Here is a 56,450-nt window from a genome sequence, read left to right as displayed (position 1 = left end):
AAGTCGAGTCCGGCCAGCTCCAAACGGGACCCGTCCCTCAGCTCCCGCACGTCGTCGGGCTCCCCGATCGTCAGCTCGCCCATGAGCGGCATCCCGATGGAGCGGCCGAGCGCCTTCTCGGGGTCGCTCATCATGTACCGGTCATCGGGGTGGATCCACGCGGGGACGTCGTGCGCGCCGCAGACCGGCACGACCGAGGCGACGTGGTCGATGTGGCCGTGCGTGAGGATGACGGCGACGGGCTTGAGCCGATGCTTCCTGAGCGCTTCCTCGACTCCCTCGGTGGCCTGATGCCCCGGGTCGATGATCACGCACTCCTCGCCCGCGGCGGGGGCTACCAGGTAGCAGTTGGTGCCCCAGGCCCCGGCGGGAAACCCGGCAATGAGCACGATCGTCCTTCGTTCGTCGTCCGGTGGAGGTGGCGGTGCCGTCCGGTGGAGCCGGCAGCGTGGACTGCGGCGGATCAGAGCCTACCGGCGCTGCCGTTTCCACAGCCAACCCGTATACCGTACGGGGCCAGCCCAGACGTACCGAGACGTACGACGAGACGCACGAGGAGTCCCCCGGTGGTCAGCCAGGAACAGCGGCGCAAGCAGCTCGCGCGGGAGAAGTTCTTGCGGCAGCAGGAGCGGCGGGAGGCCGCTCAGCGCCGCCGGCGGATGCGCAACGCGGTGATCGCGGGTGCGCTCGCGGTGGTCGTGGCGGGCGGAGCGGTCTCGTACGCCGCCGGCGCCTTCGACGACGGCGGCTCGACGAAGGACGACGCGGCGCCCGAGGCGACGCCGAGCAAGCCCGAGGACCCCTGCCGGAAGGCGGCACCGGGCAAGGTCAAGCCGATGAGCTTCAAGAAGGAGCCGGCGCTCACCGTCGACAAGTCGGCTTCGTACGCGATGAAGCTGAGCACCACGTGCGGCGACATCGGCATCGACCTGGACGCGGCCAAGGCCCCGCGCACCGTCAACTCGTTCGACTTCCTGGTCGGCAAGGGCTACCTGGACCACACCACGTGCCACCGGCTCACCGCGGGCAACGTCAACGTCTTGCAGTGCGGCGACCCCAAGGGCACCGGCGAGGGCGACCCCGGGTACTCCCTTCCGGACGAGAACCTCAAGGACGAGCGGCTGCGCGGCGGCGTCTACCCCGCGGGCACGGTCGCCATGGCCAACCGGTACAACGCGCAGAAGAAGCAGGGCCGTGACACCGGCGGCAGCCAGTTCTTCCTCGTCTACCAGGACAGCAAGCTGCCGCCCGACTACACGCCGTTCGGAACGGTCTCCGACGACGGCATGAAGGTGCTGAAGAAGATCGCCGCCGCGGGTGAGAGCAGTGGGCAGGGCGACGGCACCCCGAACGCGACGGTCGTCATCGACAAGGCCACCGTCCGCAGGTCCTGACCGCCCGCGGGTGAAGTTCGCCCGCGCTGGATGCGGACAGCATCCCCGCCGGTCGCCTATGTTGGCGGTGACGAAACTGTGGACGATGCCGGGGGCCCGTGGCCCTGCGCAGGCATCATGTGGAGGAGGCGCTGTGAGCAGCGACCCGTGGGGCCGCGTCGACGAGACGGGGACCGTGTACGTGCGTACGGCCGACGGCGAGCGAGTGGTCGGTTCGTGGCAGGCAGGATCTCCGGACGAGGCCCTGGCCTATTTCGAGCGCAAGTACGACGGTCTGGTCGTCGAGATCGGACTTCTCGAGCGCCGGGTGAAGACGACCGATCTGTCGGCGAAGGACGCGACGACCGCCATCGACCACCTGCGCCAGCAGGTCGACGAGGCGCACGCCGTCGGCGACCTCGACGCCCTCGGCAAGCGGCTGGACAAGCTGGTGGAGACCGTCGAGGCGCGCCGTGAGGAGCGCAAGGCCCAGAAGGCCAAGCAGTCGGACGAGGCACGGCACTCCAAGGAGGCCCTGGTCGCCGAGGCCGAGGAGCTGGCGCAGAGCGAGCAGTGGCGTGCGGCCGGCGAGCGGCTGCGGGCCCTGGTGGACACCTGGAAGGGCCTGCCGCGCCTGGACCGGAAGTCCGACGACGAGCTCTGGCACCGCTTCTCGCACGCCCGCTCGGCGTTCTCCAAGCGCCGCAAGGCCCACTTCGCCTCGCTCGACGCGCAGCGCGAGGACGCCCGCAAGGCCAAGGAGAAGCTGGTCGCCGAGGCCGAGGGGCTCTCGGGCTCGACGGACTGGGGCCCCACGGCCGCGCGGTACCGCGAGCTGATGTCCGACTGGAAGGCCGCGGGCCGTGCCCAGCGCGAGCACGAGGACGACCTGTGGAACCGCTTCCGCGGTGCCCAGGACGTCTTCTTCGCCGCCCGCAGCGCGGTGTTCGCGGAGCGCGACGCCGAGCAGTCGGAGAACCTGAAGCTGAAGGAGGAGCTGGCCGAGGAGGCCGAGAAGCTCGTCCCGGTGACGGATCTGAAGGCGGCCCGCGCGGCCTTCAGGACCCTCAACGAGCGCTGGGAGGCCATCGGTCACGTCCCGCGTGACGCCCGCCCGAAGGTCGAGGGCCGGATGCACGCGGTGGAGCGGGCGCTCCAGGAGTCCGAGGAGGCCGAGTGGCGCCGGACGAACCCGGAGGCACGGGCTCGCGCCGAGGGCCTCACGGGCCAGCTCCAGGCCGCCGTCGACAAGCTCCGGGGCCAGATCGAGGCGGCGCGCGCCGCGGGCAACAACTCCAAGGCGGACAAGCTCCAGAGGGAGCTCGACGGCCGTCAGGCGCTTCTGGACCAGGCTCTCAAGGGCCTGCACGAGTTCGGCGGCTAGCAGCCGACAGGGCCACCTGCTGAGGGGCTTGCGTACGGTGCGTACGCAAGCCCCTCAGTTCGTGCGGTGCGGGCCACGCCGGCTCCGGCTCCGCGGGTGGGTCAGGGCCGTCGCGCCGACGTCACCCGGTACACGTCGTACACGCCCTCCACTCCCCTGACCGCCTTGAGCACGTGCCCCAGGTGCTTGGGGTCGCCCATCTCGAAGGTGAAGCGGGAGGTGGCGACGCGGTCGCGGGAGGTCTGCACGGCCGCCGAGAGGATGTTCACGTGCTGGTCCGAGAGGATGCGCGTGACGTCCGACAGGAGCCGCGAGCGGTCGAGGGCCTCCACCTGTATGGCGACGAGGAACACCGAGGACTGCGTGGGCGCCCACTCCACCTCGAGGATGCGCTCGGGCTCACGGGACAGCGAGTCCACGTTCACACAGTCGCTGCGGTGCACCGACACACCGCTGCCGCGCGTGACGAAGCCGATGATGGGGTCGCCGGGCACCGGCGTACAGCAGCGTGCGAGCTTGACCCACACGTCCTCCACGCCCTTGACGACGACTCCGGGGTCGGCGCTCGAACGGCGCTTGGAGCGGCTGCGCGAGGGCGGTGTGCTCTCGGCGATGTCCTCGTTGGCGGCCTCCTCGCCGCCGAGCGCCTGGACGAGCTTCTGCACGACGGACTGCGCGGTGACGTGGCCCTCGCCGATCGCCGCGTACAGCGAGGAGATGTCGGGGTAGCGCATCTCGTGGGCGAGGGTGACGAGGGAGTCGCCGGTGAGGATGCGCTGGATCGGCAGGTTCTGCTTGCGCATGGCGCGCGCGATGGCGTCCTTGCCCTGCTCGATGGCCTCCTCGCGGCGCTCCTTGGAGAACCAGGCACGGATCTTGTTGCGCGCCCGCGGCGACTTGACGAAGCCGAGCCAGTCGCGGGAGGGACCCGCGCCCGCGGCCTTGGAGGTGAAGACCTCCACGAGATCGCCGTTGTCCAGGGTCGATTCGAGCGGTACGAGCCTGCCGTTGACCCGGGCCCCTATGGTGCGGTGGCCGACCTCGGTGTGCACCGCGTACGAGAAGTCGACCGGGGTCGCGCCCGCGGGCAGTGCGATGACGTCGCCCTTGGGGGTGAAGACGAAGACCTCGTTGCGCGACAGGTCGAAGCGCAGCGACTCCAGGAACTCGCTGGGGTCCTCGGTCTCCTTCTGCCAGTCGAGGAGCTGGCGCAGCCACGCCATGTCGTTGAGGTGGTCGTCCTTGCCACCGGACTTCCTCGGCACGTCGGTGCGCACCTTGGAGGCGCCGGCGACGGCCTCCTGCTTGTACTTCCAGTGCGCGGCGATGCCGTACTCGGCGCGGCGGTGCATGTCGAACGTGCGGATCTGCAATTCGACGGGCTTGCCGTTGGGGCCGATGACCGTCGTGTGGAGCGACTGGTACATGTTGAACTTCGGCATCGCGATGTAGTCCTTGAACCGGCCGGGGACCGGGTTCCAGCGCGCGTGGACGGTGCCGAGGGCCGCGTAGCAGTCGCGGACGGTGTCCACGAGGACGCGGATGCCCACCAGGTCGTAGATCTCCGCGAAGTCACGGCCGCGGACGATCATCTTCTGGTAGACGCTGTAGTAGTGCTTCGGCCGTCCCGTGACGGTGGCCTTGATGCGGGCGGCGCGCAGGTCGGCCTGGACCTCGTCGGTCACTATGGCCAGATACTCGTCGCGCTTGGGCGCGCGCTCGGCGACGAGCCGCACGATCTCGTCGTACATCTTGGGGTAGAGGATCGCGAAGGCGAGGTCCTCCAGCTCCCACTTGATGGTGTTCATGCCCAGGCGGTGCGCCAGCGGAGCGTAGATCTCCAGGGTCTCGCGGGCCTTCTTCTCCTGCTTCTCGCGCTTGAGGTAGCGCATCGTGCGCATGTTGTGCAGGCGGTCGGCGAGCTTGATGACCAGGACGCGGGGGTCCTTGGCCATGGCGACGACCATCTTGCGCACGGTCTCGGCCTGCGCGGCCTCGCCGAACTTGACCTTGTCCAGCTTGGTGACGCCGTCGACGAGCAGGGCCACCTGGTCACCGAAGTCGCGGCGCAGGGTGTCCAGGCCGTACTCGGTGTCCTCGACGGTGTCGTGGAGGAGGCCCGCCATCAGGGTCGCGGGGTCCATGCCGAGCTCGGCGAGGATCGTGGTCACGGCGAGCGGGTGCGTGATGTACGGGTCGCCGCTCTTGCGCTTCTGGCCGCGGTGCCAGCGCTCGGCGACCTGGTAGGCCCGCTCGATCTGGCGGAGGGTGGCGGTCTCGATCTTCGCGTCGTTGCTGCGCACTATGCGGAGCAGCGGCTCCAGGACCGGGTTGTACGGGTTGGAGCGCTGGACGCCGAGGCGGGCGAGGCGGGCCCGTACCCGGTTCGATGAGCCGGAGCGCTCCGGCTTGCCGGTGGCGGGTGGCTTCGCGGGAGTCGCGCGCACCGGAGGGGTCTGGCGGACCGGCGGCGCCGGGTGGGCCGGTGGCGTGGTCCTGGCGGGACCGGCGGGCGGTGCGGCCCGGGTCGCCTCCGCGGGGGGTGCGGCCGGGCCCTGCGCGGACGGCCGGGGCTCGGTTCCGGGCGCGGGGCGGGGCTCCTCGGTCGACCGCGCCGCCTGCTCGCCCTGCGCGGACGTCCCGCCGGGCGCGCCCGGCGCCTTCTCCGCGGGCGCGGGGGCGGGCGCCGCGGCCCGCTCGGCCTGCTGGGCGGACTTGGCGGTGGCAAGTGGCTGGGACTCGTCTGGCAAGAGCGCTCCCTGTGCGCGATCGGGTCCTCGGTCAGGCCCCGAAGTGTCCATGGTATCGATCCTGGGTCGATGGCTCGCCCTCGGCCGGTGGGACGCCTCCGTACTGGAGAAACACCGGAGGCGGGTGCCGGATTCCGCCGGACCCGCCTCCGCGTGCTGCCGGGGGGCGGGGCGCCGCCCGCGCGACGCCCCTCCCGTCCCACCGTCCCGTGTGCTTGTCAGACCGTGAGCAGCGCCTCCAGAGGGGCACCGTCCAGGGCGGGAACCAGCCGCTGTCTGCCGCCGAGGAAGCCGAGCTCCATCAGTACGGCGACACCGGCCACCTCGGCCCCGGCGCGGCGGATCAGCCGCAGCGAGGCCTCCGCGGTGCCGCCGGTGGCCAGGACGTCGTCGATGACCATGACACGGTCACCGGCGGCCAGGTCCTCGGCGTGCACCTCGATCTCGGCGCTGCCGTACTCCAGGTCGTAGGCCTGGCTGAGGGTCGCTCCGGGGAGCTTGCCCGCCTTGCGTACGGGGATGAAGCCGAGCCCGGCGCGCACGGCGACCGGGGCCGCCAGGATGAAGCCCCGCGCCTCCAGACCGACGACCTTCGTGGCCCCCGAGCGCACGCTGATCCCCGCGAGCGCCTCGGTCAGCGCCGTGAACGCCACCGGGTCCGCGAGCAGCGGCGTGATGTCCTTGAACATCACACCGGGCTCGGGGTAGTCCGGTACGTCACGGATGCGGCTGCGCAGGAGCGCGCTGGGGTCGGCGAGCTCGGTCATCGGCGCTTCCCCGACGGGCGGCCGCGGCCGCGGTTACGGGTGGGCTGGGAACGCGGACCCGAGCGGGGTCCGACCACGGCGGGCGCCGCGTCCCCGGACTCCTCGTCCAGGCCGTCGTCGCCCGCGAACTCCGGGGTCTCGGCGGACTCGCCCTTGGCGGCGGCCGCCCTGCGCTTGGCGAGCACCCGCTTCTTGAGCGCCTTCATCTGCGGCTCGGTCTCCTTGAAATCGGCGACCAGCGGGGTCGCGATGAAGATCGAGGAGTACGCGCCCGCGGCGAGGCCGACGAACAGCGAGAGCGAGATGTCGTTCAGCATGCCCGCGCCGAGGAAGCCGCCGCCGATGAACAGCAGCCCCGCGACCGGCAACAGCGCCACGACCGTGGTGTTGATGGACCGCACCAGGGTGCTGTTGATCGAGCGGTTGGCGACCTCGCTGTAGGTGAAGCGGGTCTGCTTGGCGAGGTCCTTCGACTGCTCCTTGAGGCTGTCGAAGACCACGACCGTGTCGTACAGCGAATAGCCGAGGATGGTCAGCAGACCGATCACCGTGCCCGGTGTGACCTCGAAGCCGACCAGGGCGTACACACCCACGGTGATGGTGATGTCGTGGATGAGGGCGATCAGGGCCGCGAGCGCCATCCGCCACTCGAAGGCGATCGCCAGATAGATCACCACCAGGACCATGAAGATCGCCAGGCCCTGCCAGGCCTTGTTGGCGATCTGCTCACCCCAGCTCGGACCCACCAGGTCGGCGTTGATGTCGTCGGCCTTTATGTCGAGCTCCTTGGCGAGCTCGGCCTTGATGCGGTCGGACTTGGCGGTGTCCACGCCGGCGATCTGGATGCGCAGGGTGTCGTTGCCGAGCTTCTGCACGATCGCGTCGTGCCCGGAGGCCTCCTCGGCGATCTCGTCGGCCTTGGAGACGGACACGCTGGTCTTCGGCGTGTTGAAGACGGCGCCGCCCTCGAACTCGATGCCCATGTTCAGGCCGCGCACCGCCAGGCCGACGATGGCCGTGATGGTGATCAGGATCGAGATGCCGTACCAGATCTTGCGCTTGCCGACGAAGTCGTAGCCGACCTCGCCGCGGTAGAGCTTGGCGCCGAGATCTCCCAGTTTCGACATCTCACGCCTCCTTCGGGGTGGTCGAGTCGACGGGGAGGGTCGGTCCGCTGGGGCGCGATCGGCGCAGCGGCGGCTTGGCGCCGAGACGCTTCGGGTCGAGGCCGGACCACTTGCCGCCGCCCGCGAAGAACTTCTTGCGAGCCATGATCGTCATCAGTGGCTTGGTGAAGAAGAACACCACCACGACGTCGAGGAGCGTCGTCAGACCGAGCGTGAACGCGAAGCCCTGGACCTTGCCGACCGTGACGATGAACAGCACCGCGGCGGCGAGGAACGACACGAAGTCGGAGACCAGGATGGTGCGCCGCGCCCGCGGCCAGGCGCGCTCGACGGCGGGCCGCAGCGTACGGCCCTCGCGGACCTCGTCCCTTATGCGCTCGAAGTAGACGATGAACGAGTCGGCGGTGATACCGATGGCGACGATGGCGCCACAGACCGCGGGCAGGTTCAGCGCGAACTTAATCGTCGGGCCGAGCAGCGTCATGATCGTGTACGTCAGCGCCGCGGAGACGAAGAGGGAGGCGATGGCGATGAGCGCGAGACCGCGGTAGTACGCCACCAGGTAGATGATGACGAGCGCGAGGCCGATGGCACCGGCGATCATGCCGGCCCGCAGCTGCTCGCCGCCCAGGGCCGCGCTGACCGTGGTGACGCTCTGCTCCTTGAAGGTCAGCGGGAGCGCGCCGTACGACAGGATGTTGGCCAGGTCCTTGGCCTCGTCCTGGGAGAAGCTGCCGGAGATCTCGGCGTCGCCGGTGGTCAGCGCCTGGCTGACGTACGGGGCGGAGACGACCTCGCCGTCCATGACGATGCCGAACTCGTTCTGCGGCGGCTGCTTGCTGGCGAGCTTGCCGGTGATGTCCGCGAACTGCTTCGTGCCCGTCTTGGAGAAGTTCATCGTGACCTTCCAGCCAGCGGCACCCTGGGTGTCGTAGACGGCCTTGGCGTCATCGACCTCCTTGCCGTTGACCTCGGAGGGTCCGAGGATGAACTTGTCCCAGCCGTTCTTGTTCTCACCGCAGGCCACGACCGGGTCGGAGGGCTTGACGCCCTCCTTGACCTTCGCGCGGGCCTTCTTGTCGGTGCAGTCGAGCTTGGCGAACTGCTCCTGGAGCTGCGCCGTGGGGTCGCCGGAGGGAGGGGGCGACGGGTCCTTCTTGCCGTCGTCCTTCTTGTCCTTGGCCGGGTCGTCCTTGGCGTCGGGCGTGGGGGTGGCGTCGGCCTTCAGGGCGTCGGTGACGGAGCGGCCCTGGGTCGTCGGCGTCCCACTCGGCGAGGTCGCCTCCTCCTTGGGCTCGTCGCCTGCCTTGGGCTTGTCGCCGTCCTTGGACTTGTCGCCGCCTGACTTGTCCTTGCCGGAGTCCGACGGCTTGGGCGCCGGCTTGTCGGCGGCGCCGGTGCTCGGCTGCTGGGCCAGGACGGGCCGGAAGTAGAGCTGTGCGGTCGTGCCGACCTGCTCACGCGCCTGTTTGGCGTTGGTGCCCTTGGGAATGTTGACGATGATGTTCCGGTCGCCCTGGGTCTGCACCTCGGCTTCGGAGACACCCAGACCGTTGACACGGTTGTTGATGATGTCAACGGCCGTGTTCAGGTTGGTCTGGTTGATCGCGTTCTTCTGGCCCGGCTCGTTCTTCGCCTCGAGCGTGATGCTCGTACCACCGGCGAGGTCGATGCCGAGACGGGGCGTCGTGTGCCCGGAGAGGAACATCCCTCCGGTGAGCGCCACCAGGGCGATCATGATCAGGACCAGGGTGCGGCCCGGTTTCCCCTGGGCGGCCTGCTTGCGGCCCTTCTTGGGTGCTGCCACCTTCTCGTTCTCCCTGTCCAACCGTCCGGCCTCAGGGGTGCCTCCCCATCACCTGCGCTGAGCGGAGGCCTGTGTGGAGGGGACCCGGGCGGGCGGCCATGAAGTTGTGTCGAGACGCGGCGCGAAATCACCTGGGCGGGGGTGGTGGTGCGCGAGCGGGCGCACGCCGGTCCCCCGGCCGTGACTACTTCGCGCCGGACTCGCCGTCGGTCTTCTTCGGCTCTGCGTCGGCGGCCTCGGGGGCCTCGACGGCCGCGTCCTTCTTGCCGAGGTCCTTGCCGAGGTCGATGCGCGAGTCGTCCGAAGAGTCCGGGGCGTCGGCGCGGTGACCGGTCTCGGTGAGGGAGGAGGCGTCGTCCGGGACCACCGGGGCGTCGTCGGGGGCCGACTCGTCCTCCGCACCGTGCACGATGCGGTTGTACTCGTCGTCGTCGAGGACGGCGCCGATGGAGTTCTTCGCGTACACCGCGTGGACGCCGGGGGCCACCTCGAGGAGGACCGCGTCGTCGTGGACCTCCTTGACGGTGGCGTACATGCCTCCGATCGTGCGGATGCCGGTGCCAGGCGTCATGTCACTGCGCATCTGGGCAGCCGCCTGCTGCTTCTTCTTGGCGGACCGGGTCATCAGGAACATGGCCCCGATGAGCACGATGAAGGGGAGGAGGGTCACGATATTCACGGGACGGAGTTTCCTTCGCACGACCGCGTAAGGGGGCGGCCTGATGGATGGGGGTGGGCGGCGCCGCCCACAAGGGCGGCATCGGCGGAGTCTAAGCGAGTCCGCGCCTTACGAACAACGCTCAGCATGGCACCGCAGTTCCTGACGGGGCGACTCCCCGCGCCGCCGCGCGCCACGTCACGACCCGAACAAGTCCTGTTGTCCAGTTCCCGCTCCCTGCCGGGGCGGTGCGAGACCCAGATGGGCCCACGCCGCGGGCGTCGCGACCCGCCCCCTGGGGGTGCGGGCGAGCAGCCCCTCCCTGACGAGGAAGGGCTCGGCGACCTCCTCGACCGTCTCACGCTCCTCCCCCACCGCGACAGCGAGGGTCGAAAGGCCGACGGGCCCGCCGCCGAACAGCTTCAGGAGGGCTTCGAGCACGGCACGGTCCAGGCGGTCGAGCCCCCTGCCGTCGACCTCGTAGACCCTCAGGGCCGCGCCCGCGATCTCGCGGTTGATCACGCCGTCCGCCTTGACCTGCGCGTAGTCGCGCACGCGGCGCAGCAGGCGGTTGGCGATACGGGGCGTGCCGCGGGACCGGCCCGCGATCTCGGCGGCGCCCTCGGCGTCGATGCCCACGTCGAGCAGGAGCGCGGAGCGGTGCACCACGCGTTCCAGCTCGGCCGGTTCGTAGAACTCCATGTGCGCCGTGAAGCCGAAGCGGTCGCGCAGCGGCGGCGGCAGCAGACCCGCGCGCGTGGTGGCGCCGACGAGGGTGAACGGGGGCAGTTCGAGCGGGATGGCGGTGGCGCCGGGGCCCTTGCCGACGATGACGTCGACCCTGAAGTCCTCCATGGCCATGTACAGCATCTCCTCGGCGGGCCGCGACATGCGGTGGATCTCGTCGAGGAAGAGGACCTCGCCCTCCTGGAGGGAGGACAGGATCGCGGCGAGATCACCCGCGTGCTGGATGGCGGGACCGCTGGTGATGCGGATGGGGGCGCCCATCTCGGCGGCGATGATCATCGAGAGGGTGGTCTTGCCGAGGCCGGGGGCGCCGGAGAGCAGCACGTGGTCGGCGGTGGCGCCGCGCGCGCGGGCGGCGCGCAGGACCAGGTCGAGCTGCTCCCTGACCTTCTCCTGGCCGATGAACTCCCCCAGGTCCTTGGGGCGCAGGGCGGCCTCGACCGCTTGGTCCTCGCCGTCGGCGGCGGCGCCCACGAGCCGCTCCGCCTCCTGCCCGCCGGGCCGGTCCGCTCCGGCCCCGCCGAGCCGCTCGGCCGCGTCGGCCGCGGCCTGTCCCGATGCGGCCTCGTCGGTCGTGTCGTCCCAGTTCATGCGGTGTGTGCCTCGCGTCCGTACGGGGGTCTGCGGTCTGTCGTCAGGGAACGCCCTGCCGTGCCGGGGTCGGCGGCGGGCGCTTGTGCCGTGGGGCTCAGCGCGTGCGGTTCAGGGTCTGGAGCGCGGCCTTCAGGAGCTGCCCCACCTGGGGGGTGCCCTCGGCGGCCTCGGCCTGCGGGGTCACTGCGGCGACGGCTTCGTCGGCCTCGCGCGTCGCGTACCCGAGGCCGATCAGGGCGGCGTGCAGCTGGTCGCGCCAGCCCGCGGTGACGGCCGTCCCGATGGCGGGGCCGCCGGTGCCGAGGGGCTCGCCGAGGCGGTCCTTGTACTCGAGGAGGAGCTTCTGGGCGCCCTTCTTGCCGATGCCGGGCACGGCGGTGAGCGCCTTCTCGTCGCCGGTGGCGACCGCGCGGCGCAGGGCGTCCGGGCTGTGCACGGCGAGCATGGCCTGGGCCAGGCGCGGGCCGACGCCGCTCGCGGTCTGGAGCAGCTCGAAGGTCTGGCGCTCGTCGTCGTCCGCGAAGCCGTACAGCGTCAGGCTGTCCTCCCGTACGACCAGGGAGGTGGCGAGCTTGGCCTGCTGGCCGACGCGGAGCGTGGAGAGGGTGTTCGGCGTGCACTGGACGGCCATGCCGACGCCGCCGACCTCGACCACCGCGGTGTCCGGCGCGAGTGCGGCGACGGGGCCGCTGACAAAGGCGATCATGCGGTACGGCCTTTCGATGCGTGCTGGGCCACGGCCTGCTCCAGGCGGTTCTTGGCCACCGCCTGCTGGAGTCGGCTCTGCGCGGGGGCCCGCCAGATGTGGGAGATGGCGAGGGCGAGGGCGTCGGCGGCGTCCGCCGGCTTGGGCGGTGCGTCCAGGCGGAGCAGGCGGGTGACCATCGCGCCGACCTGGGCCTTGTCCGCGCGGCCGCTGCCGGTGACGGCGGCCTTGACCTCGCTCGGGGTGTGCAGGGCGACGGGGATGCCGCGGCGGGACGCGCACAGCATGGCGACGGCGCTCGCCTGGGCGGTGCCCATCACCGTGCGCACGTTGTGCTGGCTGAACACGCGCTCCACCGCGAGGACCTCGGGCCTGTGCTCGTCGAGCCACTGCTCGATGCCCTGCTCGATGGCGACGAGGCGGTGGCCCAGCTCGGCGTCGGCCGGGGTGCGCACGACCCCTACGCCGCGCATGGTCAGGGGGCGTCCCGCGACGCCGTCGACGACCCCCACACCGCACCGGGTCAGCCCCGGGTCGACCCCCAGCACGCGCACGTGACCCCTCCCATCGCCTGTCCGTGCAGGTTATCGGGTCCCTCTGACAACGCGATGGGCCGACGGGGTGTGTCCCGTCGGCCCATGCGCGTCCCCCAGGGGCGCGGGGAGCTGCCCGAGCGACCGCGGGTGGCCCGCGGCGGCGTCGCGGAGGCCCCGCGGAGCGCCTACGCGTCGACCTTGGCCATGACGTCGTCGGACACGTCGAAGTTGGCGAAGACGTTCTGCACGTCGTCGCTGTCCTCCAGGGCGTCGATGAGCTTGAAGATCTTCCGGGCGCCCTCCTCGTCCAGCTCGACCTGCATGGTCGGGACGAAGTTGGCGTCGGCCGAGTCGTAGTCGATGCCGGCCTCCTGGAGCGCGGTGCGCACCGCGACCAGGTCGGTGGCCTCGCTCAGCACCTCGAAGGACTCACCGAGGTCGTTGACCTCTTCGGCACCGGCGTCCAGGACGGCGCCGAGGACGTCGTCCTCACCCAGCTCGCCCTTGGGGACGATCACGACGCCCTTGCGGTGGAAGAGGTAGGACACGGAGCCGGGGTCGGCCATGGAGCCGCCGTTGCGGGTCATCGCGACGCGCACGTCGGAGGCCGCGCGGTTGCGGTTGTCGGTCAGACACTCGATGAGCACCGCGACGCCGTTCGGGCCGTAGCCCTCGTACATGATCGTCTCGTAGTCGGCGCCACCGGCTTCGAGGCCGGCGCCGCGCTTGACCGCGGAGTCGATGTTCTTGTTCGGGACCGAGCTCTTCTTGGCCTTCTGGATGGCGTCGAAGAGCGTCGGGTTGCCCTCGACGTCCGCTCCGCCGGTCCGCGCCGCGACCTCGATGTTCTTGATCAGCTTCGCGAAGAGCTTGCCGCGCTTGGCGTCGATCACGGCCTTCTTGTGCTTCGTCGTAGCCCATTTAGAGTGGCCGGACATCTGCCTGTCTCCTTCGCGTAACCCACCTCAGTACGAACGCCAGAGATCCTACAAGGATCGCGCCGCCTGCTTCGCCCGGACCATGTCCACGAACAGTGCGTGCACCCTGTGGTCCCCCGTCAGCTCGGGGTGGAAGGACGTGGCGAGCACATCGCCCTGGCGTACGGCGACGATGTGCCCCTCGTGCTCGGCGAGCACGTCGACGGCGGCGCCGACCGACTCCACCCAGGGGGCGCGGATGAAGACGCCCTCCACGGGGTCGCCCTCGATGCCCTGGACGTCCACCGTCGACTCGAAGGACTCGTTCTGCCGCCCGAAGGCGTTGCGGCGCACGATCATGTCGATGCCGCCGATCGTCTCCTGCCCCGAGCGGGGGTCGAGGATCTTGTCGGCGAGCAGGATCATGCCCGCGCAGGTGCCGTACACCGGCAGTCCCGCGCGCACGCGCGCGCGAAGCGGTTCGAGCAGGCCGAAGAGCACCGCGAGCTTGGAGATGGTGGTCGACTCGCCGCCCGGTACGACGAGGCCGTCGATCTCGGCGAGCTCCTCGGGGCGCCGCACCGGCCTGGCCACGGCGTCCGCCGCGGCCAGGGCGACGAGGTGCTCCCGCACGTCGCCCTGGAGTGCAAGGACGCCGACCACGGGGGTGTCGTTCACGGGTTACCAGCCGCGGTTCGCGTAGCGCTCGGCCTCGGGCAGGGTGTCGCAGTTGATGCCGACCATGGCCTCGCCCAGGTTGCGGGAGGCGTCCGCGACGATCTTGGGGTCGTCGTAGAAGGTGGTGGCCTTCACGATGGCGGCGGCGCGCTTGGCCGGGTCGCCGGACTTGAAGATGCCGGAGCCCACGAACACGCCCTCGGCGCCGAGCTGGCGCATCAGGGCGGCGTCGGCGGGGGTGGCGACGCCACCGGCGGAGAACAGGACCACGGGCAGCCTGCCGAGCTCGGAGACCTCCTTGACGAGCTCGTAGGGGGCGCGCAGGTCCTTGGCCGCGGCGTACAGCTCGTTGTTGTCGAAGCCGCGCAGCCTGGCGATCTCGTTCTTGATCTGGCGCAGGTGGCGGACGGCCTCGACGACGTTGCCGGTGCCGGCCTCGCCCTTGGAGCGGATCATCGCGGCGCCCTCGGCGATGCGGCGCAGGGCCTCGCCCAGGTTGGTGGCGCCGCAGACGAACGGCGTGGTGAAGGCGAACTTGTCGGAGTGGTTGACCTCGTCGGCCGGGGTCAGGACCTCCGACTCGTCGATGTAGTCGACGCCGAGGGACTGAAGGACCTGGGCCTCCACGAAGTGGCCGATCCGCGACTTGGCCATCACGGGGATGGAGACGGCCTCGATGATGCCCTCGATCATGTCCGGGTCGGACATCCGGGCCACACCGCCGTCCTTGCGGATGTCGGCGGGAACCCGCTCCAGGGCCATGACGGCGACGGCTCCGGCGTCCTCGGCGATCTTCGCCTGCTCCGGCGTCACGACGTCCATGATCACGCCGCCCTTGAGCTGTTCGGCCATGCCGCGCTTCACGCGGGCGGTGCCGACGGCGGTGTCCTCGGCGGTCTTGGGGGTGCTGGGGGGCGTGCTGGACACGGGGTGACCTCACTCGGTGACGAAGGCTGGGGCCGCGGGAACCGGGACCGGGACGAACGGGAGGACATCCCGCGTTCGGCTGCCGTGGTGTTTCCGCAGTACTGAGGAAACGTTCCGGGACCAGGCCACAGCAAGGGCCAATGGTGAGGCTGTGGATCGTTTTGCCGCCGCCCGCTACGTTCCGGGGCGGTCCGCGAGGGCCGCGGGGGCCACGTCGTCCATCTCGAAGGCCATCGGGAACGGCGCGTGTCCTGCGAGCCGGAACCAGCGGACCTTGCGGTGGCGGCGCAGGGCGCGGGCCGCGCGCACGGCGTCGTTGTGGAAGCGGCGGGCCATCGGGACCCGGCGCACCGCCTGGCCCAGTTCGTCGGCGGCCTCTTCGCCGCCCGGGGCCTCCCTGACCGCCTCGACCTGTGCCGTCTCCTCGAAGACGGCACGCAGCGCCTGGCTCAGCTCGCTCTCGGCGACCTCGCGGTGCTCCTCCTCCGCCTGCCGGGCCGCGTGCGCCGCCTCGTACAGGACGATGGACGCGGCCGGGTCGAGCATGCCGGAGGTGGCCAGTTCCTGGGTGACGGAGGCGCGGCGCAGCAGTTGCGCGTCGAGGGCGGCGCGGGCCGCGTCGATGCGGGCGTGCAGGCGGTCCAGGCGGCCCGCGGTCCAGCTCAGGTAGAGGCCGATCGCGAGGAGTGCGGTGGCTGTCCAGATCAACGTGGGGGTCACCCCCGCACCGTATCTGGCGGGGGCGCCTTGGGCGGTTCGGGTCTGTTGGCCCCTGGCCCTGCTGCCCCTCTGGCCCTCGGCCCCTGCCCCCCCCGGGCCTGTGTGCCCCCCCGGGCCTGTGTGCCCCCCTCGACCCGTCGCCCCTCCGGCCCCCTCGGGTCCCGTTTGTCGGCCTTCGGCCTCGTCCTCAATCGCCGGACGGGCTTTTGTCGCCCTCCGGGCTCGTCCTCAAACGCCGGACGGGCTATTGGGTGGCCCTCCGGGCTCGTCGTCGAACGCCCGACAGGTTGTTGGGTGGCTCTCGGGCTCGTCGTCGAACGGTGGACGGGTTTTCGTCGGCCTTCGGCCTCGTCCTCAAACGCCGGACGGGCTGTTGGGTGGCCCTTCGGGCTCGTCGTCGAACGCCCGACAGATTGTTGGGTGGCCCCCCTGGCTCGTCGTCGAACGCCCGACAGATTGTTGGGTGGCTCTCGGGCTCGTCGTCGAACGGTGGACGCTACTGGCGGTCCCGGGCGGCGGGCTGTTGGGGGGCTCGAGCCCGGGTCGGGGGCTATGTCCCGTCGGGTTCCGTCTCAGGTTGTCGTCGGGCTACAGCCTGTCCTTGGCCAGGCCGAAGCGGGCGCGCAGGCCCGTGCGTTCGTCTGCGGCCACCGCTGCCGCGCCGTCGGTCACGGTCTCGTAGACGGAGAGGATGTCCGCGCCCACCGTCGCCCAGTCGAAGCGGCGTACGTGCTTGCTGCCGCGTTCTCGGAGTTCGGTGCGGCGGTCGGGGTCGCTCAGGAGTCGTACGGCCGCCCCGGCCAGGGAGTCCGCGTCCTCGTTGGCGAACAGGTCGCCCGCCGCGCCCTGGTCGAGGACCTGCGCGAAGGCGTCGAGGTCGCTGGCGAGCACGGGAGCGCCCGCGGACATCGCCTCGACCAGGATGATCCCGAAGCTCTCGCCACCGGTGTTCGGGGCGACGTAGACGTCGACGCTGCGCAGCAGCCGCGCCTTGTCCTCGTCGCTGACCATGCCGAGGAACTCCACCCGGGAGCGCAGCTCGGCGGGCAGGGAGGCGACGGCCTCCTCCTCGTCGCCGCGCCCCGCCACCAGGAGTCGGGCCCCGGGCCGCTCCTCGAAGATCCGCGGGAGGGCGCGCATCAGGACGGGCAGGCCCTTGCGGGGCTCGTCGATCCGCCCGATGAAGCCGATCGTCTCCCCCTGCCACTCGGCCTTGGGCTCGGCACGGGCGAAGAAGTCGACGTCGACGCCGTTCGGGATGACCACGGCGTCGCCGCCGAGGTGCTCCACGAGGGTGCGGCGCGCGTACTCGCTGACCGCGATCCGCGCGCTGATCTTCTCCAGGGCGGGCTGGAGGATCGGATACGCCGCGATCATGGCCCGTGAGCGCGGATTGGAGGTGTGGAACGTGGCGACGATCGGCCCCTGCGCCGCCCAGCACGTGAGCAGACCGAGCGACGGCGACGTCGGCTCGTGGATGTGGACCACGTCGAAGGTGCCGTCGTGCAGCCAGCGCCGGACGCGCGCGGCCGAGATGAATCCGAAGTTCAGCCGTGCCACCGAGCCGTTGTACGGAACGGGAACGGCCCGCCCCGCCGACACCACGTACGGCGGCAGGGGGGTCTCGTCGTCGGCCGGGGCGAGTACGGAGACCTCGTGCCCGAGGCGGATGAGGTGCTCCGCCAGATCACGGATGTGGAACTGGACGCCGCCCGGAACGTCCCACGAGTAGGGGCAGACGATGCCTACCTTCACGGTGTCCCCTCGGCCGTCGTCTCCGAGGACGACGATGCGGGCGGCGTCGCCTTCGGAGAGGCGGTCTCCGTAACGGGTGCCTTCGGAGGGGCGGTGTCCGTAACAGGTGCCTTCGGAGAGGCGGTCTCCGTAACAGGTGCCTTCGTAGGAGGCGCCTTCGCGACGGCCGCCCTCGTAGCGCGTGCCTTCGACGGGTCCAGGTCGGCCAGCCACAGGCGCTGGAGCATGTGCCAGTCCTCGGGGTGGTCGGCGATGCCCGTGGCGAAGGCGTCGGCGAGTGCCTGGGTCATGGCGGCCGTCTTCTCCGCGCGCGTTCCCGTCTCCGGCACCTCGACCGGCGGGTGCACGCGACCCCGCATGACCGGCGAATCGTCGTACCAGAGCGTCACGGGCAGCAGCAGCGCACCGGTCTGCTGGGCGAGCGCGGCGGGGCCGGCGGGCATGCTCGCGGTCTCGCCGAAGAACTTCACCTCGACGCCCGACGTCGAAAGATCACGGTCGGCGACCAGGCAGACGAGGCCACCGGCGCGCAGCCGGCGGGCCAGCGTCCCGAAGGCCGAGCCGCCGGTGTGCGGCAGGACCTCCATGCCGAGGCCGCTGCGGTAGGCGACGAAACGGTCGTACAGCGACTCGGGCTTCTGCCGCTCCTGCACGGTCGTGAACGGGATCTCCAGCTTCGTGGTCAGCCACGCCCCCGCCAGGTCCCAGTTGCCCAGGTGCGGGAGCGCGAGGACGACGCCCTTGCCCGCCGCCAGGCCGTCGGTCAGGTAGTGCAGGTCCTGGCCGGAGAAGCCGCCGCGGATGCGGTCCTTGCTCCAGGCCGGGAGCCGGAAGGACTCCATCCAGTACCGCATGTACGAGCGCATGCCCGCCCTGGAGAGCTCGGCCAGGCGCGCGGGGCTCGCGTCGGGCACCACGCGCGCGTAGTTCGCCTCCAGGCGCAGCACACCCTTGCCCCGGCGCTTCCACGCCAGGTCGGCGATGGTGCGGCCGAGGCGCACGGCGGCGGGTTCGGGCAGCTTCTTGAGCGTGCTCCAGGCGACGCCGTACAGCGCGTCCGTGAGCTTGTCCGTGGCGGCGCTCATGAAGCCGTCTCGCTCTGCTGGGGCGCCTCCCGCGCGTCCTCCTGGTCCGCTTCCGCGGACTCCCTGCGCACGGTCACCACCCGCTGGACGAGCGTGACGAGGCTGCCGACGGCGACGATCCACAGCGCGACGGGCAGCAGCACGTCGATGCCGGGCACGCCGAACTTGTGCAGCCCGGCGAAGCCCGCGGCGACCAGCGAGATCACCAGGCGCTCGGCACGCTCCACCAGACCGTTGACGGCCACGGGCAGGCCGATGGCCTCGCCGCGCGCCTTCGTGTACGACACGACCTGACCGCTGGCCAGGCAGAAGAGCGTCACCGCGCACAGCACGTTGTCGTCGCCGCGGCCCGCGTACCAGAGCGCGAAGCCGCCGAAGATCGCGCCGTCGGCCACCCGGTCCAGGGTCGAGTCGAGGAACGCGCCCCACCGGCTCGAGCGGCCGAGCTGGCGCGCCATGTTGCCGTCGACCAGGTCCGAGAACACGAACAGGGTGATGACGACCGTGCCCCAGAAGAACTCTCCCCGGGGATAGAAGACCAGCGCTCCCGCGACCACACCGGCCGTACCGATGAACGTGACCGTGTCGGGGCTGACCCCGCGGCGGATGAGAAACGCGGCGAACGGTGTGAGGACACGCGTGAAGAATGCACGCGCGTACTTGTTCAGCATGGCCTTCCCGAGGGTCGGTGCCCTGGCGGCCCCGTTGGCCACCGGCTGGCCCATCGTAGTCACGCTCGCGACGCCCCGGCTCGCCCCCTCACGATCGCGTACGACGTATGGACGCACCGTGACACGGGTGCAAAGCTCGAAAGCACCGCGGGCGTCGCCGGAGCCGCCCCCGCACGCTCGGGTCCCGTGCGTCCGCGCACAGCCAGCATCCCTGAGGGGGCTGCGCCTCCTCAGCCATGCGCACGACCGGGAGGCCAAGGCATGGGCGACAAGGCGAACGCACACCCCGGAGCCGCCGGCAGGGCAGCGACGGCCGACCACCCCGCGTCCGTACGGAATGTGGTGCTGGTCGGCCACAGCGGATCGGGCAAGACGACACTGGTGGAAGCCCTCGCGCTGACGGCGGGGGCGGTGAACCGGGCGGGCCGGGTGGAGGACGGCACCTCGGTCTCCGACTACGACGACATCGAGCACCGCCGACAACGTTCGGTACAGCTGTCCCTCGTGCCCGTCGAATGGGGTGGCTACAAGATCAATATCCTGGACACCCCGGGATACGCCGACTTCGTCGGTGAGCTGAGGGCCGGTCTGCGCGCCGCGGACGCGGCCCTTTTCGTGGTCTCGGCGGCCGAGGGCGCCGAGGGCATCGGCGGCGCGACCCGCATGGTGTGGGAGGAGTGCGCGGCGGTCGGCATGCCACGGGCCATCGTGATCACGCACCTGGAGACCGCGCGCTCCGACTTCGCGGCGATGACGCGCTCCTGCGCCGAGGCCTTCGGGGCCGACGACCCCGACGCCGTCCTGCCGCTGTACCTGCCGCTGTACGGCGAGCAGGGACCCGACGGGCACGCTCCGGTGACCGGCCTGATCGGGCTGCTCTCGCAGCGGGTCTTCGACTACGCGTCGGGCGAACGCAAGGAGTCCGAACCGGGCCCCGACCAGCTGCCCGTCATCCAGGAGGCGCGCAACCAGCTCATCGAGGGGATCATCGCCGAGAGCGAGGACGAGTCCTTGATGGACCGCTACCTCGACGGCGCGGACATCGACTACGAGACGCTCGTCCAGGATCTGGAGCGCGCCGTCGCGCGCGGCGTCTTCCACCCGGTGCTCGCGGCCGCGCCCGCCGTCGAGGGCGCCCGCCAGGGCATCGGCACCGTGGAGCTGCTCGACCTGATCACGGGCGGCTTCCCGACCCCGCTGGAACACCCCGCCCCGGCCGTCACCACCCCCGAGGGAAAACCCCGCCCCGCCCTCACCTGCGACCCCGACGGCCCCCTGGCCGCGGAGGTCGTGAAGACCGCGTCCGACCCGTACGTGGGCCGCATATCGCTGGTCCGCGTGTTCTCCGGGACCCTGCGCCCGGACGAGACGGTGCACGTCTCCGGGCACGGGCTCGCGGACCGCGGTCACGAGGACCGCGCCCTCCACGAAGCGGACGAGCGCGTGGGCGCCCTGTCCTCGCCCTTCGGCAAACAGCAGCGCACGCTCGGCCGGTGCATCGCCGGCGACCTGGCCTGTGTGGCCAAGCTCAGCCGCGCCGAGACCGGCGACACCCTGTCCGCCAAGGACGACCCGCTCCTGATGGAGCCCTGGGACATGCCCGACCCGCTGCTGCCGCTCGCGATCCAGGCACACAGCAAGGCCGACGAGGACAAGCTGTCGCAGGGGCTCTCCCGGCTGGTGGCCGAGGACCCCACCATGCGGCTCGAACAGAACCAGAGCACCCACCAGGTGGTCCTGTGGTGCCTCGGCGAGGCGCACGCGGACGTCGCCCTGGAGCGGTTGCGCAACCGCTACGGAGTGCAGGTCGACCTGGTGCCCCACAAGGTCTCCCTGCGGGAGACGTTCGCGAACAGGTCGGCGGGCCGCGGCCGCCATGTGAAGCAGTCCGGCGGCCACGGCCAGTTCGCCATCTGCGAGATCGAGGTGGAGCCGCTGCCGGGCGGCAGCGGCATCGAGTTCGTCGACAAGGTCGTGGGCGGCGCCGTGCCGCGGCAGTTCATCCCGTCCGTCGAGAAGGGCGTCCGCGCCCAGGCGGCCAGGGGCGTCGCCGCGGGCTATCCGCTGATCGACGTGCGCGTCACGCTGCTCGACGGCAAGGCGCACTCCGTGGACTCCTCCGACGCCGCGTTCCAGACGGCGGGCGCCCTCGCGCTGCGGGAGGCGGCCGGCGACACCACCATTCATCTGCTGGAACCGGTCGCCGAGGTGCAGGTCCTCGTCGCCGACGAACACGTCGGGCCGGTGATGAGCGACCTCTCGGGGCGGCGCGGCCGGGTCGTCGGCACCGAACAGGCCCCTGGCGGGCGCACGGTGGTGCGGGCCGAGGTCCCCGAGATCGAGATCGGGAGATACGCCGTCGACCTGCGGTCCCTCTCGCAGGGCACCGCCCGCTTCAGCCGGAACTACGCCCGGCACGAGCCGATGCCGCCGCAGCTGTCCCAGAGGATCCGTGAACAGGCGCAGGGCTCCGCGTAGTTGACGCACACGTGACCTGAACCGGCCGGATGCCGCCTGTTCCGCCCCCGTCGGACGGGTGGCATTCGGCGACCCTCTGCCGGATGTCAGTACGCACCTATACGCTGATGACCTGATCAGTGGCCGTGCCCGCCAGGTCGGCAGGTGTGGCGGTCCACGCGGTCGGGAATTTTGGGGACAACGCAGTCGGGAAGAGCCGTGGCGCCGAGCGCGGCGCGGCGATGGGGGCGGCAGGTGGCGGACGACGTATTCGACTTCAGGCCGGGGGCCCAGGTGCCTTTGGCGGGCGCCGCGGGACAGACCGCGGCGACGCAGGCCCTGGCGTCGGCGGCGTATCGCGACGGCGAGGTCGACGACATCCTCAAGGCCAACAGCGACTGGCACAAGTCGGTGGTGAAGCCCGGTCTGTGGTCGCTGTGCAAGCCCAACCTGGGCGAGGCCTTCTCGCGGACCGTGCAGGTGCGGATGCTCGGCGGCGCCCGTCCGGCGCTCATCCAGTCCTTCGGCACCGAACCGCAGGTGGTCGTCGAGCACTGCCTCGCGGCCAATCGGATCCGCAGGCAGCGCGACAGCTGGCTGACGGCGGTCATGGCCCTGTGCGGGCTGCTCTTCCCGCCCGGCCTCCTCGCCTGGCTCCTGGTGTTCACGGTCCGCAGATGGGTCACCAAGCAGAAGGACAAGCGCACCCACGCCATCGCCACGGCGCTGCTCGTGGCCCTCGGCGTGGTGGTGGCCGTCGTGCTCATCAAGCTGCCGTTCGACGGCTTCTGGGCCTGGTATCTGCGCCTGTGCGCCGTCGCGCCCGTGCTCGGCTGGTTCTGGGCCAAGCACGTGGCGGAGGGCACCGCGAGGGATCTGCGGGAGCGCTGGGACAGCCTGCTCGCGGGCGGCGGCATCGGCGCGAAGATCCCCGAGGCGGTCCCCGGCAGCCCGGGCGAGACGGCTGCCGAGCGGCTGCGCCAGGGCCTCGCCCGCCTGTCCGCGGAGCAGCAGTCCAACTCCGTCTTCTACGCCGGACCCAAGGGAATACTGGGCATGGGCACCCGCTGGGGCAGCTGGCAGCTCGCCGAGGAGCTCACCCCGCGGGACGACGACAAGGAGATCAACCCGTTCCGCAGCTGGGACGTGATACGCGCGGTGCACGACCAGCTCCGCATGCTGGAGCGCGGCCCCCTGCACACCGGCGGCTTCCCCAAGCCGTCGATAAAGCACTGGATCGTCACGCCCATCGGCGAGAACGCGGGCTCGGTGTCCCGCCCGTCGGGCACGGACGTCGAGGCCTTCCAGATCAAGGGCCACGAGATACAGCGCATCTGCAACGAGCAGCAGTTCGGCAGCGGCGACCGCCACTACCTGGGCGTGCAGTTCACGCTCTGGGACGGCCAGCTGGTGATCACCATGCTGATCACGGTGACGGTGCTGCACGAGACGCTGCGCATCGAGGTCACCGGTCACGCCCTCGGCCCGGTGCACTCCCTGTTCACCAGCAAGCCCTCGCCCAAGACGAAGACGGTCAGCAAGACCATCAGGTTCTGGGAGACCAAGACCCAGCAGCTGCCGCTCGTCGACGCCCAGGAAGTGGTGCGCCTCGCGGTCCGCGCCCCCTTCACCTGGTATCCGCCGATCCTCGACTATCTGGGCGGCAAGCTGGTCCTGCCCGAGCCGTTCGGTCTGCGGCACGCCTGGGCGGACAAGCCCTGGCGGCACCGCTTCATGGCCGACGACGCGCTGCGCGCGGCCACCCCGGTGCTGCGGGTGGTGCACTCGGCGGCGCTGAAGGTCCTGGAGGAGAACGGCGTCGACACCGACCGCTTCGGCGCCCGCGCCACGTTCCTGAGCGGCGCGGTGCAGGACCCGGCCCCGAAGCAGGCGGATGTGTACAACGCGTAGGAGTCACCGCCGGGCCGGGACGACGGGAGACGACGAGAAGGGCCCGGGCGACGCGGCGCACCGTGTGCGTGCCGCATCGCCCGGACCCTTCCGCCGTTCTCCCGGGCGCGCCCGGGGCGCTAGCCCTTCGGCCAGGCCTCCGCCAGCATCCCGCGGGTGTCCGCGAGCAGTTGCGGCAGCACCTTGGTGTGCCCGACGACCGGCATGAAGTTCGTGTCCCCGCCCCAGCGCGGCACGATGTGCTGGTGCAGATGCGCGGCGATGCCCGCGCCCGCGACGCTGCCCTGGTTCATGCCGATGTTGAAGCCGTGCGCCCCGGACGCGGTGCGCAGGGCCGTCATCGCCTGCTTGGTCAGCTCGCCGAGCTCGGCGGTCTCGGGCCCCGTCAGCTCCGTGTAGTCGGCTACGTGACGGTAGGGGACGACCATGAGGTGCCCGCCGTTGTACGGGTAGAGGTTCAGGACCGCGTACACGTGCTCTCCGCGCGCGATGACGAGCCCGTCCTCGTCCGACTTGGCCGGGATCGAGCAGAAGGGGCAGCCGTCGTCCGCACCCGGACCGCTGGGCTTGTTCTCCCCCTGGATGTACGCCATCCGGTGAGGCGTCCACAGGCGCTGGAACGCGTCCTGAGTGCCCACTCCGATCTGCTGCTCCGGCTCAGTCGTCATGCTGTGCAGCATATGACTTCGCTCGTCCGCAGCGTGCCGCCGGGGCGGGCCCCGGCGGCACTGGGCGCGCGCCCCCGTCAGACCTGGACGCGCTCCTCGACGGCCTTCACGATCTTCGCGATGGCCTCGTCGACGGGGATGCCGTTCTCCTGCGAGCCGTCGCGGTAGCGGAAGGACACGGCGCCGTTCTCCATGTCCTCGTCGCCCGCGATGACCATGAAGGGCACCTTCGCCTTCTGCTGGTTCCTGATCTTCTTCTGCATGCGGTCGGAGGAGGCGTCCACCTCGACCCGCAGCCCCTGAGCGCGCGCCTTCTCGGCGAACTCCCGCAGGTAGGGGATGTGGGCGTCACCGATCGGGATGCCGACCGCCTGCACCGGGGCCAGCCAGGCGGGGAAGGCGCCCGCGTAGTGCTCGAGGAGCACACCGAAGAAGCGCTCGATCGAGCCGAACAGGGCGCGGTGCAGCATCACGGGCTGCCGGCGCGAGCCGTCCGCGGCGGTGTACTCCAGGCCGAACCGCTTCGGCTGGTTGAAGTCGACCTGGAGGGTCGACATCTGCCAGGAGCGGCCGATCGCGTCCTTCGCCTGTACGGAGATCTTCGGGCCGTAGTACGCGGCGCCGCCCGGGTCGGGGACCAGCGGCAGGCCCTGCTTCTCGGCGGCCTCGCGCAGCGCATCGGTGGCCTCGGCCCAGTCCTCGTCGGAGCCGATGAACTTGTCCGACTCGGGGTCGCGGGTGGACAGCTCGAGCTCGAACTCGTTCAGGCCGTAGTCGCGCAGCAGGTCGAGGACGAAGGTGAGGAGCTTGTCCAGCTCGTCCGCCATCTGCTCCTTGGTGCAGTAGATGTGCGAGTCGTCCTGGGTGAAGCCGCGCGAGCGCGTCAGGCCGTGCACGACGCCCGACTTCTCGTACCGGTAGACGGTGCCGAACTCGAAGAGGCGCAGCGGCAGCTCGCGGTAGGAGCGCCCGCGCGACTTGAAGATCAGGTTGTGCATGGGGCAGTTCATGGCCTTGAGGCGGTAGTTCTGCCCGTCGAACTCGATGGGCGGGAACATGCCCTCCGCGTAGTGCGGCAGGTGCCCCGAGGTCTCGAAGAGGTGCTCCTTCGAGATGTGCGGGGTGTTCACGAACTCGTAGCCGGTCTCCTCGTGGCGGCGCCGCGAGTAGTCCTCCATCACCTTGCGGACGACGCCGCCCTTGGGGTGGAAGACGGCGAGGCCGGGGCCGAGCTCCTCGGGGAAGGAGAACAGGTCCAGCTCCGAGCCGAGCTTGCGGTGGTCGCGCTTCTCGGCCTCGGCGAGGAACTCCAGGTGCGCCTTCAGCTCGTCCTTGGACGGCCACGCGGTGCCGTAGACGCGCTGGAGCTGCGGGTTCTTCTCACTGCCCCGCCAGTAGGCGGCGGCGGAGCGCATCAGCTTGAACGCCGGGATGTTCCGGGTGGTGGGCAGGTGCGGGCCGCGGCAGAGGTCCTTCCAGCACAGCTCGCCGGTCTTGGCGTCGAGGTTGTCGTAGATGGTCAGCTCGCCGGCGCCCACCTCGGCGTCCGCGCCGTCGGCGGCGTTCGCGGCGTTGCCCTTGAGGCCGATGAGCTCCAGCTTGTACGGCTCGTCGGCGAGCTCGACGCGGGCGTCGTCGTCGTTGGTGACGCGGCGCGAGAAGCGCTGGCCCCGCTTCTGGATCTCCTGCATCTTCTTCTCGATGCGCTTGAGGTCCTCGGGCGTGAAGGGCTCGGCGACGTCGAAGTCGTAGTAGAAGCCGTCACGGATGGGCGGGCCGATGCCGAGCCTGGCGTCGGGGAACAGCTCCTGCACGGCCTGCGCGAGCACGTGCGCGGTGGAGTGGCGCAGGATGTCGAGACCGTCCGGGGAGGAGATCTCGACGGGCTCGACGACCTCGCCGTCGGCGGGCGCGTACGCCAGGTCCTTCAGCTCGTCGCCCACGCGGGCGGCCACGACGGTGCGCTCGCCGTCGAAGAGCTCGGCGGCCGTAGTGCCCGTCGTCACCACGCGCTCTTCCCGCTCGGAATCGCGTTGGATGATCACACGGACGTCTGACACCGGTCTCTCCTGCCTGAAGGGGGCTGCCCTGCTGGTACGGGGCCTGCGGCAGATCTGCTCCTGCGCGCGCAACGAATCGTACCGAGCCGGGGGCGCCCAGAGCGAAACGGTTGTCCAGGGCGGCGGGCTCAGTCCTCGCCGCACGCCTCCTCGAAGAAGTCCAGGTTCTCCTGGAGCGACTTCGTGAGACGGTCCCGTTCGGCGTCGTCCACCTGGACCGGCACCACGCCGGCGGCCCCCGTGAGCCTGCGGAAGCCGCCCCGGCTCTCGAGGCGGCCGTGCAGCCGGATCGGCAGGCCGACCAGGTGCGCGTGCCCGGCGATGCGGTAGTCCTCCTCGTCCAGGGACATCCGCACGTGCGGGATCTCCGCGCCGGCGAGCACCCGCACCCGCACCGTGCCCCGGCCCCGCGGTCCTGAGCGCCGCATGCGCACCACGGTCCCGGTGATCCGCACCGGCACCGCGGGTTCGGCGCGCAGATAGCGGGCGGCGGCCTCGCGCAGGACGGGCAGGTCGCCGGGCGAGAACTCGACCGGGTCGGCTGCCGCGGCGCACCCCTCGGGGACGCCCGCCGCGGGTGCCCACCGCACGCCGACCCCGGCGCCCTCGGTGCCGCGGACGAGGGCGATGACGGCTTCGACCAGTTCATGGCTGACGCCCGCGCCGACGGCGCCGTCGAAGGCGTCCATGCCGCCGGTGGCCCGCCGGTAGTCGACGGCTTCCCGGGCCGCGTACAGCGCCTGGTGCAGGCGCACGGCCAGCGGCCGTCCGGCGGGTACGGGCAGGTAGGCGGTCAGGCGGCGGCCGTCGGGCGCCGGGCCGACCAGGACGCCCTCCAGTGCGGCCGCGGCGGGGCGGCGGTGCCGCGCGCCGTAGTACCCGGCGCGGGCGTGGGTGGCGAGCGCCCCGGCGAGGAGCAGCCGGCGTGCGGCGCCGCGCAGCTGTTCCTCGGCGGTCCAGGGCGCGGTGCCCGCGGGGCCGCTCGGCACCTCGCGCCACCAGGAGATCTCGTCACTGGGCACGGCGAGGGCGACGAGCACGTCGCGGGCGGACGGCGACGAGCTGCGGGCGAGCGCGGTCAGGGCCTCACCGATCAGGTCCTCGCTGTCGGGGAAGGAGCGGCTCTCCGGCACGAGCAGGCTGGTGCCGCCCGCGCCGGGCCCCGGCGGGGTCCAGCGGGAGTAGTGCCCCGGGGTGCCGCCCCGGCGGTGCCAGCCGTGCCGGGCGAGCAGCGCGCCGAGCACGGCGGGGTCGACCGCCGCGGGGTCGGGCGGGTCCGGCGGGGCGGTCGGGGTGTGGCCGGGGCGGGGGCGCGGACCCGGCCCGGCCGGGCGGTCGGGGTGTGGCCGGGGCCGGGGCGCGGGCTCCTCGATCGGGCGGTGCATCAGGGTCTCCCTCCCGTCCCGACGCGCGTCATGATCTCGCAGAGCGCCCGGTCGTCGAAGATCCGCGTGGTCGGGACACGGATGGTGGTCCTTCGACGGCCCGTCACCGGGTGTCCGGCGAGGTTGGTCCAGTAGCAGCAGTGCCGCAGGTCGAGCCGGTCGTGCCCGGCCCGCAGCCAGTCGTCGCGCGAGCGGGGCACGATCATCACCACGAGGATCTTGTGCACCGACACCGGAGTGCGGGCGAGCTTCACCAGGTGCGCGTTGTCCAGGGTGAAGGAGAAGGCGGGCCCCGCCGGGCGGGGCGGGAGCTGGTAGGTGCACTTGAGCTGCACCTTGATGGTGACTTCGTCGTCGACCGTGTGCCCGGGGGCGCTGTGGCTGACGTGCCAGTCGATGCCGTTGTCCGGGAACGGCTGGGAGAGCGAGCACCCCGCCGCCGCGGCGACGGCGTGCAGATAGCCCACCTGAAGGGTCTCCATACAGGCGGTGGTGGCGAGATTGCCGCGCGGCGGTGCGATCCGCCCGGGCAGCAGCCCGCCCTGTTCGGGCTGCGCGAGCGCCATGTCCCTGAAGCCTTCCGAACCGGACGATCCCGTTCGGGCGGGTCGGCGACCGCGCCCGGTAACTGTGTTGTCTCCGGGCCGGGTTCGGCGCAAACGGCCCGGGTATCACCAGCGTGGGCGGTTACGCAGGCCAACTGCCGACGTGGATCGAGGAGTTGCGTCAGGATGACGTGCTGGTACGAGGGGCCATTGGCCGCATTCGACACGGAGACCACGGGTGTCGACGTCGAGACCGACCGGATCGTGTCGGCCGCCGTCGTCGTGCAGAACGGCGCGGGGGCCCGGCCCCGCGTCACCCGCTGGCTGGTCAATCCGGGCGTTCCCGTGCCCGCGGGCGCCACCGCGATCCACGGGCTCACGCAGGAGCATCTGGAACGGACCGGGCGCTGGCCCGCTCCGGTCATGGAGGAGATCGGCCGCGAGCTGGCCGAGCAGGGCGCGGCGGGACGGCCGCTCGTGGTGATGAACGCGCCGTTCGACCTGACGCTCCTCGACCGGGAGTTGCGCAGGCACCGGGCGTCGTCGCTCGCGCGCTATCTGGAGAGCCATCCGCTGTGCGTCCTCGACCCGCGCGTCCTGGACCGCCAACTCGACCGGTACCGCAAGGGGCGGCGGACCTTGACGGACCTGTGCGCGCACTACGGCGTGGAGTTGTCGGGCGCCCATGACGCGGCGGCCGACGCGCAGGCCGCGCTGGATGTCGTACGGGCGGTGGGGCGCCGTTTCTCCGGCCGTCTCGAGCGGTTGTCCGCGGCCGAGCTGCACACCCTCCAGGCCGTGTGGCACGCGTCCCAGGCGCGCGGTCTCGAGGCCTGGTTCACGCGCAGCGGTTCACCGGAGGCGGTCGACCCGGCGTGGCCGCTGCGCCCCGAACTGCCCGCGGCCGCCTGAGCGTTGCCGCACGGCTGCGGGGAGCGGCGGGCGGGCATGAAAAAACCGGTCCGTCGGAAGGACGGACCGGCATTCTCCGGGTGGGCGATACTGGGTTCGAACCAGTGACCTCTTCGGTGTGAACGAAGCGCTCTCCCACTGAGCTAATCGCCCGGGCGCACGGAGAACACTACAGGTCCCGGCGCCGTTCGTTCAAACCGCTGCGCAGGTACGCGGCGAGGCCGCGCCGGCCCGCCCGCATCATCAGGGCGTGATTGAGCAGGAACAGCGGCCTGCCGGGCACCGCGAGCCGCCGCATCAGGGGCTTGCGCACGTCGACCTCCTGGTCGTACGTCGCCCGGCTGCCGCCGTCGGCGGCGGCGACCGTCCAGCGCGCCCAGCCCTCGAGGTCGCCGGTCATGGAGATCTCCAGGACGCCCCGTCCGGGGTCGCGGTGGCGCTCCGTCGCGGTGATCACGAGGTCGTACGGGAGCAGCGAGCGCAGTCGCGCGGTGCCGTCGTGTCCGCCGAGCGTGGCCACCTCGCGCACCTGTGGCCACCACCGCGCGTAGTCCTCGGCCCGTTCGAGGACGCCGTACACCGCCGCGGGCCCGGCGGGCAGATTCCAGACGCTGCGGAAACGGTAATGACACCAGTCCATGACCCCTAGTGTGCGGCCGGTTCGATATCCGTGCGACAGAACGGACGGGTCGTCAACTCGAAGAAATAGGAACGAGTTATTCCGGAGGGGTTCGTACGGGGTGTGAATTTCCGTGAATGGGCGTCACATACGGCTCCGGGCATGACGGTGGCCCCGGGCCGACACGACTGTGGCCCGGAGACCGTTTCCAGTCTCCGGGCCACAATCCCGGGTGGGCGATACTGGGTTCGAACCAGTGACCTCTTCGGTGTGAACGAAGCGCTCTCCCACTGAGCTAATCGCCCGGGCGCACAGAGAACATTACCCCATGTCAGAGGGTGCCCCCGACCACCCCGACCAGGACGGTCGGCGCTTGGGCCGGAGCGGCGCCGACGGCGCCCGCTCCCCGCGCGCGGCACGTCACTGGTCGTTGATCTTCCACGGCATCTCGATGCCGAACTTCCACAGATAGATGCCGACGAGCGCGGCGACGATCACCAGGCCGATCACCGTGAGGATGATGTTGCGGCGGCGCACCCGTGGGTCGAGAGCGCGCTGTGCCGCCTCCGTGACCTTCCGCTTCGTCCAGCGCAGCACCAGCTGCGCCCAGACGAACTCGGTCGCCCAGATCGCCATGCCACCGAAGATCACGACCCAGCCCGGTCCCGGCAGGGGCAGCATGATGATGCCGGCGACGACCACCGCCAGACCCACGATGAACACGCCGACCTGCCAGCTCAGGTGCAGTGTGCGCCGGGTCTTGATGAACTCCGGCGCCCTGGACCCGAAGGGCTTCTCGGCTTTGACCTGCTCGGCCACGTCGTCGACGGCCGCCGCCACCTTCGACTCGTCACTCCCCGTATTCATGCAGCCAAACCCTACCGGACGGAAACCCGTCACCGGAATGGGCGTACGAAGCAATCGGACAGTCCGCCATACGAGGCCCCTAAAGCCACCCAAAACTCTCAGAGGGGTTTACAACGGCACCGTAGGTGGCATGTCGATTTCGCCGACGTGCGAATCCCCGAGCGCACACTGAGCGAAAGGCCCTGGCGCTTATGAACACCACGGTCAGCTGCGAGCTGCACCTGCGCCTCGTTGTGTCGAGCGAGTCCTCACTGCCTGTACCCGCAGGACTGCGGTATGACACGGCCGATCCCTATGCCGTGCACGCCACCTTCCACACCGGAGCCGAGGAGACCGTCGAGTGGGTATTCGCCCGCGATCTCCTCGCCGAGGGCCTGCACAGGCCCACCGGCACCGGCGACGTCCGCGTCTGGCCGTCCCGCAGCCACGGTCAGGGCGTCGTCTGCATCGCCCTGAGCTCCCCCGAGGGCGAGGCTCTGCTCGAGGCCCCGGCGCGGGCCCTGGAATCGTTCCTGAAGCGTACCGACGCGGCCGTGCCACCCGGCACGGAGCACCGCCACTTCGATCTCGACACGGAGCTCTCGCACATTTTGGCCGAAAGCTAGTCCGGCCACGTCCGGGAGCCGCAGGGCGCCGTCCGACTCGGGGCGACGGCGCGGGTACGCGCGCGAACGAGCAGGAAGCGACACACAACGCCACAACGGCAGGCAACAGGCACCGGCGCCGGTGCCGCGGATTCCCGCGGCACCGGCGCCGTGGCGCGCACGGCACGAGCCGCTAGCATCGGCCAGCATCGGCGGGCGCCCTCCCCCACGCTCTTGATGAGCGGAGGGGGGACCCACTACCCCCAGGCCAGGGAGCGAATCGTGCTGATCACCCACGACACCCGGTGTGCGCTCGACGCCGTGGTCGATCTGGTGAACTCCGCGCCAGACGAAGAGAACGGCGGCAGCGGCGACGGTCTCGCGGACCTGGCGGCGCTGCACGGCTTCGTGCAGCGGCACGCGATCAGCGACGTCGGCGTGCTCTCGGAGAAGGACCTGGCGGCGGTGCACGGCGTCCGCGACCGTTTCGCCGAGGTCTTCGCCGCCGGGGAGCCGCACCGGGCGGTCGCCCTGATCAACGATCTGGTCGCCGCGGCGGGCACCACGCCGCGCCTCACCGACCACGACGGCTACGACTGGCACGTGCACTACTTCGCGCCCGGCGCCTCCGTCGCCGACCACCTCGCCGCCGACTGCGGGATGGCGCTCGCCTTCTTCGTCGTCGCGGGCGAGCAGGAGCGGCTGCGCCGGTGCGAGGCGCCGGACTGCCGCAGGGCCTTCATCGACCTGTCCCGGAACCGCTCCCGCCGCTACTGCGACAGCCGCACCTGCGGGAACCGGCTGCACGTCGCCGCGTACCGGGCCCGCCGCAGGGAGGCGGCGGGCCTGGAAGGCGACGCGCCCGACGCACCCGGGGCGCACGACGCCCTTGAGGCACACGGAACGCACGGGTCCGGAGCCGGAGCCGGAGCCGTGTCAGGAGCCGGAGCCGAAGCCGGAACCGTAGCTAGGCCTAGAGGAGCAGCAGATCGTGCAGTGACGCCATGAGGAGCAGGCTGCCGATCACCGCCAGGAAGATCATCAGCGGTGGTTGCGAGAGCGCGAAGAGGCAGCCCCGCGGTTCGTCGGCGGTCCCGCGCCCGTCGGCGGTGCCTCGGCCGTCGTCGGCGGTGCCCCGGCCGTCGGGCTGGGCGGGATCGCTCTGTGTGGTGGTGTCCAGCATCTCGCGGAGATGATGGCGCAGCGCGGACCCCGCTCTTTACCAACACGCACGGCCCGACGGGCAGTTCGCCGCATTCCGTGACGTCAGCGGGCCCGGCGCGGCGCACCCCCGAGCGGAGTCCGTGGATACGCTCGAACGGGATCCCGGCATGTGGAACGCCGGGCCGTGCCGTCCGGGCGGGACCGGGGCCCGGCTCTGCTTCCGGGGCGGGGGCCGGGGCCGGGGCCCGTCAGATCCCGTGCTTCTTCAAGATGGCCTCGATGTCGCTGAAGTCCTCCGCCGGCGCGGCCTTCTGTCTGGCCGCGGGCGCGGCCTGCGGGCGGGCGCCCTGACCCAGGGACGGCGCGGACGCGGCGGGGGCGACGGCGTCGCGGCGGGCGGCCTTCGCGGCGGCCCTGCGCTCCTTGCGGGTGCCTCCGGAGCGGCGCTCCACCGCGCGCGTGGCGAGGAACAGCAGCCAGGCCGCGCCGAGCACCCCGAAACCCGCCCAGGCGACGGGGCTGAAGGCGGTCTCGGCCGCCCACTCCACCGCCCCCGTCATGACCAGGCCGACCGGAACGAGGGCGTACGCGGCGAGGCGGGCCGCGGCGAGGAAGCGCCTGCGATACGCCGTGACGGCCGCGATGCCGAGGCCGGCCGCGGCTACGGCGGAGCAGATGGTCTCGGCAATCATCCCGGTCCTCCAGGCGTACGGGCACGGTGCTGTGTCGCTTGTGTCCCTTCCATCCTGCACCGGGAGCGGTGCCGGAGGCCACGGCCGCAGCCGACATCAGGGAGATATCCGGGTAGCGGCTCCTCCCCAGGTCCCGGTCGGTGGCACCGCCCGGGGGGTGCCAGGTCCCTGTCGGGGGCACCGGCCGTGGGCCGCCAGGTCCCGGCTGGGGCGCGCCCCGGGGTCCTGGAAGACTGTGCGCCATGAACGACTCTCCCTCCGCCGCGTCCGCCGGCCCCGCCGCTCCCCTGGTCATCGACGTCTGGTGCGAGCTCCAGTGTCCGGACTGCCGCACCGCCCTGGACGACGTGCGCGCCCTGCGAGCCCGCTACGGCGACCGCGCCGAGCTGCGGCTGCGGCACTTCCCCCTGGAGAAGCACCAGCACGCCTTCGCCGCCGCGCAGGCCGCCGAGGAGGCCCTCGCGCAGGGCAAGGGCTGGGAGTACGTCGAGGCCGTCCTCGGCCGGGTGGAGGAGCTGGACCGTACGGGGGAACCCTTCCTGGTCGAGGTGGCCCGTGAACTCGGCCTCGACGCGGAGGAGTTCGACACCGCCCTGGTGGACGGCAGGCACATCCTGATCGTCGACGCCGATCAGGCCGAGGGCAAGGCGATCGGCGTCACGGGGACACCCACGTACGTCGTGGGCGACGAGCGCCTCGACGGCGGCAAGAGCCAGAAGGGCCTGCGCGGCCGCGTCGAGGAGATCGCCGACCGCCTGCTCGCCGACGGCCGGGACTAGGGCCTGTCTGCCCCTGTGCGCCTGCCGGGCAGGCCCTGGGGCCCTCCTCCGGGGCGGGTGCCCAGTCCCGCTCCGGGGCGGACACCCGTTCCTGTGCGCCGGGGCCGGGGCACGACGACGTCCGGGGCACGACGGCGTCCGGGTCACAGCAGCCGCTTGTACAGCGCGTACTCGGTCGCCTCGTAGCCCAGGGACTCGTACAGACGCAGCGCGGGTGTGTTCCCCGCGAAGACGTGCAGGCCGATGCGGTCCTTGCCCGCCTCGATGCTCTGCCGTTCGGCGAGGAGCATCAGGGAGCGGCCGTGACCGTGACCGCGGTGTCCGGTGCCGACCTCGACGTCGTACACGAAGATGTCGCCGTCGACCGTGGCGAGCCACAGCGTGCCGACGACCGCCCCGTCGTGGACCAGGACGCTGAGCCTGCTGCCGGGCGTGGCCGCACCCCCGGCGAGCAGCGATTCGTAGTCCGCCGTGGCCTTGGCGCGGGCCTGCGCCTCCGGGACGCCGCGCTCGGTCCAGTCCCGGGCGTAGCTCTGCCGGGAGTGCTCGGCCCAGGCCGTGAACTCCTCGGCCGTCATCGCCCGCGCCCGCACGCCCCGCGGCAGCTCGGGCGGTGCGGGCGGCAGCGCTTTCGTCATCCCGCGCCCGCGCTCCACGTAGCCGAGCGCCGCGGCGAGGGCGAGGCCGCCGGGGGCCGTGACCGGCACGACCGCCGCGATCTCGGCGCAGCCCCAGCCGCGGGCCACCTCCTCGGCGGCGAGTGCCGCCACGGTCGCGCGGCCCCGCCTGCGGTCCGGGGCGTCGATGCGCAGGTCCCGGATCTCCGCGAAGCGGGGGCCGAAGTCCGCGTGGGTGGCCAGTCGGATCCGGCCGACGGGGCGGCTGTTCACGCAGACGTCGTAGTCGCGCGACTTGGCGCCCTCGGTGCTCTCGTGGAGCGGCCCGGACGGCCGCAGGGTCGTCGTCATCACGGGAGTTCTACCCGTTGGGCGCCCCCGCGTCATCCGGTTTCGCGCCCCCGGCTCCCCTGGTCCCGTCCCTCACGGGTCGAGGTCGTTCCCCGCCCGCTCGTCGAAGATCTGCATCGCCTTGGCCGTCACCGGGCCCGGTGCGTCGGGGAGTCGGCGGTCGTCGATCCGGCGCACGGCCTGCACGTCGCGCAGCGTCGAGGTGAGGAAGACCTCGTCGGCGCGGTCGAGGACATCGAGGGGCAGGTCGGTCTCGTGCGCGCCGGTCCACTGGAGAGTGAGCTCGCGCGTGATGCCTGCCAGGCAGCCCGAGGCGAGCGGCGGGGTGTGGATCTCGCCGTCGAGGACGACGAAGACGTTCGTGCCCGTGCCCTCGCACAGCCGCCCCGCCGTGTTGGCGAACAGCGCCTCGGTGGCACCGCGCTCCTTGGCGCGCGCGAGGGCGACGACGTTCTCGGCGTACGAAGTGGTCTTCAGGCCGGTCAGCGCGCCGCGTTCGTTGCGGGTCCAGGGGACGGTGATCACGGCGGTCGAGTCGGGCCTGCGCACGGCCCCGTCGAGGGCGACGACGAGCGTGGGGCCCTGGTCGCCGCGGTCCGAACCGAGCGGCGCGAGGCCTCCGGTGTACGTGATGCGCAGCCGCCCGAGCGCCGTCGGACCGGCGTCGAGGACTGCGGCGCAGGCGTGGCGCACCTCGTCCGCGTCCGGCTCGGGCAGGCCGAGGCCGCGCGCGGAGCGGGCGAGGCGGTCCAGGTGGCGGGTGAGCGCGAACGGCCGTCCCGCGACCGCCTTCACGGTCTCGAAGACGCCGTCACCGACGGTCAGTCCGTGGTCGAACACGGAGACGTGCGCGGAATCGAGGTCCCGCAGCCCGCCGTCGAGCCATATCTTCACTGCGCCTCACCTTGCGACGTCGGTCCGTGTGCAGGTCATCGACCTGGTGCGTACGTGCCCGAGGCTACCGCCAGCAGCCTGGCCGCCTTCAGCTCCGTCTCGCGCCACTCCCCCTCGGGGTCCGAGCCCCAGGTGATCCCCGCCCCCGTACCGAACCGCAGCACGGCACCGCCCCCGGCGCTCCCGGCGGTCCGGTCGACCCAGAACGTGCGGATGCCGACGGCGAGCTCCCCGGTGCGCCGGTCCGCGTCGACCCAGCCGATGCCGCCGCAGTACGGGCCGCGCGGCGCGGTCTCCAGGGAGTCGATGATGCGCAGGGCACTGGACTTCGGGGCGCCGGTGACGGAGCCGGGCGGGAAGGTGGCGGTCAAGAGCTCCGGCCAGCCGACGGCGGCGCGCAGCTCGCCGCGGACGGTGGAGACGAGGTGCACGAGGCCGGGGTGCTTCTCCACCACGCACAGGTCGGGCACGGTCACGGTGCCCGACGCGCAGACGCGTCCCAGGTCGTTGCGGACGAGGTCCACGATCATGACGTTCTCGGCGTGGTCCTTCTCCAGGAGGTCCGCCTCCGTGCGTCCGGTGCCCTTGATGGGCCCGGACTCGACGACGTCGCCCGCCCGGCGCAGGAACAGCTCGGGCGAGGCCGTGGCTATCTCCACGCCGTTGCCGGGCAGTCTGACGGTGCCCGCGTAGGGGGCCGGGTTGCCGCGGGCCAGGAGCGCGGTGAGGGCGTCCACGTCGGCGGGGGTCCCGTCCTCGGCCAGTGGCGCGGAAAGGACCCGGCAGAGGTTCGCCTGGTACACGTCGCCGGCGGCGATGTGGGCCCGTATCCGACGCACGCCTTCCGTGTACGCGGCGCGGTCGAGCGACGACGTCCAGTCACCGGGAGCGGGGCCGCGCCAGGCGTCCGGCACCGGCGCGGGCACGGATTCCGTGCGCACCCGGCCGAAGCGGGCGCACACGAGCCGGCCCTCGAAGTCCGCGGACACCGCCCAGAAGCCGGTGGACTCCAGGGCGGAAGGGTCGCTGGTCACGTCCCGGAGATCGGTCGCGACGAGGCCGCCGAAGCGTGCCATGGGAGACAGGTCGTGCACGTCTGCGAGTCTATGACCGGCGCCCCGAGGGCGCCCCGGGCCTCCTGCGGCGATGCGACAACCCAGCACGCTGCGCAAACGCGTTTTTGTACTGGCCCGGGAATCCGCTAGAGTTCACCACGTCGCCGGGACGCGGAAGCGGGCCGGGAAAGACAAGCGGACGTAGCTCAGTTGGTAGAGCGCAACCTTGCCAAGGTTGAGGTCGCCAGTTCGAACCTGGTCGTCCGCTCGCAGGAACCGCGGGGGATCTTCCCGAACCCCCGTAACTCCTGGTGGAGTGGCCGAGAGGCGAGGCAACGGCCTGCAAAGCCGTCTACACGGGTTCAAATCCCGTCTCCACCTCCAAGGACGATTAGCTCAGCGGGAGAGCGCTTCCCTGACACGGAAGAGGTCACTGGTTCAATCCCAGTATCGTCCACTGGAACCTCTGATCGTTCAGAGGTTTCCCGCGCGATTAGCTCAGCGGGAGAGCGCTTCCCTGACACGGAAGAGGTCACTGGTTCAATCCCAGTATCGCGCACGCACAGGTCCCCAGCGGGGGCCGCGTCGCAGGTTGACCCGCGCGATTAGCTCAGCGGGAGAGCGCTTCCCTGACACGGAAGAGGTCACTGGTTCAATCCCAGTATCGCGCACCAGCTCCATGAAGCCCCCGGCCGTCTCCACGGCCGGGGGCTTCGTCGTGCCTCCCGCTCGGAGCGCGGCCGCTCAGGAGGAGAAGAGCATGTGCCCGAAGCTCTTGTGCCGCTTGTGGCCGTGGTGGCCGTGGTGCTCGTGGTGGCCGGTGTGCGGGGCGCCCCACGCGGGTGCGGGCGCCGCCGGATAGGCCGGAGCGGCCGGCGGTGCCGGTGGGGCCTGGGGCCCGTTCCACTGGCCCTCCAGGCGGGTCAGGGCCTCCAGCTCGCCGTAGTCGAGGAATATGCCGCGGCAGCCACTGCACTGCTCGATCTGGACGCCATTGCGGTTGTACGTGTGCATCGGTGCGTGACACTTGGGGCACTGCATGGTCGGCTCAACTCCTCGACACTCGTGACTGCTTCGCCGGATGTCTGCCCGGCTGGGGTGCAGTGCACCCTACTTCGTGCAGGTGGGCGCCAAGTCGGGCGGTACGGCGGCCATCCTGCGGCAGGCGTCCACGAACGTCTCCTCGACCTCGTCGAGGGCGCGCCCCGCGGCCACCGCCTTGGCTGTCGCGAGGGCCGCGGTCTGCACGGTCAGCGCGCGGGCCGGGACATCCAGGACCGGCCAGGGGTCCGCGCCGTCCGCGGGCACGGCCGGGCCGCCCGCCGCGCGGTAGGCGTTCAGGAACCGCGTCCACTCCTGCGGAAGCAGCAGCCCGCAGGCGTACCAGGCGGCGGGCCGCGCCAGGTCCCAGGCGGGGTCGCCGGTGCCGAGGTCGTCGACGTCGATGAGCCGCCAGCGGTCGGCGGGAGCGGAGCCGGGGCGGCCCGACCGCGGGTCCGGGTGCGCCGGGACGAGGTGGCCGAGGTGGCCGAGGCGCGGGTCGGGTGGTGTGCGGACGAGCTGGCCGAGGTGCAGGTCTCCGTGGCACAGGTACGACGGGCCGGGGCAGGGCGCCTCGTCGCGGGCCCAGGCGGGCAGCACCGCCCAGGCGCGCTCCACCGGGGACGCGGCGGGGTGCGGGGCGGCCGCCCGCAGCCGGGCCACGGCGCGGGCCGCCTTCTCCGGGCCCCGCATCGGCGGCAGCGGCCGCGGGAGCCGGGCGAGCGGGGTGCGGTGCAGCCGGGCCAGGAGGGTGGCTGCCGCCTCCCAGGGGGCCGCGTCCGGGTCGTCCCTGTCGACCGGGGCGCCGTACGGCCAGAACGTGACCAGGCGGTCGTGCAGGCGGGTCGGGCGCGCGGACAGCGGGGCGAGGAGGGTGTCCGCGAGGCCGGGGTGCGCGGCCGCCGCGAGGCGTGCCGTCAGGGCGGGCTCGGGTGTGCCGGGCGCGTGCGCCTTCGCCACCACCTGGGCGTGCCGGACGACCGTGGCGTCGGTGCGGTCGGCCAGGACGGCGTGCGGTTCGCTGCATGCGCAGCCCTCGCTGTGGCGTGCCCTGAGTCTGGCCTGTGCGGTCAGGGCGGGGATGAGGGTGGTCACGTGGATCGGTCCCGGAGTGCTCGGAGTGTGCGCTGAGCGTACGGGGTCGCGCGGGGCGTCCCGGCCCGCGGCGGGAAACCCGCACCGCCCGGGGCCGGGTGCGGGAAAAGAAACAGCCCGCGCAGCTCCCCAGCTGCGCGGGCTGTCGTGCCGTCCGCCGCACCCCCGTCCCCACGGGGTTTCATGGCCGGATGTCCCCGCCCGGACCGCTCTTCCGGGCCCGGGGCGCCGCTCAGCGCCCCAGCATCACGCCCACGGACGACGCTTGTGTGACCACTGCCTCCCAGCCGCCGAAGGCGACCGCGAGCAGGGCTGCCAGGGGGAGGACCATGAGCGTGGCCACCAGGGGGTGGCGCGTTCCGGACGGCCGGACGCCCAGGGTGGAGAGCTTTCGTCCCTGTGTGCGGATCATCGTCCGCGGCGCGGTGTCCGCCATGGTTCGCTCCCTTCCTGACCTTGTCGCGTACTGCGTCTGATCGGTGCGGTCATGCTGTGTGCACCGGGGTTCTCGTGTAGCGGCGGGTGCCTGACCTCGGGGGACGAGTGCTGCACCCGCCGCTTGACCTCAAACTTAGGCCGATCGCGGTGAAAGGTCGTCATGCCCTCGTACCGATTGGCTGGCCTCCCGGAGGATGACCGCTCGTCACACAACTACTCCCGTGGGTGGAGACGGGGGCCTAGGTCTCGGGGTCTTCCCGGAGGGGACGCCCCGGCCGCTCGGAGCTGTCCTCGCGGGGGACGGGCTGCTCCACCAGGGCCAGGACGCGGGTCGACATGAACCGTGCCGTGCGGACCACGGAGCCACTGCGGGTGACTTCGCTCACTTCCACCACTCCCCTGCGGACGGCCGTCTCGACCCGGCGGCCGGCCCTGCTCGCCACCACTTCGTACGTACGCGTCGTGTCCCCGGCGTCCACCACTATCTCCACGCGGTCACCCTTCACGCGATCAAACCCCCTTCAGCGACGGGCGGTTGACGGTCCTGAAGCCGCGAAGAGCCCCGTGTGCCACGGCTTCTGACCACTCTTCGAGTTTCTCACCAGGCACTGACAATCCGTCGGCCCGCGAGGGCGCGGCCTCTGCACGTGCCCGGCCGCGGAAACGTAAGCTGTGGCTCGTCAGACGGACCGGGCAGCGGGGATGAACATGGCGATGATGCGCCTGAGGCGCGAGGACCCGCGTGTCGTCGGCTCGTTCAGGCTGCACAGGCGGCTGGGCGCCGGCGGGATGGGCGTGGTCTATCTGGGCTCCGACCGCCGCGGTCAGCGCGTCGCCCTGAAGGTGATCAGGCCGGACCTCGCGGAGGACCAGGAGTTCCGCTCCCGCTTCGCCCGTGAGGTGTCGGCGGCCCGGCGCATCCGCGGCGGCTGCACGGCCCGGCTCGTCGCCGCCGACCTGGAGGCGGACCGGCCCTGGTTCGCCACCCAGTACGTGCCGGGGCCCTCGCTGCACGACAAGGTCGCAGCCGAGGGCCCGCTGTCGGCGGCCGAGGTCGCCGTCATCGGTGCCGCGCTCTCCGAGGGGCTCGTCGCGGTGCACGAGGCCGGTGTCGTCCACCGGGACCTCAAGCCGTCGAACATCCTGCTGTCCCCCAAGGGGCCGCGGATCATCGACTTCGGCATCGCCTGGGCCACCGGCGCCTCGACCCTGACCCATGTGGGCACGGCCGTCGGCTCCCCGGGCTTCCTCGCGCCCGAGCAGGTGCGCGGGGCCGCCGTCACCCCCGCCACCGACGTGTTCGCGCTCGGTGCCACGCTCGCGTACACCTCGATGGCCGACTCTCCCTTCGGACACGGCAGTTCCGAGGTGATGCTGTACCGCGTCGTGCACGAGGAGGCCCAGTTGCAGAGCGTGCCGGACGCCCTAGCCCCGCTCCTGCGCGCCTGTCTCGCCAAGGCCCCGGAGGAACGTCCCAGCACGCTGCAACTGTCACTGCGGCTCAAGGAGATCGCGGCCCGCGAGGCCCAGGGCCTCAGCGACGTGCGGCCGCCCGCGCCCCGCAAGGACCAGGACCGCCCCACGGGCCGCCTCGCGGAGGCGTACGACACGTACGAGGACCAGCGCACGCAACGACGCACGGCCCCCGGCACTCCCCTGCCGCGCACCGGGCCTTCCCGCACCGGCTCCTCGCGCACCGGGGACCCCCGTACGGGAGGCTCACGCACGGGAGGCTCACGCACGGGAGGCTCACGCACGGGGGGCTCGCGTACGGGTGACTCACGGACCGGGGGCTCGCGGACCGGGGGCTCGCGGACCGGGGGTTCGCGGACCGGCGGGTCCCGTGCCGGTGGCGGGCCCCGCACCGGTGGTTCGCAGGCGGGCGCACGGTCGGGCGCCGCGCGCGACGGCTCGCGTCCGGGCGGCAGGCCCGCGCCCCGCAGCGGCGCGGGACGCAAGGGCGGCCCGCGCACCACGGGCACGGGACGGCGGCCCGCCAACCCGCGGCTGCTGCGGCAGCGCCTCTTCGTGTTCGTCGTCGTGACGCTGCTCGTCGCTCTTGGGATCGCCGCAGCTCAGGGGTGCCAGGGGCCCGCGCGAGGGCTCGGGGCCGGGCAGGACGCCGTACGGGTCGTCGGCCAGGGCCTGGTGGGCGAGGGGCCGCAGCCCCCCGGAACCGGCGCGACGCTGGGCTGAGCCTCCGTACCGACGGAAGCCGCGCCGACCGCGCCCTTTCCCGTGCTCGCGTACGGGGTCCTGCGCTCAGGTTCCCGGACGGCCCGTCGCCACCGCGTAGAACGCGACGGCTGCCGCCGCGCCCACGTTGAGCGAGTCGACGCCGTGTGCCATCGGGATGCGGACCCATTCGTCGGCCGCGACGAGGGCCTGGGTGGACAGCCCCTCGCCCTCGGCGCCGAGCATGAGGGCGACGCGGTCCATGCGGTGGGGGGCCGTCTCGTCGAGGGTCTTGGCCTTCTCGTCGGGGGTGAGGGCCAGCAGGTCGAAGCCCGCCTCCCGGACGCCGTCGAGTCCTCGCGGCCAGGAGTCGAGGCGTGCGTAGGGCACGGAGAAGACCGCGCCCATGGAGACCTTCACCGAGCGGCGGTAGAGCGGGTCCGCGCAGTCGGGCGAGAGCAGCACCGCGTCCATGCCGAGGGCGGCGGCGGAGCGGAAGATCGCACCGATGTTGGTGTGGTCGTTGACCGCCTCCATGACCACGACGCGGCGGTGTCGCCCGAGGATCTCGTCGGCCGTGGGCAGCGGCTTGCGCCGCATCGAGGCGAGGGCGCCGCGGTGCACGTGGTAGCCGGTGACCCGCTCGGCGAGGGCGGGGCTGACGGCGTAGACCGGTGCCGGGACCTCGTCGATGACGTCCCGCATGACGTCGACCCACTTCGCGGAGAGCAGCATCGAGCGCATCTCGTAGCCCGCGAGCCTCGCGCGCCTGATCACCTTCTCGCCCTCGGCGATGAACAGGCCCTCGGCGGGCTCGCGCCTGCGGCGCAGCTCGACGTCGGTCAGGTCCGTGTAGTCGCTCAGGCGCGGATCGTCGGGGTCGTCGATGGTGAGGAGATCGGCCACAGGGTGATACTGCCTTGTCCTGGAGGTGGTGCCAACGGCTGGGAACCGGTTCCGTCACCGGTGGTCACGCGGGGTGATGTGCGGGCGGTGCGGTCAGGCGGGCGGTGCGGGGACCATCGCGGCCACCGGGCCGATCACGATGACCGCCGGGGGCTTCACCTCGTGGGTCCGCACCGCTTCCGCGACCGTCCCGAGGGTCGCGTCCACGCGGCGCTGGGCGGCCGTCGTGCCTTCCTGGACGAGGGCCAGCGGGGTGTCGGCGGGCTTGCCGTGGGCGATCAGGGTCTCGGCGATACGGCCGATCTTGTCCACGCCCATCAGGATCACCAGTGTGCCGCGCAGCCGGGCGAGCGCCGCCCAGTCGACCAGGGAGCGCTCGTCGTCGGGTGCGACGTGCCCGCTGACCACGGTGAACTCGTGCGCCACGCCCCGGTGCGTCACCGGGATGCCGGCGGCGCCCGGTACCGAGATCGAGCTGGAGATGCCGGGCACCACCGTGCACGCGATGCCCGCCTCCGCCAGGGCCTGCACCTCCTCCATGCCGCGGCCGTAGACGAAGGGGTCGCCGCCCTTGAGGCGGACCACCGCCTTGCCCTGCTCGGCGTGCTCGATCAGCGCGTTGTTGATGGCCTCCTGGGCCATGAAGCGGCCGTAGGGGATCTTCGCCGCGTCGATCACCTCGACGTGCGGCGGGAGTTCGTCGAGGAGGTCGCGCGGGCCGAGCCGGTCGGCGATGACCACGTCGGCCTCGGCGAGCAGCCTGCGTCCGCGGACCGTGATCAGGTCCGGGTCGCCGGGGCCGCCGCCGACCAGGGCGACGCCGGGGGTGCGGGTGCGGTGCTGCGGTGCCACCAGGCTGCCGTCGCGCAGCCCCTCCACCAGGGCGTCGCGGATGGCGGCGGTGCGGCGGGGGTCGCGGTCCTTGGCCTCGGCGGTGAGGACCGCCACGGTGACGCCCTCGCTGCGGCCGGTGGCGGGCGTCCAGGCCGTCGCCGCGTCGGCGTCGTCGGAGCGTACGCACCACACGCGGGACCGCTCGGCCTCCGCCGACGCCGCCTCGTTCGCGGCGTGGTCGCTGGTGGCGACCAGGGCGTACCAGGTGTCGGTGAGGTCGCCGTCGGCGTAGCGGCGCCGCTCCCAGGTGATCTCGCCCGCGTCGGCCATCGCCTCCACCGACGGGGTGGCGGACGGCGACACGAGGAGGATGTCGGCGCCCGCGGCGATGAGCGCGGGCAGGCGGCGCTGGGCGACCTGGCCGCCGCCGAGGACGACGACACGGCGGCCGGCGAGGCGGAGGCCTACGGGGTAGGCGGGGTGTTCGGCCATGACGGTACGGCTCCTCGTCGGCGCGGGGCGATGGGCGCTACGGCTCTGGAGCGGCCCTGACGTGCGGATTTTAGAGGTCGCTCCAGCGTAGGGCGGGAGTGGGGCCGGTGCTGAGGGCACCGGCCCCGCTCCCGCCGCGCCGAGGGACTACTTCTCGGTGACGCCCGCCGAGTCGAACGTGGCGACCTCGTGCATCGCGCGGGCCGCGCTCTGCACGACGGGCAGGGCGAGCAGCGCGCCGGTGCCCTCGCCGAGGCGCAGGTCCAGGTCGACCAGGGGACGCAGGCCCAGCTTGTTCAGGGCGGCGACGTGCCCGGGCTCGGCGCTGCGGTGACCGGCGATGCAGGCCGCGAGGACCTCGGGGGCGATGGCGCGGGCGACCAGGGCCGCGGCACCCGCGCTCACGCCGTCCAGGATGACGGGGGTGCGCAGTGAGGCGCCGCCGAGGAGCAGGCCCACCATCGCGGCGTGCTCCAGGCCGCCGATGGCCGCGAGCACGCCGACGGGGTCGGCCGGGTCGGGCTGGTGCAGGTCGAGGGCGCGGCGGACGACCTCGACCTTGCGGGCGTGCATCTCGTCGTTGATGCCCGTGCCGCGTCCGGTGACCTCGACGGGGTCGGTGTCGGTGTACACGGAGATGAGGGCCGCGGACGCCGTGGTGTTGGCGATGCCCATCTCGCCGGTGAGCAGCGCCTTGTTGCCCGCCGCCACCAGGTCGCGGGCGGTCTCGATGCCCACCTCGATGGCGGCCTGGACCTCCTCGCGGGTGAGCGCGGGGCCGGTCGTCATGTCGGCCGTGCCGGGCCGGATCTTGCGCGGCAGCAGGCCGGGCGTCGCGGGGAGTTCACCGGCCACGCCCACGTCGATGACGCAGACCTCGGCGCCGACCTGGTTCGCGAAGGCGTTGCAGACCGCGCCGCCACCGAGGAAGTTGGCGACCATCTGGCCGGTCACCTCCTGGGGCCAGGACGTGACGCCCTGGGCGTGCACGCCGTGGTCACCCGCGAAGATCGCGACAGCCGCGGGCTCCGGGATCGGGGGCGGGCACATCCGGGACAGGCCGGAGAGCTGCGCGGAGATGATCTCCAGCATGCCGAGCGCCCCGGCGGGCTTCGTCATGCGTTTCTGCCGCTCCCACGCCTCGCCGAGCGCCTTGGCGTCCAGCGGGCGGATGTTGCCCACGGTCTCGGCGAGCAGGTCGTGCGGTTCCTCGCCGGGCAGGGCGCGCCGGCCGTACGTCTCCTCGTGCACGACCCAGGACAGCGGGCGCCGCTTGGACCAGCCTGCCTGCATCAGCTCCGGCTCGTCGGGGAACTCGTCCACGTACCCGACACACAGGTACGCGACGACCTCCAGGTGCTCCGGCAGGCCGAGGGCGCGCACCATCTCGCGCTCGTCGAAGAAGCTGACCCAGCCGACGCCGAGTCCTTCGGCGCGGGCGGCGAGCCACAGGTTCTCGACGGCGAGCGCCGAGGAGTACGGGGCCATCTGCGGCTGGGTGTGCCTGCCGAGGGTGTGGCGGCCGCCGCGGGTGGGGTCGGCGGTGACGACGATGTTCACCGGGGTGTCGAGGATGGCCTCGATCTTCAGTTCCTTGAACTGCTTGGCGCGGCCCTTGGGCAGCGACTTGGCGTACGCCTCGCGCTGGCGCTGGGCCAGTTCGTGCATGGTGCGCCGGGTCTCCGCGGACCGGATGACCACGAAGTCCCACGGCTGGGAGTGCCCCACGGAGGGTGCCGTGTGGGCGGCCTCCAGGACGCGGAGCAGGACCTCGTGCGGGATCGGGTCGCCGCGGAAGCCGTGGCGGATGTCGCGGCGCTCGCGCATCACCCGCAGGACGGCCTCGCGCTCGGCGTCGGCGTAGCCCGGAGCGGGCGGTTCCACCGAGCCGTCGGCGCCGGGTTCCTCGGCCTCCTCGCGGAGGGCGGCTTCGTCTGTCGTGTCCGCCGCGGCTGCCGGGTCCGCCGCGTCGGTGGTGAGCAGCAGGGCCTGGGGGCCTTCGTCCGCGTCCGCCGGTGCGGCGGGCGCGGTCAGGTCGGTCAGGTCGCTCAGGTCTTCGGGCCCGTCCTCGATGAGGAGGGCCGGAACGGGCTGCTGCCCGGCCTGGTGTGCGGGGTCGGTCGGTCCGGCCGGGTGAGGTGCGTGCATCGGCTCGTCGGGGTCGGTCGTCGCCGGGGCGGACGGGAACGGGGAGCCGTCCTCCGCCGCGTCGACGGGTGCGGGTGCCGCTCCGGCGGGCACGGCCGTGGGCCGGTCTCCGTCGCGGGGTGCGGGCACGGTGGCTGCGGGCTGCTGCCCGGCGTCGGGGGTGGCGTCGGGAGCGGAGTCCGCGCCCTGCCAGGAGTCCGGCGCGGCCTCGGCCTGTCCCGGGAGCCCGTCCGCCGGTACGGCTGCGGGGTCCTGGTCGGCCTCGGCGGTCTGCGGTGCCGGGGCGCCGGGGCCGCCGGTCGCGGCCTCCGGCTCCGGTGTGAGGTACTCGGGCGGCACGGCCATCGGGCTCGACGGTGTCGGCGCGAGGTGCGGTGTGGTGGGCACCGAGCCGTCGACCGGCACGAACTGGCCGAGGGGCGCGGGCGCCTGGCCCGCGAGGGCCTGCCCGGCGGCGGCGTCCGGCAGCCCGGCTCCGGCGATGTGCGGCCCCTGCGCGGTGTGCGCCTCGGGCCACGGCTGCGCGGCGTCGGGGGCCTGCGGGGCCACGGCGTACTGCGGGGCCGGGTGGGCGGGCGTACCGGCCTGACCTTCGGCGTGCGGGCCCGGGGTTCCCGGGGCGGCCCCGGCGGCGTTGCCCGCGGCGGCCGGGGCCGCGGGTGCCTCGTGCGGGAGGGGGGCGGCGCCTTCCGGCGCGGGGGTGGGCGCGGCCGGGGTCACCGTCGCGGGCTCCGGGACGGAGGGGGGCGCCACGGTGCCCTGGTCTGCCGCGTCGGGGACGTCGGGGGTGCCGACTGGTGGGGTGGCGGGGGCTCCGGCGGGGGTGAGGCCGGGGTCTGTGCCGGTGGGGGCGCCGGTGGCGGGGCTTGCGCCGGTGCTGTTACCGGTGGCGGGGCTTGCGTCGGGGCCGTCACCGGTGCCGGGGCTTGCGACGGTGCCGTCACCGGTGCCGGTGACGGCGTCGGCGTCTGTGCCCGTGGCGGTGGCGGTGGCGGTGGCGGTGGCGGTGGCGGTAGCAATAGCGGTGGCGTCACCGGTACCAGGACCCGCGTCGGGTCCGGGGCCAGTGCCAGAGCCAGTTCCAGTGCCGGGGACGTTCATGGCTGCGGCGGGCTCCTGGGGGGCGTGCGCGGGCTGCTCCCCGTACGCCGGGGCGGGGCCCTGCGTCGCCGCGGGCGCCTGCGGGGCACCTTCGGCGGCCGGTGCTTCGGATGCCTCCGGTGCGCCGGGGGCGGGGGTTGCGGACGCGGGGTCCGCGCCGTTCACGGAAGCGGAGGTCGCGGGTGCGGGTGCGGATCCGTCGGTGGCGGAAGTCACGGGGCCGGATCCGTCGGCCGGGACGTTCGCAGGGCTGGATCCATCGGCCGGGGTGCCCCTGGAACCGGACCCTTCGGCCGAGGCGTCCCCGGAATCGGACCCGTCGGCCAGGACGCCCGGAGTGGCGCCGTCCGCCGGAAGCGAATCCTCGGCCACGACCGTGCCGCCGTCGACGGGAGCGGAGCCGTCCGCCGGAGCCGGGCCACCCGCCGGAGCCGGGCCACCCGCCGGAGCGGAGCCTCCGTACGGGGCTGAGCCACCGCCCGCAGCCGCAGCACCGGACGCGTCCGGGACCGGTGCGTCGCTCACCGACACGGGTGTGGCCTGTGTGGCGGGAGAGTCACCCGCGCCCACCGGGACGACCGTTTCTGCTGGTACGCGCTGCGTTTCCTGCGGTTGCGGCGACCACGGCACGGCCCCCTGCGGGGGGATCTCGCCGAGCTGGGGAGCGGGCGGGGTGGCCGCGTCGTCGCGCGGGACGTCCAGGTACTCCGGGCCGCTCGTCGGCGGACCCGCCTGCCGTACGGGCCTGCGGTGCGGCGTGCCGTTCGCGGGGCCACGGTCGGCCAGGGAGCGGACGGGGCTGGCGGCGCCGTCGGGCACGGCGGGCGCGGCCGGGCCGCGGTGCAGCGGGCGCCGGACGGGGCTCTGGTGCGTGGCACCGCTGTCGTGCGACGCGGGCATGGTGCCGTGGCCGCCGGGCAGGGTCACGCCGGTCAGGTCGACGGAGCCGCTGTCCCGGCCGGAGGTCTCGTGCGGTCCCGGCTGGTGCGCGAGCCGGGCCTGACCGACCGCCGACTGCCCGGGGGCGACCCCCGACTGCCCGGGGGCAACCGCCGACTGGCCGGGTGCAACCGCCGACTGCCCGGGGGCGACCGCCGACTGCCCGGGGGCAACCCCCGACTGCCCGGAGGCAACCCCCGACTGCCCGGGGGCAACCGCCGAGCCCTCAGAGCCGACCGCCGAACGCTCGGGCCCGGCCACCTGCTGCTCGGGCCCACCCGCCGGCCGCTCAGCACCGACCACGGACTGCTCGGCACCGGCCACGGACTGCTCAGCCCCAACCACGGACGGCTCGGCACCGCCCACGGACTGCCCAACACCACCCACGGACGGCTCAGCACCGCCCACGGACTGCTCAGCGCCGACCATCTGCTGCTGGACGCCACCCACGGGCTGCCCGGAACCGCTCACGACCTGCTCGGGACCGCTCACGTGCTGCCCACCACTCACCGACTGCTCGGAACCATCCACCGGCTGCTCGGGACTATTCACCCGCTGCTCAGCACCATCAACCGACTGCCCAGCACTACTCACCGACTGCCCAGCACCGCTCACCGACTGCCCGGGACCGCTCACCGGCTGCCCAGCACCGCTCACCGACTGCCCAGCACCGCTCACCGACTGCCCGGGACCGCTCACCGACTGCCCAGCACCGCTCACCGGCTGCCCAGCACCGCTCACCGACTGCCCAGCACCGCTCACCGGCTGCCCAGCACCGCTCACCGGCTGCCCGGGACCGCTCACCGACTGCCCAGCACCGCTCACCGGCGGCTGCCCAGCCCCACCCACCAGTTGCTCGGAACCATCCACCGACTGCTCGGCACCGTCCCCGACCTGGCCGGACCCCGGCTGCCCCGCGGCCTTGGCGTCGGCGGCGAGGGCCCGGCCGACGGCTGCCGCACCGGCGTTCGGGTGGGCGGCGCCCGGCTGCCGCCCGGCGTCGGCCGCCGCGGCGACGGCCTGGGCGGACGCACCCTGAGCCGGTCCCCGCTGCCCCTGCGCCTGCTGCGTCTGCTGGGCCCGCTGGGTCTGCTGCACCTGCTGCACCTGCACCTGCTGCGCCCGATGAACCTGCTGCGCCCGCTCAGCCCGCCGCACCCGCGGCCCCGCCGCCGTCGGCTGGCCGGCGCCCGGCTGCGCGGTCTGCGCCTCGCTCCACGCGCCCTGGGCACCCGGCATCAGCAGCAGGTCGTCGTCCTCGGCGGGGTGGTCGGAGGGGTCGAGGAAGGTGTACGCGGCCGGCGCGGGGACGCCCGGCTGCTCCACCCTGCCTGCGCTCTCCGGCAGTCCCTCGCCCGGGACCTGGCCGGTGTCGGTCATGCGTACCCCTCGCCCATCGGTTAGTCCTTCTTTGACCGCCCGTCATGAACAACGAGCGCACGTGCCGCGCGGCACGCACCGCGTACGGACCACAGGCATTGTCGCGGTAGCACCGCCGCCGTGGCAGCTTGATCGGCCACGGTCCGCTGTGGACTGCGCCACGTCGCGCGCCTCGCGGTCCGCCGTACCACACGCACTCCCCAAAGCGGGCGACCTTTCCGGACTTTGACTGACACAGACCAATGAATCGCCGGGCGCCCACATACGGCACAACGATCGGCCAGCCTACCGCGCACGGCGCGGCGGGGGGCTCGCGAGGGTCAGGGCGTGCGATCGAGAAGCAGTGCCGCGACCAGGAAGACGACGGTCCGCTTCCGCTCCGTCCAGGCGCGGGTGTCGAGCTCGACGGACTGCAAGAGGGCGCACTCGACGGCGTACCCGTGTTCGGACAGGTGCCGACCGAGGAGTTCGGCGTCGTCGCGGGTGGCGGCGTGCGTGACGATGCGCTCGGGGCGGCGGTCGGCGACGGCGGAGACCACGGCCACTCCCCCGCCGCCGACGCGGACGACGTCCGGCTCCGGCAGGTTCTCCAGGACGTGGGGCGCGGCGCCGTGCACAATCTGGGCGTGCACGCCGAAGCGGCGCACCGCGGCGGTCGTGCGGGCGCAGGCGTCGGGGTCGCGGTCGACGGCGATGACGGCGGCGCCGAAGCGGGCGGCCTCCGCGGTGAAGGCGCCGGTGCCGCAGCCGATGTCCCAGACGAGGTCGCCCACGCGCGGGCCGAGCCGCGCCAGTTGGGCGGAACGGATGCGGTCGGTCTCGCCCTCGCCGAGTTCCTGTTCACCGCCGTAGCTCGCCGCGGGCAGCGCCCAGCCGCGGGGCTCCACGGCGGGCTCGCGGCCCGCGATCCAGCCGTCGTGCGGGCCGGTGCCGCCGGGGCCGCCGCCGTTCCCGGAGCCGCCGGGGCCGCCGGGACCCCCCGGGCCGCCGGTGCCTCCGATGACGATGACGACGTTCGGGTCGCGCCAGGTGTGGTCGGCGGCCTTGTCGGAGGTGACGACGCTGACCTGCTCGCGCTCGGTGCCGAGTTCCTCGCAGATCACGAAGGTGCGGTGGACGCCTTCGAGGAGCAGGCCGAGTTCGGCGGGCCCGGCGCCGGGCGAGGTGAGCACGGCGACCTTGCTGTACGCGCGGCACACGTTCACGGCCCGGCGCAGGGTGCGGCGGTGGGCGACCACGACCTGGGTGTCGTCCCAGGGGATGCCGGCGCGGGCGAAGGCCTGGGCGACGGCGGAGACGGCGGGCACCACTTCGACCTCGAGGCCGAACTCGGGGGCGCGCAGGGTACGTACGACGCCGAAGAAGCCGGGGTCGCCGTCCGCGAGGACCACCGCGGTGCCCCGGTGGGCGGCGATACGGCGGGCGGCGAGGCCGACGCTGCCGAGCCGGACGCGCTCGGCGGTCGGGGGGACCTCGGGCAGGGCGAGGTGGTGGGCGGCGCCCGCCACCAGCGTCGCGGCGCCGAGGGCCGCGCGCGCCGCGGACGTGAGCGGCGAGCCGTCCCAGCCGATCACCGTGACCCGGTCGGCCATGGTCGTCTGTCTCCTGGAGTTGGGTCGTACGGTGCGGGCGGCCGCGTGCGGCCAGACGGAGCGTACCTGCTGCCGATTACGGGGCTTCGCCCCTCTCCCCCTTTGCCGGCTCTTCGAGCCCCGTCCTCGAACACGTCGGCCCTTCGAGCCCCGTCCTCGAACGCCGGACGGGCATGTTCCCCCGCGCTGTCAGTTCCAGTCGGAGAACGCCGTGTACCCACTCTGCGCCGACTGGTCGGTCACGCCTTCCAGGTCCTCGGGGAGCAGGCTCCAGACGATGAGGTCGGTGCGCAGGTCGAGCCAGCCGCCGAGCGGGTCGCCGCCGTTCCTGACACGTGCTATCCAGGCGCCGCGCAGGACGCCCTCGCTGATGCAGCCGATCTTCTGCGCCACCTGCTGGGCCGCGGTGTTGTCGGCGGCCGTACGCAGCTCGACGCGCTCGAACTTCTGGTCGTGGAAGAGCCACTGGGCGGTGGCGAGGGCGGCTTCGGAGGCGTAGCCCTCGCCGCGGGCCCAGGGGGCGGTCACATAGCTCAGCTCGCCGGAGCGCACCCGCCAGTCGGTGTGGGCGACGCGCACGGTGCCCACGAGGCGCTGGGTGAGGAACTCGGTCACGGCGAGGACGATGCCGCGGCCCTCGGTGCGTTCGGCGGGAGCGAGGCGGGTGATCCAGTCGCGGGCGTCGGCCTCGGTGTACGGCTGGGGCGCGGCGGTCCAGGCGGTGACGAGCTCGTCGTTCATCATCTCCGCGTACGCGGCGGTGTCGGCGTCCTCGAGCGGGCGCAGCACCAACCGCTCCGTACTGAGGGAGATGTCGGGGAACCCCGAGGCTGTGGTCATGCGCCGCTCCGTAACCTTCATGGGCCTGTCGTTCCGTGCGTCGTCGAGGGCCTCAAGGACCTCCAGGCCTGCTGAAGTGCATAGCATGCAGCATGGTGGCGCGTGGACGCACCACGGGGTCCGCTCCGGCGCGCGGAGCGGACCCCGTGGGCGGGGACGGTGCACCAGGGTGCGTCAGCCCGCCGTGACCGGCAGGACCGACCCCTTGTACTCGTCCTCGATGAACTTCCTGACCTCGGGCGATCGCAGCAGCTCGGCCAGCTTCCCGACCCTCGGGTCGTCCTCGTCGCCCTTCTTCACGGCGAGGACGTTGTTGTACGGGTTGTCCTGCACGGACTCGAGGAGAATTGCATCCTTCTTCGGGCTGAGGCCCGCGTCGAGCGCGTAGTTGTTGTTGATGACGGCCGCGTCGACGTCCGGGAGTGAGCGCGGCAGCTGCGCGGGCTCCAGGGGCTTGATGGTGAGCTTCTTGGGGTTGGCCGCGATGTCCTCGGGAGTGGCGTTCGCGCCCGTGCCCTTCTTCAGCTCGATCACCCCCTTGGAGGCGAGCAGTTCGAGGGCCCTGCCCTCGTTGGTGGTGTCGTTCGGTACGGCGACGGTCGCGCCGGAGCGCAGCTCCCTCACGTCCTTCAGCTTCTTGCCGTCGTCCGCGTACACACCCATCGGGGGCAGGTACACCTCGGTGACCGCCACCAGGTCCGTCTTCTTGGACTTGTTGAAGTCGTCCAGGTACGGGGCGTGCTGGTAGAGGTTGGCGTCGAGGGAGCCCTCCTGGAGCGCGGTGTTGGGTGTCACGTAGTCCGTGAACTCCCGCACCTGGAGGTCGAGGCCCTTCTTCTTCGCCAGGTTCTGCTGGATGTACGCGAGGACCTCACCGGCCGGTGTCGGGGTGGCTCCGACGACGAGGGTGTCGCCGTCGGAGCCGGAGCCCGAGCCGCAGGCGGTCAGGCCGAGCGACAGGGCCAGGGCCCCGGCCGCCGCGGTGATGCGGGCTCTGCGCATGTCAGAACGCCGCGACGACGGCACCGTCGTACTTGTCTTCGATGAACTTCTTGACCTCGGGCGAGGTGAGGAGCTTGGCCAGCTTCTTGACGCGCGGGTCGTTCTCGTCGCCCTTCTTCACGGCGAGGAAGTTGCCGTACGGGTTGCCCTCGGCCTTCTCGGCGGCGAGTGCCTGCTTGGCCGGGTTGAGGTCGGCCTCCAGCGCGTAGTTGCCGTTGATCACCGCGGCGTCGACGTCCTTGATGGTGCGCGGCAGGGCGGCGGCCTCCAGCTCCTTGAACTTCAGGCCGCGCGGGTTGTCGACGATGTCCTTCGGAGTGGCCGCGAAGCCGGCGCCCTCCTTGAGCTTCAGGAGGCCGTGGTCGGCGAGCAGCTTCAGGGCGCGGGCCTCGTTGGTCGTGTCGTTCGGGACGGCGACCGTGGCGCCCTTCTTCAGCTCGTCGAGCTTCTTGATCTTCTTCGAGTAGACGCCGAGCGGCTCCAGGTGCACCGTGGCGCCCGGGACGGGAACGATGTCCGTCTTGTTCTTCTTGTTGAAGTCGTCCAGGTAGGGCTTGTGCTGGAAGTAGTTCGCGAAGACCTCACCCTGCTGCGTCGCGGTGTTGGGCGTGACGTAGTCGGTGAACTCCTTCACCTCCAGGTCGAGGCCCGCCTTCTCGGCCAGGTTCTTCTTGACGTAGTCGAGGATCTGGCCCTGGGGCGTCGGGGTCGCGGCGACGACGAGCGGGCCGTCCTTGTCGGATCCCTTGTCGGCGCCGCAGGCGGTCAGTCCGAGGGTGAGGGCTCCGGTGGCCAGGACAACGGCGGTGATCTTGATGGTGTTACGCACGAAAAGTGCCTTTCTCCATGGGTGGTACACCCCCGCGGTGGTGGTGCGGGGTGGTGCCGGGGGACTCGGGACGCCCGAGGGCTCGGGACGCCCGGGAACTCAGGAAGCGGTCTTCACCGGGGCGGTGGTGTCGGTGGCGGGCTTGGCACGGAGCAGCTTGAGCCGGGGCGCGGCACCGGAGTGGCCGCCGCGCCGGTGCAGCCTCCGCGCGGCGTAGTCGCCGGCGAACTGGATGATCGAGATGACCACGGCGAGGATGCCGACGGTGATCCACATCAGCTCGGTCTCGAAGCGCTGGTAGCCGTAGCGGACCGCGAGGTCGCCGAGGCCGCCCGCACCGACGGTGCCGGTGATCGCCGAGTAGCCGATGAGGGCCACGATCGTGGTGGTGGTGCTGGAGATCAGCGACGGCAGGGACTCGGGCACGAGGACCTTGCGGACGATGGTCCAGGTGTTGCCGCCCATCGACTGCACGGCCTCGACCAGGCCGTGGTCGACCTCGCGCACGGCCGTCTCGACCAGGCGCGCGAAGAACGGGATGGCGCTGATCGCGAGGGGCACGATCGCGGCCTCGCGGCCGATGGTGGTGCCGACGATGGAGCGGGTGAAGCCCATCAGGGCGACCATGAGGATGATGAAGGGCATCGAGCGGCCGATGTTGACGACCTGCCCGATCACCTTGTTCACGAGCGTGTTCTGAAGCAGGCCCCCGCGGTCGGTGAGGACCAGGAGCAGGCCGAGCGGCAGGCCGACGGCGACGGCGATGAGCGCCGACCAGCCGACCATGTAGAGCGTGTCCCAGCAGGCCTGCTCCAGCAGGGGCCGCATCTCCGACCAGGTCACTTGGCACCTTCCTTCACCAGCGTGGCGGCGGTCCCTGCGGCGCTGCGGCCTTCTTGGGCCGGGACTCCGGCGGCCGCGGCGGCCGCGGCGGCCCCGACGACGTCGATCTGGAGTCCCTGTTCGCGCAGGAAGCCGATCGGGACGACGTTCTCCTCGAAGCGTCCGGGCAGCTCGATGCGCATCCGCCCGACCTGCCTGCCCGCGACGGTGTCCATCGCGGCGCCGAGGATCGAGATGTCGATGTTGTACGTGCGCGACAGCTGGGAGATGACCGGCTGGGTCGCGGCGTCGCCGTGGAAGGTCACGTCGACCACGGTGCGGTCGGTGCCGGTGGCGTCGCCGCTGACCGGGAAGAGCGCGGCGGCGAGCTGCGAGCCGGGGGTGGCGAGCAGCTCGGTGACGGTGCCGGACTCCACGATCCGGCCCCGCTCCATCAGCGCGGCCGAGTCGCAGACCGACTTGACGACCTCCATCTCGTGCGTGATCAGCAGCACGGTGAGGCCGAGCTCGCGGTTGAGGTCGCGCAGGAGCGACAGGATGGAGCGGGTGGTCTCGGGGTCGAGGGCGCTGGTCGCCTCGTCCGAGAGCAGCACCTTCGGCTCGCCCGCCAGGGCGCGGGCGATGCCGACACGCTGCTTCTGGCCGCCGGAGAGCTGCGCCGGGTAGGACTTGGCCTTGTCGGCGAGGCCGACGAGGTCGAGCAGTTCCAGAGCCTTGCGGGAGCGTTCCCTGCCGGACAGGCCGAGGATCTCGAGCGGCAGCTCGACGTTGGCCTGGACGGTGCGCGAGGACAGCAGGTTGAAGTGCTGGAAGACCATGCCGATGCGGTTGCGGGCGGCGCGCAGTTCCTTGCCGGCGCGCGGGCCGCGGCCCGCGAGTGCGGTGAGGTCCTGGCCCGCCACGGTCACGGTGCCGGAGGTGGGGCGCTCGAGGAGGTTCACGCAGCGGATCAGCGAGGACTTGCCGGCACCGGACTGGCCGATGACGCCGTACACCTCGCCCTCGCGCACATGGAGATCGACTCCGTCGATGGCGGTTACTTCACGACCGCGTGAGCGGTAGACCTTGGTGAGGCCGGAAGTGGTGATCACTGGGGTTTCCGTCACTGTCGAGTGCACGGCGGGGTGTCGCCGGGGCACGGGGCATTCGTTCGGAACGCGGCACGGTTCTCGCGATGTCGGGAGGAACCGGAGGACGTGTGCGCGGGGCAGGCTCGCTTCCTACGGTGCGTGCGTCACGCCTGTGGCGTACGTGGCGTAGGGGCGGGGCACAGCGGCTTCGCTTCGGGGCGCGAGGCTCTCGGTGGTGCGGGGGCCCTCAGAAGGCGCACATTCGACACATACAACGAGCACCGGGCGTCGTGATCGCCTCGGTCGCAAGGGTGCGGCTGCTCGTCGTGGTCATGCGGACCAGTAAAACACGCGCGCGGTCGCGTCCCACTACCGCTGTCCGAATAGCGGACAAACTCTGACCGTCAGAAGAGACGGCGCACTCGCTGCCGCGCGGATTCCGCGCACCGGTGGCCATTTCCGTGACACCCGCCGTGGCCTGCGCGGATACGGCGGGAAGACCTTGGACCACGACATCGGCCGACGGCTCGGAAACGGTACGCGCTGTGGTCAACACCACGGTGGGCGTCCCGGCCGCGCGACGGACCGTGCGACCCGCGGGCGCGGCGCCTCCGGGGCCTGGTGCAGCGGAGCCCGGGGCCGGGCACACCGGGGGCCGGGGGCGGGCACACCGGGGGCCGGGGGCGGGCACACCGGGGCCCGGGGTCGGGTACACCAGGGTCGGGGCCGGGCACGCCGGGCCTTTTGGCCCGTAATAGGGTCTCGGCATGCTCGTTGCCCTGACCGTCGCGACCTCCGTGGCCGCCCTCGCGCTCGCGGCCTGGTGCGGATTCGCCGCGTACCGCGACCAGCCGACGAAGGACTGGCACTTCATCGGCATGGGGGTGGTCACCCTGCTCGCCCTGGTCCAGCTGGTCGTCGGCGTCGTCCAGCTGGCGCGGGGCGAGGACCCCGCGCAGGGCA

49 protein-coding genes, 7 tRNA genes and 1 pseudogene (2 of these 57 running past the window's edge) are annotated in these 56,450 nt (G+C 72.2%); 15 read left to right on the top strand and 42 right to left on the bottom strand.

Annotated features, from left to right (window positions below):
- Positions 1 to 389: the 5' portion of an MBL fold metallo-hydrolase gene (locus ACH4DX_RS30100; protein ID WP_398121795.1), read on the bottom strand. Its footprint begins 325 nt before the window's first position; only the first 389 of its 714 coding nucleotides appear in the window; the start codon lies at positions 387 to 389; its stop codon lies beyond the left edge, outside the window.
- Between the two features lie 177 nt (positions 390 to 566).
- Between ACH4DX_RS30100 and ACH4DX_RS30095 the strand changes: the two genes are divergently transcribed.
- The gene (locus ACH4DX_RS30095) at positions 567 to 1,394 is read left to right on the top strand and encodes a peptidylprolyl isomerase (RefSeq protein ID WP_398157440.1); all 828 of its coding nucleotides are present in this window, start codon (positions 567 to 569) and stop codon (positions 1,392 to 1,394) included.
- 133 nt (positions 1,395 to 1,527) lie between these two features.
- The gene (locus ACH4DX_RS30090; RefSeq protein ID WP_398157439.1) at positions 1,528 to 2,757 is read left to right on the top strand and encodes a DUF349 domain-containing protein; all 1,230 of its coding nucleotides are present in this window, start codon (positions 1,528 to 1,530) and stop codon (positions 2,755 to 2,757) included.
- A gap of 101 nt (positions 2,758 to 2,858) precedes the next feature.
- Here ACH4DX_RS30090 and ACH4DX_RS30085 read toward each other — a convergent pair whose 3' ends face one another.
- The 15 genes from ACH4DX_RS30085 to pgsA form a co-directional block, all read right to left on the bottom strand.
- Complete coding sequence (locus tag ACH4DX_RS30085) at positions 2,859 to 5,507, bottom strand: RelA/SpoT family protein (RefSeq protein WP_398121792.1); 2,649 nt, start codon at positions 5,505 to 5,507, stop codon at positions 2,859 to 2,861.
- A gap of 218 nt (positions 5,508 to 5,725) precedes the next feature.
- Positions 5,726 to 6,274 carry an adenine phosphoribosyltransferase gene (locus ACH4DX_RS30080; RefSeq protein ID WP_398121791.1) on the bottom strand — a complete coding sequence of 183 codons (549 nt, stop codon included), beginning with the start codon at positions 6,272 to 6,274 and terminating at the stop codon, positions 5,726 to 5,728.
- On the bottom strand, positions 6,271 to 7,401 hold the full coding sequence (gene secF / locus ACH4DX_RS30075; RefSeq protein ID WP_398157438.1) for a protein translocase subunit SecF: 1,131 nt from the start codon (positions 7,399 to 7,401) through the stop codon (positions 6,271 to 6,273). The genes ACH4DX_RS30080 and secF overlap by 4 nt, the downstream gene beginning before the upstream one ends.
- Before the next feature lies 1 nt (position 7,402).
- Entirely contained in the window at positions 7,403 to 9,208 is a 1,806-nt protein-coding gene (gene secD, locus ACH4DX_RS30070; RefSeq protein WP_398157437.1) for a protein translocase subunit SecD, read from the bottom strand.
- A 184-nt stretch (positions 9,209 to 9,392) separates the two neighbouring features.
- A complete protein-coding gene (yajC, locus tag ACH4DX_RS30065; protein ID WP_398121788.1) occupies positions 9,393 to 9,887 on the bottom strand; it encodes a preprotein translocase subunit YajC in 495 nt (164 codons plus the stop codon).
- Positions 9,888 to 10,064: 177 nt separating this feature from the next.
- Positions 10,065 to 11,204: a Holliday junction branch migration DNA helicase RuvB gene (gene ruvB / locus ACH4DX_RS30060; protein WP_398157436.1), complete on the bottom strand. Its 1,140-nt coding sequence runs from the start codon at positions 11,202 to 11,204 to the stop codon at positions 10,065 to 10,067.
- A 97-nt stretch (positions 11,205 to 11,301) separates the two neighbouring features.
- Complete coding sequence (gene ruvA / locus ACH4DX_RS30055; RefSeq protein WP_398121786.1) at positions 11,302 to 11,913, bottom strand: Holliday junction branch migration protein RuvA; 612 nt, start codon at positions 11,911 to 11,913, stop codon at positions 11,302 to 11,304.
- Positions 11,910 to 12,467, bottom strand: coding sequence for a crossover junction endodeoxyribonuclease RuvC (ruvC, locus tag ACH4DX_RS30050; protein WP_398157435.1), 558 nt, complete (start codon positions 12,465 to 12,467; stop codon positions 11,910 to 11,912). The genes ruvA and ruvC overlap by 4 nt, the downstream gene beginning before the upstream one ends.
- A 167-nt stretch (positions 12,468 to 12,634) precedes the next feature.
- On the bottom strand, positions 12,635 to 13,387 hold the full coding sequence (locus tag ACH4DX_RS30045; RefSeq protein ID WP_398121784.1) for a YebC/PmpR family DNA-binding transcriptional regulator: 753 nt from the start codon (positions 13,385 to 13,387) through the stop codon (positions 12,635 to 12,637).
- Positions 13,388 to 13,435: 48 nt separating this feature from the next.
- On the bottom strand, positions 13,436 to 14,044 hold the full coding sequence (pdxT, locus tag ACH4DX_RS30040; protein WP_398157434.1) for a pyridoxal 5'-phosphate synthase glutaminase subunit PdxT: 609 nt from the start codon (positions 14,042 to 14,044) through the stop codon (positions 13,436 to 13,438).
- A 3-nt stretch (positions 14,045 to 14,047) separates the two neighbouring features.
- The gene (pdxS, locus tag ACH4DX_RS30035; RefSeq protein WP_398121782.1) at positions 14,048 to 14,971 is read right to left on the bottom strand and encodes a pyridoxal 5'-phosphate synthase lyase subunit PdxS; all 924 of its coding nucleotides are present in this window, start codon (positions 14,969 to 14,971) and stop codon (positions 14,048 to 14,050) included.
- Between the two features lie 174 nt (positions 14,972 to 15,145).
- On the bottom strand, positions 15,146 to 15,691 hold the full coding sequence (locus ACH4DX_RS30030; RefSeq protein WP_398121781.1) for a hypothetical protein: 546 nt from the start codon (positions 15,689 to 15,691) through the stop codon (positions 15,146 to 15,148).
- A 588-nt stretch (positions 15,692 to 16,279) separates the two neighbouring features.
- The gene (locus tag ACH4DX_RS30025) at positions 16,280 to 17,446 is read right to left on the bottom strand and encodes a glycosyltransferase family 4 protein (protein ID WP_398121780.1); all 1,167 of its coding nucleotides are present in this window, start codon (positions 17,444 to 17,446) and stop codon (positions 16,280 to 16,282) included.
- Entirely contained in the window at positions 17,443 to 18,531 is a 1,089-nt protein-coding gene (locus ACH4DX_RS30020) for a phosphatidylinositol mannoside acyltransferase (RefSeq protein ID WP_398157433.1), read from the bottom strand. Before ACH4DX_RS30020 ends, ACH4DX_RS30025 begins: the two co-directional genes overlap by 4 nt.
- The gene (gene pgsA / locus ACH4DX_RS30015; RefSeq protein ID WP_398121779.1) at positions 18,528 to 19,256 is read right to left on the bottom strand and encodes a phosphatidylinositol phosphate synthase; all 729 of its coding nucleotides are present in this window, start codon (positions 19,254 to 19,256) and stop codon (positions 18,528 to 18,530) included. Before pgsA ends, ACH4DX_RS30020 begins: the two co-directional genes overlap by 4 nt.
- A gap of 207 nt (positions 19,257 to 19,463) precedes the next feature.
- Between pgsA and ACH4DX_RS30010 the strand changes: the two genes are divergently transcribed.
- Together ACH4DX_RS30010 and ACH4DX_RS30005 are read left to right on the top strand one after the other, a co-directional pair.
- Complete coding sequence (locus tag ACH4DX_RS30010; RefSeq protein ID WP_398157432.1) at positions 19,464 to 21,680, top strand: elongation factor G-like protein EF-G2; 2,217 nt, start codon at positions 19,464 to 19,466, stop codon at positions 21,678 to 21,680.
- Positions 21,681 to 21,914: 234 nt separating this feature from the next.
- The gene (locus ACH4DX_RS30005) at positions 21,915 to 23,570 is read left to right on the top strand and encodes a hypothetical protein (protein WP_398121777.1); all 1,656 of its coding nucleotides are present in this window, start codon (positions 21,915 to 21,917) and stop codon (positions 23,568 to 23,570) included.
- Between the two features lie 119 nt (positions 23,571 to 23,689).
- Here the strand turns inward: ACH4DX_RS30005 and ACH4DX_RS30000 are convergent, their stop codons facing one another.
- The 4 genes from ACH4DX_RS30000 to ACH4DX_RS29985 form a co-directional block, all read right to left on the bottom strand.
- Positions 23,690 to 24,250, bottom strand: coding sequence for an HIT family protein (locus ACH4DX_RS30000; protein WP_398121776.1), 561 nt, complete (start codon positions 24,248 to 24,250; stop codon positions 23,690 to 23,692).
- Between the two features lie 65 nt (positions 24,251 to 24,315).
- Positions 24,316 to 26,298, bottom strand: a complete 1,983-nt coding sequence (gene thrS / locus ACH4DX_RS29995) for a threonine--tRNA ligase (protein ID WP_398121775.1) — start codon at positions 26,296 to 26,298, stop codon at positions 24,316 to 24,318.
- A 128-nt stretch (positions 26,299 to 26,426) separates the two neighbouring features.
- A complete protein-coding gene (locus ACH4DX_RS29990; RefSeq protein ID WP_398157513.1) occupies positions 26,427 to 27,686 on the bottom strand; it encodes a hypothetical protein in 1,260 nt (419 codons plus the stop codon).
- Complete coding sequence (locus ACH4DX_RS29985) at positions 27,683 to 28,249, bottom strand: DUF4365 domain-containing protein (RefSeq protein ID WP_398157431.1); 567 nt, start codon at positions 28,247 to 28,249, stop codon at positions 27,683 to 27,685. Before ACH4DX_RS29985 ends, ACH4DX_RS29990 begins: the two co-directional genes overlap by 4 nt.
- A gap of 165 nt (positions 28,250 to 28,414) precedes the next feature.
- Between ACH4DX_RS29985 and ACH4DX_RS29980 the strand changes: the two genes are divergently transcribed.
- The gene (locus ACH4DX_RS29980; protein WP_398121773.1) at positions 28,415 to 29,140 is read left to right on the top strand and encodes a 3'-5' exonuclease; all 726 of its coding nucleotides are present in this window, start codon (positions 28,415 to 28,417) and stop codon (positions 29,138 to 29,140) included.
- An 81-nt stretch (positions 29,141 to 29,221) separates the two neighbouring features.
- On the opposite strand, the gene ACH4DX_RS29975 is transcribed toward ACH4DX_RS29980, so the two are convergent.
- The 4 genes from ACH4DX_RS29975 to ACH4DX_RS29960 form a co-directional block, all read right to left on the bottom strand.
- A tRNA-Val gene (locus ACH4DX_RS29975) sits at positions 29,222 to 29,293 on the bottom strand.
- 16 nt (positions 29,294 to 29,309) lie between these two features.
- Complete coding sequence (locus ACH4DX_RS29970) at positions 29,310 to 29,780, bottom strand: SRPBCC family protein (RefSeq protein ID WP_398121772.1); 471 nt, start codon at positions 29,778 to 29,780, stop codon at positions 29,310 to 29,312.
- A 212-nt stretch (positions 29,781 to 29,992) separates the two neighbouring features.
- Positions 29,993 to 30,064, bottom strand: a tRNA-Val gene (locus tag ACH4DX_RS29965).
- 115 nt (positions 30,065 to 30,179) lie between these two features.
- A complete protein-coding gene (locus ACH4DX_RS29960) occupies positions 30,180 to 30,626 on the bottom strand; it encodes a TIGR02611 family protein (RefSeq protein ID WP_398157430.1) in 447 nt (148 codons plus the stop codon).
- Positions 30,627 to 30,817: 191 nt separating this feature from the next.
- Between ACH4DX_RS29960 and ACH4DX_RS29955 the strand changes: the two genes are divergently transcribed.
- Positions 30,818 to 31,231: an SsgA family sporulation/cell division regulator gene (locus ACH4DX_RS29955; RefSeq protein ID WP_003959770.1), complete on the top strand. Its 414-nt coding sequence runs from the start codon at positions 30,818 to 30,820 to the stop codon at positions 31,229 to 31,231.
- 261 nt (positions 31,232 to 31,492) lie between these two features.
- Positions 31,493 to 32,056, top strand: a pseudogene (locus ACH4DX_RS29950) (CGNR zinc finger domain-containing protein); the annotation flags it as partial.
- A gap of 127 nt (positions 32,057 to 32,183) precedes the next feature.
- Here the strand turns inward: ACH4DX_RS29950 and ACH4DX_RS29945 are convergent.
- Together ACH4DX_RS29945 and ACH4DX_RS29940 are read right to left on the bottom strand one after the other, a co-directional pair.
- The gene (locus ACH4DX_RS29945) at positions 32,184 to 32,393 is read right to left on the bottom strand and encodes a hypothetical protein (RefSeq protein ID WP_398157429.1); all 210 of its coding nucleotides are present in this window, start codon (positions 32,391 to 32,393) and stop codon (positions 32,184 to 32,186) included.
- Positions 32,394 to 32,622: 229 nt separating this feature from the next.
- Positions 32,623 to 33,066, bottom strand: a complete 444-nt coding sequence (locus ACH4DX_RS29940; RefSeq protein ID WP_398157428.1) for a hypothetical protein — start codon at positions 33,064 to 33,066, stop codon at positions 32,623 to 32,625.
- A 242-nt stretch (positions 33,067 to 33,308) separates the two neighbouring features.
- Between ACH4DX_RS29940 and ACH4DX_RS29935 the strand changes: the two genes are divergently transcribed.
- Complete coding sequence (locus ACH4DX_RS29935) at positions 33,309 to 33,845, top strand: DsbA family protein (RefSeq protein ID WP_398157427.1); 537 nt, start codon at positions 33,309 to 33,311, stop codon at positions 33,843 to 33,845.
- Between the two features lie 143 nt (positions 33,846 to 33,988).
- On the opposite strand, the gene ACH4DX_RS29930 is transcribed toward ACH4DX_RS29935, so the two are convergent.
- The 3 genes from ACH4DX_RS29930 to ACH4DX_RS29920 form a co-directional block, all read right to left on the bottom strand.
- Positions 33,989 to 34,813, bottom strand: coding sequence for a GNAT family N-acetyltransferase (locus ACH4DX_RS29930; protein WP_398157426.1), 825 nt, complete (start codon positions 34,811 to 34,813; stop codon positions 33,989 to 33,991).
- Between the two features lie 72 nt (positions 34,814 to 34,885).
- The gene (locus tag ACH4DX_RS29925) at positions 34,886 to 35,707 is read right to left on the bottom strand and encodes an aminotransferase class IV (protein ID WP_398157425.1); all 822 of its coding nucleotides are present in this window, start codon (positions 35,705 to 35,707) and stop codon (positions 34,886 to 34,888) included.
- A 35-nt stretch (positions 35,708 to 35,742) separates the two neighbouring features.
- Positions 35,743 to 36,801: a chorismate-binding protein gene (locus tag ACH4DX_RS29920; protein WP_398157424.1), complete on the bottom strand. Its 1,059-nt coding sequence runs from the start codon at positions 36,799 to 36,801 to the stop codon at positions 35,743 to 35,745.
- A 156-nt stretch (positions 36,802 to 36,957) separates the two neighbouring features.
- On the opposite strand from ACH4DX_RS29920, the gene ACH4DX_RS29915 reads away from it, so the two are divergent.
- From ACH4DX_RS29915 to ACH4DX_RS29895, 5 genes are all read left to right on the top strand, one after another.
- A tRNA-Gly gene (locus tag ACH4DX_RS29915) sits at positions 36,958 to 37,030 on the top strand.
- A 42-nt stretch (positions 37,031 to 37,072) separates the two neighbouring features.
- A tRNA-Cys gene (locus tag ACH4DX_RS29910) sits at positions 37,073 to 37,146 on the top strand.
- Position 37,147: 1 nt separating this feature from the next.
- A tRNA-Val gene (locus ACH4DX_RS29905) sits at positions 37,148 to 37,219 on the top strand.
- Between the two features lie 30 nt (positions 37,220 to 37,249).
- Positions 37,250 to 37,321, top strand: a tRNA-Val gene (locus ACH4DX_RS29900).
- 40 nt (positions 37,322 to 37,361) lie between these two features.
- A tRNA-Val gene (locus ACH4DX_RS29895) sits at positions 37,362 to 37,436 on the top strand.
- A gap of 70 nt (positions 37,437 to 37,506) precedes the next feature.
- Here the strand turns inward: ACH4DX_RS29895 and ACH4DX_RS29890 are convergent.
- From ACH4DX_RS29890 to ACH4DX_RS29875, 4 genes are all read right to left on the bottom strand, one after another.
- A complete protein-coding gene (locus ACH4DX_RS29890) occupies positions 37,507 to 37,803 on the bottom strand; it encodes a zf-TFIIB domain-containing protein (protein WP_398157423.1) in 297 nt (98 codons plus the stop codon).
- Positions 37,804 to 37,872: 69 nt separating this feature from the next.
- Positions 37,873 to 38,904 (bottom strand): phosphotransferase family protein, encoded by a 1,032-nt coding sequence (locus ACH4DX_RS29885; protein ID WP_398157512.1) that lies wholly within the window; start codon positions 38,902 to 38,904, stop codon positions 37,873 to 37,875.
- A 226-nt stretch (positions 38,905 to 39,130) separates the two neighbouring features.
- On the bottom strand, positions 39,131 to 39,334 hold the full coding sequence (locus ACH4DX_RS29880; RefSeq protein WP_398121763.1) for a hypothetical protein: 204 nt from the start codon (positions 39,332 to 39,334) through the stop codon (positions 39,131 to 39,133).
- Positions 39,335 to 39,575: 241 nt separating this feature from the next.
- Positions 39,576 to 39,842, bottom strand: coding sequence for a hypothetical protein (locus ACH4DX_RS29875; protein WP_058851844.1), 267 nt, complete (start codon positions 39,840 to 39,842; stop codon positions 39,576 to 39,578).
- A 196-nt stretch (positions 39,843 to 40,038) separates the two neighbouring features.
- On the opposite strand from ACH4DX_RS29875, the gene ACH4DX_RS29870 reads away from it, so the two are divergent.
- Positions 40,039 to 41,532 carry a protein kinase gene (locus ACH4DX_RS29870; protein WP_398157511.1) on the top strand — a complete coding sequence of 498 codons (1,494 nt, stop codon included), beginning with the start codon at positions 40,039 to 40,041 and terminating at the stop codon, positions 41,530 to 41,532.
- Positions 41,533 to 41,598: 66 nt separating this feature from the next.
- On the opposite strand, the gene ACH4DX_RS29865 is transcribed toward ACH4DX_RS29870, so the two are convergent.
- The 9 genes from ACH4DX_RS29865 to ACH4DX_RS29825 form a co-directional block, all read right to left on the bottom strand.
- Complete coding sequence (locus ACH4DX_RS29865; RefSeq protein WP_398157422.1) at positions 41,599 to 42,417, bottom strand: TrmH family RNA methyltransferase; 819 nt, start codon at positions 42,415 to 42,417, stop codon at positions 41,599 to 41,601.
- Between the two features lie 93 nt (positions 42,418 to 42,510).
- On the bottom strand, positions 42,511 to 43,743 hold the full coding sequence (gene cobA / locus ACH4DX_RS29860; protein ID WP_398157421.1) for a uroporphyrinogen-III C-methyltransferase: 1,233 nt from the start codon (positions 43,741 to 43,743) through the stop codon (positions 42,511 to 42,513).
- 147 nt (positions 43,744 to 43,890) lie between these two features.
- Positions 43,891 to 47,892: a nicotinate-nucleotide--dimethylbenzimidazole phosphoribosyltransferase gene (gene cobT, locus ACH4DX_RS29855; protein WP_398157510.1), complete on the bottom strand. Its 4,002-nt coding sequence runs from the start codon at positions 47,890 to 47,892 to the stop codon at positions 43,891 to 43,893.
- A gap of 1,739 nt (positions 47,893 to 49,631) precedes the next feature.
- A complete protein-coding gene (gene cbiE, locus ACH4DX_RS29850) occupies positions 49,632 to 50,903 on the bottom strand; it encodes a precorrin-6y C5,15-methyltransferase (decarboxylating) subunit CbiE (protein ID WP_398157420.1) in 1,272 nt (423 codons plus the stop codon).
- Between the two features lie 189 nt (positions 50,904 to 51,092).
- Complete coding sequence (locus ACH4DX_RS29845; RefSeq protein ID WP_398121757.1) at positions 51,093 to 51,743, bottom strand: GNAT family N-acetyltransferase; 651 nt, start codon at positions 51,741 to 51,743, stop codon at positions 51,093 to 51,095.
- 174 nt (positions 51,744 to 51,917) lie between these two features.
- Entirely contained in the window at positions 51,918 to 52,745 is an 828-nt protein-coding gene (locus tag ACH4DX_RS29840; protein WP_398157419.1) for a MetQ/NlpA family ABC transporter substrate-binding protein, read from the bottom strand.
- Between the two features lies 1 nt (position 52,746).
- Positions 52,747 to 53,574 (bottom strand): MetQ/NlpA family ABC transporter substrate-binding protein, encoded by an 828-nt coding sequence (locus tag ACH4DX_RS29835; protein WP_398157418.1) that lies wholly within the window; start codon positions 53,572 to 53,574, stop codon positions 52,747 to 52,749.
- Between the two features lie 99 nt (positions 53,575 to 53,673).
- The gene (locus ACH4DX_RS29830) at positions 53,674 to 54,417 is read right to left on the bottom strand and encodes a methionine ABC transporter permease (RefSeq protein WP_398121754.1); all 744 of its coding nucleotides are present in this window, start codon (positions 54,415 to 54,417) and stop codon (positions 53,674 to 53,676) included.
- Entirely contained in the window at positions 54,414 to 55,508 is a 1,095-nt protein-coding gene (locus ACH4DX_RS29825; RefSeq protein ID WP_398121753.1) for a methionine ABC transporter ATP-binding protein, read from the bottom strand. The genes ACH4DX_RS29830 and ACH4DX_RS29825 overlap by 4 nt, the downstream gene beginning before the upstream one ends.
- Positions 55,509 to 56,254: 746 nt before the next feature.
- Between ACH4DX_RS29825 and ACH4DX_RS29820 the strand changes: the two genes are divergently transcribed.
- Positions 56,255 to 56,450: the 5' portion of a hypothetical protein gene (locus tag ACH4DX_RS29820; protein ID WP_398121752.1), read on the top strand. 164 nt of this gene lie beyond the right edge of the window; 196 of the gene's 360 nt are visible here — the first part of the coding sequence; its start codon is at positions 56,255 to 56,257; the stop codon falls past the right edge of the window.

The organism is Streptomyces sp. NPDC017940 (genome assembly GCF_044328435.1).
Lineage (GTDB): Bacteria > Actinomycetota > Actinomycetes > Streptomycetales > Streptomycetaceae > Streptomyces.
The sequence above is the reverse complement of the archived record's forward strand: the minus strand, read 5'-3'. Positions and strand labels throughout refer to the sequence as shown.

Coding starts and splice junctions, on each gene's coding strand:
- ACH4DX_RS30080 (WP_398121791.1), bottom strand. CDS start 6,274: ATGACCGAGCTCGCCGACCCCAGCGCGCTCCTGCGCAGCCGCATCCGT.
- secF (WP_398157438.1), bottom strand. CDS start 7,401: ATGTCGAAACTGGGAGATCTCGGCGCCAAGCTCTACCGCGGCGAGGTC.
- ruvB (WP_398157436.1), bottom strand. CDS start 11,204: ATGAACTGGGACGACACGACCGACGAGGCCGCATCGGGACAGGCCGCG.
- ruvA (WP_398121786.1), bottom strand. CDS start 11,913: ATGATCGCCTTTGTCAGCGGCCCCGTCGCCGCACTCGCGCCGGACACC.
- ACH4DX_RS30045 (WP_398121784.1), bottom strand. CDS start 13,387: ATGTCCGGCCACTCTAAATGGGCTACGACGAAGCACAAGAAGGCCGTG.
- ACH4DX_RS30020 (WP_398157433.1), bottom strand. CDS start 18,531: ATGAGCGCCGCCACGGACAAGCTCACGGACGCGCTGTACGGCGTCGCC.
- pgsA (WP_398121779.1), bottom strand. CDS start 19,256: ATGGGCCAGCCGGTGGCCAACGGGGCCGCCAGGGCACCGACCCTCGGG.
- ACH4DX_RS30010 (WP_398157432.1), top strand. CDS start 19,464: ATGGGCGACAAGGCGAACGCACACCCCGGAGCCGCCGGCAGGGCAGCG.
- ACH4DX_RS30000 (WP_398121776.1), bottom strand. CDS start 24,250: ATGCTGCACAGCATGACGACTGAGCCGGAGCAGCAGATCGGAGTGGGC.
- ACH4DX_RS29985 (WP_398157431.1), bottom strand. CDS start 28,249: ATGGCGCTCGCGCAGCCCGAACAGGGCGGGCTGCTGCCCGGGCGGATC.
- ACH4DX_RS29980 (WP_398121773.1), top strand. CDS start 28,415: ATGACGTGCTGGTACGAGGGGCCATTGGCCGCATTCGACACGGAGACC.
- ACH4DX_RS29970 (WP_398121772.1), bottom strand. CDS start 29,780: ATGGACTGGTGTCATTACCGTTTCCGCAGCGTCTGGAATCTGCCCGCC.
- ACH4DX_RS29960 (WP_398157430.1), bottom strand. CDS start 30,626: ATGAATACGGGGAGTGACGAGTCGAAGGTGGCGGCGGCCGTCGACGAC.
- ACH4DX_RS29955 (WP_003959770.1), top strand. CDS start 30,818: ATGAACACCACGGTCAGCTGCGAGCTGCACCTGCGCCTCGTTGTGTCG.
- ACH4DX_RS29945 (WP_398157429.1), bottom strand. CDS start 32,393: ATGCTGGACACCACCACACAGAGCGATCCCGCCCAGCCCGACGGCCGG.
- ACH4DX_RS29940 (WP_398157428.1), bottom strand. CDS start 33,066: ATGATTGCCGAGACCATCTGCTCCGCCGTAGCCGCGGCCGGCCTCGGC.
- ACH4DX_RS29935 (WP_398157427.1), top strand. CDS start 33,309: ATGAACGACTCTCCCTCCGCCGCGTCCGCCGGCCCCGCCGCTCCCCTG.
- ACH4DX_RS29930 (WP_398157426.1), bottom strand. CDS start 34,813: ATGACGACGACCCTGCGGCCGTCCGGGCCGCTCCACGAGAGCACCGAG.
- ACH4DX_RS29890 (WP_398157423.1), bottom strand. CDS start 37,803: ATGCAGTGCCCCAAGTGTCACGCACCGATGCACACGTACAACCGCAAT.
- ACH4DX_RS29880 (WP_398121763.1), bottom strand. CDS start 39,334: ATGGCGGACACCGCGCCGCGGACGATGATCCGCACACAGGGACGAAAG.
- ACH4DX_RS29870 (WP_398157511.1), top strand. CDS start 40,039: ATGAACATGGCGATGATGCGCCTGAGGCGCGAGGACCCGCGTGTCGTC.
- cobA (WP_398157421.1), bottom strand. CDS start 43,743: ATGGCCGAACACCCCGCCTACCCCGTAGGCCTCCGCCTCGCCGGCCGC.
- cobT (WP_398157510.1), bottom strand. CDS start 47,892: ATGCCCGCGTCGCACGACAGCGGTGCCACGCACCAGAGCCCCGTCCGG.
- cbiE (WP_398157420.1), bottom strand. CDS start 50,903: ATGGCCGACCGGGTCACGGTGATCGGCTGGGACGGCTCGCCGCTCACG.
- ACH4DX_RS29845 (WP_398121757.1), bottom strand. CDS start 51,743: ATGACCACAGCCTCGGGGTTCCCCGACATCTCCCTCAGTACGGAGCGG.
- ACH4DX_RS29840 (WP_398157419.1), bottom strand. CDS start 52,745: ATGCGCAGAGCCCGCATCACCGCGGCGGCCGGGGCCCTGGCCCTGTCG.